This window comes from Lysinibacillus sp. G1-3 (assembly GCF_056322905.1).
Genome location: NZ_JBWHYQ010000019.1, coordinates 1 through 57671 on the forward strand (window position 1 = coordinate 1; position 57671 = coordinate 57671).

Consider the following 57671-nt stretch of genomic DNA (forward strand, 5'->3'; position numbering starts at 1 on the left):
CGCCGCCAGCGTTCGTCCTGAGCCAGGATCAAACTCTCCATAAAAAGAAATTTGATTAGCTCAAATTGTTTTGCTGGCATCATGTTTGATGTCCAAAATTTTGTTTCGTTCACCAACTCAAGGTTAGTTACTAAAAACTTTATTGATTACGTTTTGCTTGTTCAGTTTTCAAGGTTCATTTCGTTACTGTTTTTTCAGCAGCAACTCTTATATAATAACACGCTACAAACTCGATGTCAACAACTAATTTTATTTAATTTAATTGTTTTTCAGAAGTTATCTTAGCGACTCGTATAATATTACACTCTTGATTCAAAAAGGTCAACACTTTTTCTAATAAAATTTTATACTTTTTCATTTCATTGAGAAACTTCCTATATATATACTTACAAAAAATTATCACTAGACTCTACATCTCAAGTTGATTTAACTTTTTATTAGTATCTAAAATAGAATTTTATCATAACCATCAATAAAAAATTAATAGATTTCATAAAAAATAAATAAAAAACTCGGTATAGAAACCGAGTTTTTAAAATGGGAAGAAAAATGGAATTGCCAGCATCATAACGATAAACATAATAATCTGTAGTGGTATTCCAATCTTCACAAAGTCCATAAACTTATAACCGCCAGCTGTCATAACTAGCGCATTAGTTGGGGAAGCAATCGGAGTAACAAACGCCATACTTGCTGCTACAGCAACAGCAATCATAAATGTCGTTGGACTTGCTTCCATCGCAATCGCAGCATTCATAGCAATCGGTGCGAACAATACAGCAGTGGCTGTATTACTAATGAACTGACCAAAGACTGCAGTTAAAATGTAAACTCCGATCAGTACTCCGTAAGGTCCATAGTTTCCAAGCGCATTGATAATACCATCAGATAAGATGGCCATACCACCTGTTTTTTCCAAAGCAGTCGCCATCGGAAGCATTGCAGCTACAAGTACAATACTTTCAAAGTTCATATTGCTGTATGCATCTTCCATATTACGCAAACAACCTGTTAATATCATCAATACGGCACCAATCATAACGGAAATAACAGCAGGGAAAATTTCAAAAGCCATTAGCACAATCATTAAAAGCATAATGACACCTGCAATACCGGCTTTCCCCGTCGCTGCAGCTACACTAGCATGCTCCTTTGGCTGACCGACAACAACGACATCCTGTGTTTCCCTTGCAAGTAATAAAATTTCATCCCATGCACCTTGTACTAAAATAGCATCTCCAAATTTTAATTTATGCGTCACCATATCTTGCAGCTTATAGCCACCTCTACGATTTATGCCAATTATATTAAGATTATATTTTTCTCGGAAGCCTAGGGTGCTTACGGTCTTATTAATAAAGCTAGAATTCGGTGTTAATAATACCTCAGCAATACCAAGATGCTTCGATACTAATTCATCAGCCTCTCCTTCAGCCAGTTCCTGCATCTCCAGACTATAATCAGAAGCAAAACGACGAATATTCTCTTCCTCACCTTGGACATACAATTCATCTTTGGCATGGATCACACTTGTCGGACCAGCCATTTCCTGATATGTCACCGGTAAAAAATTAATACCTTCTTGAGATCGTCGGTGAATTTTCATCATACAAAGCGTATATTTGGCCGGAAGCTTTAATTCCGCTAATGTCGCGTCAATAATCGACGAATCCTCTGGCACAAACACTTTAAACAAACGATTGTTTAAATCATATTGCTTAATAATTTTCTTCGGAGATAGTCTATAATCAGCTTTTGTTTCTGTACGACTTTTTTCATTTGGTAAAAGAATGTTGCGCACAAGTATTAAATAAGTAATACCAACAATCATCCCTACAATACCGATGGGTGTTACTTCGAAAAAACCTAGCTTATTGTAATCACGATCGACCAATAACTGACTAACGATAAGATTTGTGGGTGAAGCAATAAGTGTCATAAGCCCAGAAAGACTTGCAACATAAGAAAGTGGTAGTAAAAATTTTGACGGACTTACTTTCATACTAATCGCAATACTAACAACTATCGGCATCATCAAAGCTACAGTACCTGTATTACTCATAAATGCACCGACAGAACCTACAATAATGAGCAATAATACAAATAATTTCAACTCACTATTACCTGACCACTTTAGCAGTAATTGCCCCGCCATCCCTGCAAGCCCTGTTCGTAAAATACCTGCGCCCACGACAAACAGCCCTGCAATCATTAAAACTACAGAGTTTGAAAAACCAGCTAATGCTTCTGCGGGTGTTAAAATATCCGTAATGACAAATGCTAGAAGTGACACAATCGCAACGAGGTCCGCTCGTACTTTATTAGTCACAAATGCAAAAATTGTCGCTCCTAAAATAAGAAATGTTAATGTAAGCTGCACATCTAAGAATTCCTTTCTAACATTAGATCATTGTGTTTTATTGAGGGTAATTACGCAAAGCCCTTTGTAATTCCAGCACTTTGCATGTTTGCTTTATCACTTAAATTTATTATATCTTACCAAGAACTAAATATGAGAAAGTTCACCATCTTTTCGAAATAAAAGTCGCGTCACATAACGCGAGGTTGATTTTCGTTCCAGCTAGGGGCGTCCGATGAGCCGGTTGAGCAGACAGATGTTTTTTGCGTGAAAGCGAGGCCACAGCACCGATGTTGGTCACGAAGGCGTTATCACAGGAGGTAATGGTTTTAGCCTTCACTCCTCTATCGCTAATCTCCAAAGTGTCGCCCAGACAGAACGAAGATCAAACCTATATAAATAGCACACGATTTAACAAAATGCCCTCCACTTTTGATGATAATCCAAAAAAATCAAGTGCGGTGTTATCCCGCACTCCACTATCATATATAAGCCACACCTAAATTTATTTTTGATAAAGATTATGCTCTTTAATATAGTCATAACAAGCGTCAGGGAGTAGGTATCTTGGTTCACCGCCCATTGCAAATTCTTCTCGAATATAGGTAGAGCTAATTTCCATCGCTAACCCTTTATCAATTAAATGGAATCTTCCATCATCATGATTCCTCAAAATAGGAGAACGACTAATTGTTGATAACATATCTATTCCGTGCCTTGCCATTACAATAAATTTATTCTCAGCTACTAATGCATCTCCCCTTTTCCACAACCCAGCACCAATATCGACTAATAAATCAGCCCCCATAATAAAATGAATTTCATCATTCGGGTGTTGTTCTCTAAAATATTTCATCGTATCATACGTGTAAATATTCCAGCCCTCTTGCTCCATTTCATATGAATCTGCAATAAAACGCTTATCCTTAGCAATAGCCAACTGCAGCATATTCCAGCGATGCGTATTCTTTGTTTTTATCTCCTTGTCTTTTCGTTTGTTTGAGCAAGGTAAAAAAATCACTTTATCTAATTTGCAACGATGTGCGACTGTACTTGCAGTCCAAAGGTGAACATTTGTAATTGGATCAAATGATGATCCGTAAATCCCTATTTTCGCCATTTCCTAACCCCCCATTCCACTTCTCTATTAGTTTCTCCCATTCATCATCTTCGTGACTTTTTCTTTAATTTCTTTAATTCTTGTCATTTTATTATCCCAGCACGCTTGACTTAAATCGACCGGATACTCTTCTGGATTCATTGTTCGTTTGTACTCACTCCATAGTAGATGTAAATTCTCCTCTACATATACTTGAATTTCTTGAAGTGTTGGTTCTTTGTAAAGAATAGATCCATTTACTACAATGTCTTGATGTAATTCTTTCGCTGTAAAATTCGTTACAAATTTACTGATATAAGTATGAACAGGGTGAAACATTTTCAAGCGTTTTTCCTCTTGCGGGTTTTCGTAGTCCAATGCAATATAATCTCCTTCAGCATGACCATTGTCTGTATTAATAATTCGATAAATACGTTTGCGGCCTGGAGTCGTTACTTTTTCAGGATTTCCGGAAATTTTGATGGTATCGACCATTTCCCCGTTTTCATCTTCAATAGATACTAATTTGTATACGCCCCCAAGAGCTGCTTGATCGTACGCTGTAATGAGCTTAGTTCCGATTCCCCATGTATCAATTTTAGCCCCTTGAGACTTCAAATTGATAATCGTGTATTCGTCCAGATCATTAGATGCTATAATTTTCGCTTCAGTGAAGCCAGCTTCATCTAGCATTTCCCTTGCTTTTTTTGACAGATACGCTAAATCACCACTGTCCAGCCTTATTCCTATAAAATTGATTTTATCTCCAAACTCCATTGCGACCCGAATTGCATTAGGGACACCCGAACGTAACGTATCATACGTATCTACTAAGAAAACGCAATCTCTATGCGTATTTGCATACTTTGTAAATGCAGTGTATTCATCACGATATGCCTGTATCATGGCATGTGCATGAGTACCTGAGACAGGGATGCCAAATAATTTTCCAGCTCTGACATTGCTAGTTGCAGAAAATCCACCAATATAAGCTGCACGAGTTCCCCAAATCGCTGCATCAAATTCATGCGCTCGACGAGTACCAAATTCCATCGCGATATCCTTTCCAATCACTTGTTTAATGCGCGAAGCCTTCGTTGCAATAAGAGTTTGGAAATTAACGATGTTCAATAAAGGGGTCTCCATTAACTGAGCTTCTGCCAAAGGGGCTTCAATTCGTAAAATAGGTTCATTTGCAAATACTAATTCACCTTCCCTCATTGCAGAAATAGTACCTGTAAATTTTAAATTTTGAAGGTATTTAAGAAATTCCTCTGAGTATTTTCCTTCCTCGCGTAAATATTGAATATCACTATTAGAAAAACCAAAGTTTTTGATAAACTCCATTATCTTTTTTAAGCCTGCAAATATCGCATAGCCATTCCCGAACGGAAGTTGTCGAAAGTATAGTTCAAAAACCGCTGTTCGATTTTGTGTACCATCATTCCAGTACGTTTCCACCATATTTATTTGGTATAAGTCCGTGTGCAACATGTAGCTATCGTCCGCATATTTCATACCCTGTTCCTCCGTTTACATAATAGTAGCCCCGAGAGAATGCTCGAAATGTCCTAACGCCCACTCATGCCCTGCTTGATTAAAAGACGCTACTGCATCTTTATGAATAACAATGTTAAATCCTTTATTATAGGCATCTACCGCTGTATGAAGAACGCAAATATCCGTACATACACCGATTAAATGCAGTTCGGTAATGCCTCGTTCACGCAATTTAATCTCTAAATTCGTACCTGCAAAAGCAGAATATCTGGTTTTATCCAAATAGTAGACATGATCTAATTCTTTATTTTCTTCATATAGTTCTTTTAAAGAGCCATATAGTTCTCTACCCCTCGTACCTCGAATATTGTGAGGAGGGAAAAGCTTTGTTTCTGGGTGATAGCTATCTTCTTTTTCATGAACATCAACAGCGAAAACTATAAAATCACCATTTGACATAAATTCCTTTGTTAATTTTGTATTTACCACTTCCAATAGTTGCCCCGGTTTTCCGCAAGTTAGGGCTCCATCTCGAGCTACAAAATCCACTGTATAATCAATATTAATCAATGCACGCTTTAACATATTTCCATCACTCCAATTTCTCATTTAATTAGTAATTAATAAATTACAAATTAGTATATTGAAAATTAATTAGGAAAGACTGATGCTTTCCTAATGATAAATTGACTCTACGATTTCGAAGTCATTAAAAGAATATAATTGCGATGGTCTAAATGAATTTCTTTTCGTTTTCTTCGGTTTCCCATCTTCATCTAAAACTTTTTCAATAAAAGGTAGCTTGGGCGCTTTTGTAAAGAACACCGAATCATTTGCAATACGCGGATCATCTCCCACTGTCAATAAAACTCTTTGTAGTTCAGATAATGTAAATTCTCCCGGTAAAAAATTTTTAGCAACTGTTGTTTGTATCATATCTTTCTTAATAAATTCTAAAGCGTCTGAAATAATTTTCCGATGATCAAAGGCTAAATCGAGTTTGAACACTTCATTTATATCGAAAAGTTCTACTTCTGCCGCATCGTCATTCGCTTGACGCTGGTCAATGTATACTTCCGGAACGATTGCATAAAAGGCATTTGAAATCATCCAACCTCGAGGATCACGATCTATATCATCATAGACACCAAAGTGCTTAATGTGTAAACTATCTACATTCGTTTCCTCCTTCAATTCTCTTTTAGCAGCCATATAGGCAGTTTCCCTTTTTGTCGCATCTACAAATCCACCTGGAAGCGCCCATTTTCCACCTTCGATATTCGGGTTTCCTTCATGATCTTTTTCGACCCGTTTAATCAACATGATTTTAAGCGTCATCATCGGAGGTGCTTTTTCCTCTACTTTTTCGGATGTTATTGTAAAAATTGCAATATCTGATGTATATCCATCAGGTGTTATATAGTTAGAAGAATCATAATTCGCAAGAACTTCTTCTTGTGAACGATATTTTGTCATTTTAAGATAACTCCTTTGATTCAATGTTTTACAGGAACAGTAATTTGCAATTCAAGAATTACTACTTAATAACATGATAACTTTTCCAGTTAACAATTTCAACTCTTTTTATAAAAAGAATAAGTAGAACAACTTTCCATAAAAAAAACATAAACAAAGCATTCCTGCCTTATTTATGTCTTTTTTATTATTTAATTTACTAATTGATTTTTCAAAAGAATTCCACCCTGTACGACAACTCGCCCATTTTTAATGACAGTATTCGTATGATTCATGCCATAGAAATATTGCAATTGCTTGTAATTTGCAACATCCAATATGATGACGTCAGCTTGTTTGCCCGCTTCAAGGGAGCCAATTTGATGTCCACGATTAATTGCGTATGCTGCATTAACGGTTGTCGCCGTTAACACTTCCTCCAGTGTCATCCCCATATGCATACAAGCTAAATTCATAATAAATGGCAGACTCAACGTTGGAGATGAGCCAGGGTTAAAGTCAGTTGAAATAGCTACAGGTACCCCTTCATCAATCATTAGGCGTCCTCTCGCGAATGGTGCACGTAAGAAGAATGCTGTTCCAGGTAGCAACACAGCAATCGTTCCAGCTTCAGCCATTTTTTGTATACCTTCATCAGAAGCAACTAATAAGTGCTCCGCAGAAATGGCTCCTACTTCTGCAGCAAGCTCCGCTCCCTCATAAGGCTCAATTTCATCTGCATGAATTTTCGGTGTTAACCCCAACGCTTTCCCTGCCTCTAAAATGCGTCGTGATTGCTCTGGCGTAAATACACCTTTTTCACAAAATACATCATTGAATTCTGCAAGGTTTAGCTCAGCTACTTTCGGTAGCATATCATGAATGACTAGATCTACAAATTCATCCTCACGTCCTTTATAGTCACGCGGCACCGCATGCGCCCCCATAAAGGTACTAACGACATCAATGTCATGTGTAGCTTGCAATTCCTTTGTTACTTCTAGCTGCTTCTTTTCAGTTTCCCAATCCAAGCCATAGCCTGATTTTGCCTCAACCGTTGTGACACCATGCTTCAAAAACACATCTAAATGATTCATCGTTTTTACATATAAATCACCAAAGCTAGTTTCTCGTGTCCGCTTTGTTGTAGCATGAATCCCGCCACCCGCATTCATAATTTCCATGTATGTGGCACCATTGAGTCGCATATTAAATTCCTGCTCACGTGTACCTCCATGAACTAAATGCGTATGACAATCGACAAGACCCGGCATTACAATCTTACCTGAGGCTTCAATAACTTCAGCAACCTTTACAAGATCAGGGAAATCCGCTTTTAGCTGTGTAAGTGAACCTACCGCTATAATGCTATTTCCCTCCATTAAAACACTACCATTTTCCACTATTGCAATGTCACGCATTTGTTCCTTTGTACGCGGACCTTGTACGGCACTTTTTAACGTGATCACTTCGTTGGCATTCTTGATTAAAATAGTCACTTAGCATCATCCTTTAACATTGGTATATGCACACCTTTGTTTTTCGCTGTATTAATAGCAATTTCATAGCCCGCATCCGCGTGACGCACAACTCCCATTCCCGGATCCGAAATTAACACTCGTGCAATCTTCTCAGCAGCTAGCTCAGAACCATCCGCTACTAGCACTTGACCAGCATGTTGCGAATAACCCATTCCTACACCACCACCGTGATGGACACTTACCCAGCTCGCACCACTTGCTGTATTAACAAGTGCATTTAAAATTGGCCAATCTGATACTGCATCAGTACCATCAAGCATGCCCTCTGTTTCACGATTTGGTGATGCAACAGAGCCAGAATCTAGATGATCTCGACCAAAGACAATCGGTGCTGATAACTCTCCATTGGCAACCATTTCATTAACCTTCAGTGCAAAACGGTGACGATCACCATAGCCTAACCAGCATATACGCGCAGGTAACCCTTGCCATTTCACCATCTTTTGCGCCATATCAATCCAATTCACAAGACCTTCATCTTCAGCAAACATTTCTTTTGCTAGTGCATCTGTTTTATAGATGTCCTCTGGATTACCTGAAAGTGCAGCCCAACGGAATGGTCCTTTCCCCTCACAGAATAAAGGACGAATATACGCTGGAACAAAACCAGGGAAATCAAAGGCATTTGTTACACCCATCTCTTTGGCATACGCACGAATATTATTACCATAATCGAATACTTCTGCACCTGCTTGTTGGAATTCAAGCATTGTACGAACATGCTCAGCCATCGTCTCTTTTGCTCTTTGTTCATACGTTTTCACATCACTTTTACGTAGTTCAAGCGCTTCCTCAAACGTCATGCCATTTGGAACATAGCCATTGATCGGATCATGGGCAGATGTTTGGTCTGTGACAAAATCAGGGATAATTCCGCGGTTCAATAGCTCACGATTAACATCTGCACAGTTGCCAACAAGACCAATCGACGCTGGCTCTTTTTTGTCACGTAGTTTATTGACTAATTCAATCGCTTCATCAACTGTCTCTACAAGATAATCACAGTAGCCCTCTTTAATTTTACGTTCAATTCGAGCACGTTCCACTTCGACTACTAAAATAACAGCGCCAGCCATTTTCCCAGCTAAAGGCTGTGCACCACTCATGCCACCCATACCACCCGTAAGGATGAATTTGCCGCGTAAGTCCGCTGTACCAAATACTTTTTTACCTGCCTCTACAAATGATAAATATGTTCCTTGTAAAATGCCTTGTGCACCAATATAAATCCAGCTACCAGCAGTCATTTGACCGTACATCATTAAATCACGGTCCTCTAACTCATAGAAGTGCTCCCAATTTGCCCACGACGGTACTAAATTAGAATTTGCAATTAATACACGCGGCGCATGTTCATGTGTACAGAATACAGCTACCGGCTTTCCTGATTGAATAAGAAGTGTTTCATCATTTTCTAATTCTTTTAATGACGCGATAATTTGCTCATAACTCTCCCAATTACGTGCCGCTTTACCTATTCCACCATAGACGATAAGCTCATCTGGATTTTCTGCTACTTCAGGATCTAGATTGTTCATTAACATACGCATTGCAGCTTCTTGTGTCCAACCTTTACAAGATAATTCATTCCCACGTGGTGCACGAATATTTGTTTTGACTACCATAAAAAACACGCTCCTTTAAAATAGTAAAAATGCTATTGGTGTTACGATGATTAAAGTTAATACGACACGCACAAACCAAATGGTTACAATTTGGCGCAATGTCACCGGAATTTCAGTTGATAAAATAAGTGGTATGACAGCCGAAAAGAACAAAATTGCCGAAATTGATACAACTGCCACAATAAATTTCGTCACAAGCGCTGCCTGTGTGACAACAAGTGCCGGTAAAAATACTTCTGCTAACGATAATGACAGCGCTTTTGCCGCTAAAAATGGTTCTGGAATTTGCAGTACATATGTGAATGGTACAAAAATATACGAAAGCCAATCAAAAATAGGTGTATATGTTGCAAGCACAAGTCCTAAAAGACCAACCGATAAAATCGATGGCATAACCCCCATCGTCATGATGAAGCCATCCTTTAAATTCGCCCATAAAATTTTAGTCATAGGCGGATTTTGATCAACAGCCTCCATCGCTTGACGCCACGCTTCTTTAAAACGCCCCTTTTTAACTATCTTTTCTGGCATCGGCGTCGCGCCCTCGTAGTATTCGTCCTTCATGGAACGAATCGGATAAAGGCGTACCGTTAACGCAGTGACCAAGAATGTTACAACGAGTGACACCCAGAAAAACGCATTCCAATGCTGCATCATATCCAACGTACTCGCAATGACAACCATAAACGTGACAGATACAGTCGAGAAGCCTGTTCCAATAATCACGGCCTCCTTCGCTGTGTAGCGACCTTCCATATAAAGACGGTTTGTTAACAGCAATCCAACCGAATAACTGCCGACAAATGAGGCTACTGCATCCACCGCTGAACGTCCTGATGTTTTAAAAACAGGTTTCATAAACGGCTGTGCTAAAACACCGATGTATTCAAGCAATCCGTAGCTAACTAGAAGCGCTAAAAACAAAGACCCGATCGGAATTAATATGCCTACCGGCTTAACAAGCTTCTCCAGTAAATACGGTCCAATACTTTCATCCGCTAGCCACGCTGGTGCTATATTGAAAATTAACAAAATCCCTGCAATCATACCGCCCACTTTAAGGATTGACATCACAATATTGACGGTCGACTTATTCCATTTCTTTGTTAGGAATGGATGAATCGCTCCACCTACAAGCATTATGAGCACATATGCAGTTACAAGCAGTGGCGCTTCGGTGCGAATAAAACTTACGATGTGATCAATTAAAATGGAATCCTTACCTCGCCATTCAAACGATACAAAAAAGCTGAATATTCCGACTATACTACAGATAAACATCTTAATAGCGGAGGAGATTCGAAATTGCGAATCTCGCTCCAGCTCTCGTTGATGAAATTCCATACTACTCCCTCCGATGTAAGTGCTTTTTCTGAAAGAAATCTCTAAGTCGTCAAAACTAGTTAAAGGATTTTTTGGATTTTCTCTAGGAAGTTATTGCTTTAAAATTTACTTATACTCATTTAATAGAACATCACTCGTTAATAAATACTCTGAAAGCGCTTCAATTTCATCGCCGATAGGTTGATCTGCTAACAGTGGCGGGCAAAACTCACGCACTTTTTCTAAAAACTTTCGCGTTGTGGGAGATAACTGCTCTTCCGCTTTATCTAAATGGATCGCCTGAGATGCACAAATCATTTCTATTGCAATGACACGAGCGGCATTGTGTACGATTTGACGTACTTGGCGAGCTGATGTTGTCCCCATGCTCACATGATCCTCTTGGTTACCTGACGTCGGTATAGAATCCACGCTTGAAGGATGTGCCAATACTTTGTTTTCAGATACGATAGAGGCTGCTGTATATTGAGCAATCATTAGTCCACATTCAATACCTGGATTTGTCGCTAAAAATGGCGGCAAACCTTCATTAAGCTGAGGATTAACCATTCGTTCTGTACGTCTCTCCGAAATATTCGCCCACTCACATACACCGACTTTTAAAAAGTCCATCGCCAATGCAATTGGTTGACCGTGGAAATGTCCCCCAGACAATACTTCTCCATTTTCTAAAACAATCGGATTATCTGTCGTTGCATTCATTTCAATTTGCACGCGGTCCTCCGCATAGAAAAATGATTGCCATGAAGCACCATGTACTTGCGGAATACAACGTAGTGAATAGGCATCTTGCATACGGATTTCACCTTGCTTTGTCACACGTTTACTTCCTTCAAGCCACTTGCGGATTCGTCCACCAACAAGCTCTAATTCTGGGTGTGGTCTTACCGCCAAAAGCGCTGGATCAAATGCGGAAGTAATCCCTTTCAGTGCCTCAAGCGTTAAACTCGCTGCCATATCTGCCGCTAGCCCCATACGCTCTGCCTCGTTCACGGTTAAAACACCGATTCCTGTCATTGCTTGTGTACCATTTACAAGCGCTAACCCTTCCTTAGCTTGTAGTCGCACCGGCGTTAGTCCAGCTTGCCGTAACGCCTCACTACCGCCCATAACCTCTCCATTAAACTCCGCCTTCCCTTCACCTACTAGCACTAAAGCCAAATGTGATAACGGCGCTAAATCCCCACTTGCACCAACTGAACCTTGAGACGGTACAATCGGATGTACTCCCTTGTTAATAAAATCCAATAACAACTGCACTGTTTCTAGACGAATTCCTGAAAAACCTCGAGCTAAAGCATTAGCACGTAAAACCATCATGGCGCGTACAACATCTGTTGGAAACGGTACACCAACACCTGTCGCATCTGAGCGTAATAAATTCAACTGTAAAAGCTCAATGTCTTCCTCTTCAATCTTTATATTACTTAGCTTTCCAAAACCTGTATTCACACCATAAATGGTTTGCCCCTCAGCTAAACGTTTTTCAATTCGTTCCCTACTTAAACGGATACGTTCCATACTGTCTGCAGATAGCGTAACCGTTGCATGACCGTTTACAATTTCCTTTATTAGCTGTCTTGTTAATGTCTTGCCATCTAGTTCGATGTTAGACTTCATACACATCCCCCGTTCCCATTGTAGCTATGTAAAAATGCTTTAAATCCAATTTTCCTTAGTATAACGAGGCTGACACTTCGCTTTCGTCGAAAAAAGAAAGCTAGCAATCACTCTAATCACATTGTACTAACTACTTTTTTCAGAAAATAGGGAATTTTAAAAGAAAAAACATGAATTATTTCATATTTTTTGTTATTTTAATAATATAATCGTATTTTTTTAAGAAACTAGATAATTTTATGGAAGGTTGGTTGTTATGAGGTTGTTATTAATTGACAGGGACTCCGCTGAACTTTCAGGCATTAGTTGGTTTTTACATACATATTATCCTGGCGATGTAACCATTGAAATAGGTACAACTATTAATGAAGCACTTCAAAGTATCCAGCAATTTGAGCCCGAGGTCATCCTGTTGAATATTGACCTATTCTCGAATAATCGTTTAATTGCCCTCTTTCGTACTCTTCAAAAACATTCAGGGACTATTTTAGCTATGACGACAGAGCCATTATTTAAAAATGCATTGAAGGCAATCGATTTACAGGTCGCACATCTCTTCGTTAAACCAATTGATTTAGAAATATTAAAGCAAAAACTCACTGCTATCTCCCTTCAGACACCAAAAGCAGAGACAGTATATCAAGAAGCTACTGAGGAATCCTTTTACTATCAACTATTTCTAGGTAGTAAAACAAGTTCCTTAGAGACAAATATACATTTTACCATGATCGAGCCAGAGCATTCCGACATGTTAAAAAAACTTTACAACTGGCTTCAGCAAACGCCTATTTATTACCATATAAAGATTTATCCTTTGTCCGATAGAATCGTCTGCTTATTCCAAACAGATGATTTAAAAATTGTGGAGAAAGATGCTCGTACATTAATCAAGGAATGGCGATCAATAAGTAATAGTTCTTTAAATATCGGTATTTACGATGGGGAACCTACAACTATGAAGAATATGTATACATTAACGAAGCGTGCACTTCGTCAAAGTTTTTACGAAGGTTATGGGCATATTTTTTATACGAGTAAGCAGCTGAAGACACAGCCCTTCGATCCTTTACTATCACCCGAAGAGCAACAATTATTAATAAGCAGTTTAGAGGACGGGAATATTGAAGCTGTTAAAGCATTTTTATATCGACTATTTAATGAAGGAATTTATTACGAGCAGGATGATTTACGTATTCATCTAACAAGTGTCTTAGCACAAATTCGACGCTTTATGCTGAAGTATAAATTACATGAGAAAGCTGCAATTGAGCAAAATTATCGTCAGCTTTTTCATTTAATTATTGAGCATCCTATATTTTATACCATTCAAAATGGCATCATATCATTTACACAAAAACTGATTGAATTGGCCCGTGAGGCACGTATGGAGAAACGAGCTGACTATGTAGAACTGGCCATAGAAATTATCGACCAACAATTTCAGGATAGCGGGTTATCTTTACCTTACGTTGCTCATAAATTAGGGATTAGTCCCAATTATTTAAGTACGATCTTTTCAAAGAAGCAAGGCTTGCCACTTAAACGCTACCTGCAACAGGTCCGGATTCATAATGCCACAAAAATGCTAGTAGAAACTGATTTTGCTATTAGTGAAATTGCCTATTTAAATGGTTTCGAAGATTCAAATTATTTCATTAAAATTTTTAAACAGCACATCGGCATTACGCCTAATCGTTATCGTAAAACTTGAAAAGGCATATCAACAGCGTGGAGTTCATTTCCGTTCTAACTGAGAACTTGTGCGAAAGTGTAGAGAGAGAAGGCTTATCTTCACACGCGCGATCTCATTATCTAGTATTATTTTCAATTATCATATTTTCAATAAGAATAAATAAACAAAAGATTTCATTTGAAAGAAGTTAAATAATCCTCAAAAATGTTTAAAAAACTTAATTTGTGGTAAAGGTTAGTCATAACCCCTTTAAATCTAGCATATATTTATAGTTTATATCTTAATATAAATATTCTTTAACAATAATAATTATAATTTACTAGCAATTCTATTTTACATTTGTTATAGTTATTGTTGAAGAGTTTGACTCACAATTTTTCTTTAGGAGGTAAACTAATATGACAAACAAAAATGATCGTAGCCGTCGTTTTACAACAGCAGGTGGCTCTCCAGTAGTAAGCAACCATGATTCAATGTCAGCAGGTCCTCGTGGTCCTCTACTTCTTCAGGATGTATGGTTAGTTGAAAAATTAGCAAACTTCAACCGTGAAGTTATTCCTGAACGTCGTATGCACGCTAAAGGTTCAGGTGCATTCGGTACTTTCACTGTAACGCATGATATTACTAAATATACTAAAGCAAAAATTTTCTCAGAGGTTGGGAAAAAGACTGAAATGTTCGCACGCTTCTCTACAGTTGCAGGTGAGCGTGGTGCAGCAGATGCTGAGCGCGATATTCGTGGCTTTGCACTTAAGTTCTATACTGAAGAAGGTAACTGGGATTTAGTTGGTAACAACACACCTGTATTCTTCTTCCGTGATCCTTTACACTTTACAGATTTAAACCACGTGGTAAAACGTGACCCACGTACAAATATGAAAAACGCTAATTCAAACTGGGATTTCTGGACTTCATTACCTGAGGCGCTTCACCAAGTAACAATCGTAATGTCTGACCGTGGTATTCCAGCTGGTTACCGTAATATGCATGGTTTCGGTTCTCACACATATAGCTTTATTAATGAAGAAAATGAGCGCGTATGGGTTAAATTCCACTTTAGTACAGAGCAAGGGATTAAAAACTTAACTGGTGCTGAGGCTGCTGAAGTAATCAGTAATGACCGCGAATCTTCACAACGCGATTTATATGAAGCAATTGAAAATGGCGATTTCCCTAAATGGAAAATGTCCATCCAAGTTATGACAGAGGAACAAGCTCGTGAATTACCATATAACCCGTTTGACTTAACAAAGGTATGGTATAAAAAAGACTTCCCATTAATTCCTGTAGGTGAATTCGAGTTAAACAAAAACGCGGACAACTACTTTGCAGAAGTTGAACAAGCTGCCTTTGCACCATCTAACATTATCCCTGGTATTAGCTTCTCTCCAGACAAAATGTTACAGGCTCGTATTTTTGCATATGGAGATGCACAACGCTATCGTTTAGGTGTGAACCACTACATGCTTCCTGTGAACGCACCAAAATGCCCATTCCGTACATTCCACCGCGACGGTGCTATGCGTTTCGATGGCAACCTTGGTTCAACTTTAGGCTATGAACCAAATAGCTATGGTGAATGGGAGCATAATTTAGACTATAAAGAGCCTGAATTACGTATCGACGGTAATGCTGGTATCCACGACTTCCGTGAAGATGACAACAACTACTTCGAACAGCCAGGTAAATTATTCCGCCTAATGACTGCCGAAGAGCAACAACGCCTATTCGAAAATACTGCTAATGATATGGCATCAGTTGAAGAGTTCATTAAACGTCGTCATATTCTTCACTGCTATTTAGCTGATCCAGCATATGGTGAAGGTGTAGCAAAAGCTATGGGTCTTTCATTAGAAGGTATGGATCTTTCAAATCCATACGTGAAACAACCAACTAACGTTTAATTCTCCACATATTCCAACTATTATTGATATCCAAATCCAACTTTTTACTCCATGTGAAGGGCGACCTCACATGGAGTTTTTTTATCTTAATGACAAAATGAGAGCGCATCACCGGAAAGGAAATCAACCTATATACATGCACCCCTCTTGATGATGAACCAAAATAAGGCTCGTGCCTATGAAAGACACGAGCCCAGTCTAATAATTATTGATAAATTTGACTGCCCGCCTTTTTAAATTCCTTCGCCTTCTCCTGCATACCTTTATGGATAGCTTCAGTCGTATTTAAGTCTTTTTCTTTTGCATAAGTACGAATATCCTGTGAGATTTTCATACTACAAAACTTAGGTCCGCACATTGAACAGAAGTGCGCAGTTTTTGCTCCTTCTGCTGGCAATGTTTCATCATGATATTCGACTGCACGCTCTGGATCTAACGAAAGGTTGAATTGATCGCGCCAGCGGAATTCAAAGCGTGCCTTAGATAGTGCATCATCACGTTGCTGTGCCCCCGGATGCCCTTTCGCTAAATCAGCAGCGTGTGCAGCAATTTTGTACGTAATAACCCCTACACGAACATCATCACGATTTGGTAAGCCAAGATGCTCTTTAGGCGTTACATAACATAGCATTGCCGTACCATACCAACCAATCATTGCAGCTCCAATGGCTGATGTAATATGGTCATAGCCCGGAGCAATATCTGTCGTTAGTGGTCCTAACGTATAGAAAGGAGCTTCCTTACATACCTCTAACTGCTTGTCCATATTTTCTTTAATAAGATGCATCGGCACATGCCCTGGTCCTTCTACCATCACCTGTACATCATGCTCCCAGGCAATTTGCGTTAATTCCCCTAGCGTTTCCAGCTCCGCAAACTGAGCCTCATCATTTGCATCTGCAATAGAACCAGGACGTAAACCATCACCTAAAGAGAAGGCAACATCATAGGTTTTCATAATTTCGCAGATTTCTTCAAAATGAGTATATAAGAAGCTCTCTTGATGGTGATATAAACACCATTGCGCCATAATCGAGCCTCCTCGAGACACTATGCCAGTTACACGATTAGCCGTTAATGGCACATAGCGTAGCAATACCCCTGCATGAATCGTGAAGTAATCTACACCTTGCTCTGCTTGTTCGATTAACGTATCACGATACACCTCCCACGTTAAATCCTCTGCCACACCATTTACTTTTTCTAGCGCTTGATAAATCGGCACCGTTCCTACTGGCACCGCAGCATTACGGATAATCCATTCACGCGTCGTATGAATATGCTTACCCGTCGATAAATCCATAATGTTATCAGCACCCCAGCGTGTAGCCCACGTCATTTTTTCTACCTCTTCTGCAATAGAGGATGACACCGCTGAATTTCCAATATTGGCGTTAATTTTCACGTGGAAGTTGCGTCCAATAATCATTGGCTCTGCCTCAGGGTGATTAATATTAGATGGCAAAATTGCACGCCCCGCCGCTATCTCTGAGCGCACGAACTCGGGATCCATATTTTCACGAATCGCTACAAACTCCATTTCTGGAGTAATAATTCCCTTTCGTGCATAGTGAAGCTGCGTTACATTTTTGCCTTTTTTCGCACGTAAAGGCCTTCTAGATAAATCCGGAAACACATTTTCATTCATTCGTGGATCATTAGCTTTGCGGAATCCGTTATCTTCTGGCTTGATCGTACGACCTTCGTATTCCTCAACGTCACCTCGTTCTTTGATCCATGCACTACGTAAAGCTGGCAATCCTTTCGTAATATCCACCTTATGTGCAGGTTCAGTGTACGGGCCACTCGTATCATAAACACGCACTGGTGCATTTTCCTCTTCACCAAAGCTTCCTGTCGTCGGACTCAAAGCAATCTCACGCATTGGCACTAAAATATCTGGTCGAGAACCTTCTACGTAAACTTTTTTACTTCCTTCAAAACTTGACATAATCGTAATATTCTTTTCGCTAATTGTTGTCATAAACTACTTCGCTCCCTTTTATATTAATATAAGGACCGAATCTAGCTCACCCAACAAAAATCAATTTCGCCTTGGCGTAATTGCGTCCGGATTTTGAATTGTGCCCGCACAATTCATTCCTTTTAAAATCCGTGACATCCGCCGGAGGCTTGTCTTCATTCAGCAGGCGTTTGGGCACCTACTAGTTAGGAAGCTTCACCGCATACATTTCATCACCTGGAAAGATAGGAGTCTTCTGCTGAATGAAGACAAAAAGCCGAATCCAAAAAAATTTTGGATCCGGCTAAGAATGTAAAGGTATAGTTATTGCAAATAACGTAGTGTGCAATAATGGTTAACTTTCCCACGCTGGTATGAGCCAGATCAGGTCCAAAGGGTCAAGAAACCTCTATGCGTTTCCCTCTCAGCCTGACTCATCAGACTCCCCTAGTTAATACTATTAAGTTTGATGCTAGTGTAGCAGATATTGCTAATAGATGGAAGCTTCATTTGATTATTTTTGGCACATTCATCAAGAATCAACGTCAGATTAGACTTTGGCGCACAACTTCACGTTATCTGATGAGTTCATATACTTTGAAGATTTATCGGAACAAAATCTCATTTTATCGGAACAATTTTAGTTTTTATCAACAATGGACAATCAAATGAGCACCTAGCCATTAGGTAAACAACAACTCCGCTACATAAATCACAATTGTCACTGTAATACAGCTCACAATCGTTGAAAATAAAACTGTTTGTGCAGCAGTTGCCGATTCTACGTCATATTCTAATGCCAGACTGGAACTATTTCGCGATGTCGGGAACGAACTAGCTATAAAAAGTGATTGTGCCACGACACCGTCAAGATCAAGAGCAAAAATGATAAGCAATGCTACGGCAGGCCCTATGATTAATCGTGTAAAACAACTAATGTATACCATCTTATTAAACATAGATTTTATTTCAAGTTGGGATAGCTGTGCCCCTAAAGTTATTAATGCTACAGCGATAAAGCCATCTGCCACATGGTCTATCGGAATTTTTACGAACTGCGGTATAGGGATATTAAAATAGTTCATAGTAACGCCAATAATAAGTGCATGAATAATAGGCATTTTGAGGAAATCCTTCAAAATTGACATACCTGATTTTGTTGAAGAAATTAAATTGTACAAGCCGTAAGTATACGTCGTCATATTTTGAAATATAACGAGAATAACTTGAATCGCTACCCCAATCGGCTGAGTCACGAAAATCATTTGGGCAACTGGAATACCATAGTTGCCTGAATTAATGAGGACAACGCTATTTTTAAACACCGCAGCCTCTGTTTTTACTAAACCGAGCCCCTTTGCTAGAAAGTGACTAAGGACCATTTGGCTTCCGATAAAGAGTAGAATAAAAAACGCAACTTCCCCAAGTACAGACAATTCTATACTCGTTTCATATAAATTCACAAAAACAGCTGCTGGCATAAAGCAGTATGTAATAAGTTGAGATAGCGCCTTTAAATTAAAACGAAATTTCCTTTGTAAAACTGCGCCAAGTACTAGAAGCACTAAAATCGGAGCTACAATTTGAAAGAAAATCATACCGAGATACACCATAGTGTTGTCCCCCTTTCCTCTCCTATAGTAGTGCTGTTTGTAAACTCGGTCAATGTACTTCAGCGTTCACTCATCCTGTCTTTTTCATCATGTTCAAACAATAGAAAAGGCTCTTGGAAGGATGATTTACCCTCTCAAACTACGAGTTATTAAAATAATTGAAGGAAAAAGGCCTATTGTTTCATTAAATTAATATAGTAAAATACCCCATTTGCGCACTAAACCGAAGAAATATATGATATATTATCCATTAAATACAATGATTGGAGCGACAAGAAATGAAGAATAAAGTATTTTCTACTTTTATGGCTACCGCTATTACAGCAACCTTAATTGTGCCTGTATCAACTGCGAATGCCACTTCTAATGATGTATCTTTAAACAACTCAGTTCAAATCGACGGACAAGTAGCTGCAGCCAAAACAAAGGGACAAAATGTTACTATTACCAGCATCGCTAATGATAAAGTACGCACATCCAATGGCCAATTTAAAATTAGTAAGTCATTGAAGCCCCTCTTAAACACATCCAATAATGCTGCATTGGCGAATGCTGCAGCTACTATTGTCGTAAAGAACGGTGAAATTACAAGTATTACATCACTAACACTAACTAAAGGTGGAACAAAAAATAAAGCGTTAAATTTTGATGGTGGCGATGCGCAAATTGATGGAAGCCTAACTGTAAATGCGGATTATGTAAAAGTTCAAAATGTCACTATTGAAGAGGAGCTTATCGTAACTAATCGTGTGAAGAAGGCCATTACAATTGATGACGTTGCTATTGGGGATACAATTACTTTTAGACCTTTATTGATTAAAAATAGTAATTGGTTAAATGTTTCTCTAAAAGATATTAAATCTCCAAACATTAACTTAAAACGTACTAAAGTGAGTGTGACTTCTGACAAATCTATTTCGAAAGTCGACGTAGTTGGTAAAGTTACTGCATTTGAAGTAACGGCCAATGTTGATAAACTAACTATCGATGTTGAGAAAGATTTCACCCTTTACGGAAAAGGCACAATTGAGCAAGTGGTTGTCAAACATGGGGCAAAGGTGGCATTAAATTCGGGGCATCTAATTAACAAAGTGCAGGTGGATGATAAAAAAGCCTCTGTGACATTACCTGTTTTAAATAAAACGGAGCTTAGTAATTTAGTAGCTTCACCTCCATACGTTGCAGTATCTGTTAATGGATATGACATTTCAGTAACTGAGAAATGGACAACACAGGCTGAACGTACAACATTCGAATCAGCCGTAAGCAGCGCAAGAACAGTAGTTAATAATTCTTACGCTTCTCAGGAACAAGTAAACAATGCGATTACACAGTACAAAAATGCATTAAACGTTTATCGTGCTGTGCAAAAAAGCGGAACAAAATATGTTTATGGTGATAAGTCTTCACTACAATCGATGATCAATTCTGTTCAGTATGTAAAGGTTTCTTGGAACAATGGTAATGATGTAGCTTCTTATGAACCTTGGACAACTCAAAGTGAGAAGGATGCTCTAACCTCTGCCGTTTCATCTGCTCAATATGTTGTAAATAATTACTATGCAACACAGTCTGATATTACAAATGCAATTAGCAATTTGAACTACGCCATCACAATTTATAAGAATGCACAAAAATATGGCACTTATCAATATAATGCCGATCGATCTTCCCTTTTTTCACTTATTAACTCTGTTCAGTATGTAACCGTTTCTGTAAATGGATCTGAATTATCCTACAATGTAGTTTGGACGACGCAAAGTGAAAAAGACGCTCTAGTTTCTGCTGTTTCATACGCACAAGGTATTGCAAACAATAGCTCATCGTCTCAGTCGGATATTTCGTATGCCTATCAATATTTATATAATGCCATTTCAACTTATAGGAGTAATTATAAATCTGGTGTGAATCATTGGCATTACGTTGATAAATCTTGGTTAACATCACTCATTAATTCTGTTCAGTATGTAAAAGTTTCTGCGAATGGCGATGGCTCTGATATCCCTTATTATGAACTATGGACAACAGAAAGAGAAAAACGCAGTCTAGAAAAAGCAGTTCAACACGCTCAATCCGTTGCCAGTAACGTCTATGCCTCTTCGTACGAAGTGACAGAGGCTATTAACAAATTAAACAAGGCGATCGACATCTATAAAGATGCTCAAAGTTCAGGTAAACAATAAAAAAATTGAAAGGACTTGGCACTAAGCCAAGTCCTTTTCAAACTCAAAAAATCAATTATGCCTCGGGAATCGTGGCGTCGGCTTCGACAGTTCTATCCGTCGCTTTGACGAGTCTTTCCGTCACTTCGAGAGTTCTATCCGTCGCTTTGATGAGTCTATCCGTCGCTTCGGCGGTTCTTTCCGTCGTTTTGATGAGCCTATCCGTCACTTCGGCAATTCTTTCCGTCGCTTTGATTTCTATCCGTCGCTTCGGCAATTCTTTCCGTCGCTTCGATGAGTCTATCCGTCACTTCCACGATTCTATCCGTTTTACACTACATAACAACAGGCTAGGAAGTTTCTATACTATATAGCCTGTTGTTTCTTTTATATAAGCAATACTGCCTCTGTATAGGTTTTAAAATCATTTAAATGATTCTTAATAATTGCTTGAAGTATATCTAAATCGATATCTTGATAATCATGCACAGCAATATTTCGAAACCCAACCATATTCATTAATGTTTTAGCCAATGCATGGTCAATAATTTCATTTTCCTCAAGATACTTAAATGCTTCGGGGCTCGTTTTAGGCAGACCAAGCTTTAATTCACTAACAATATGCATCGCCAAATCAATACTAGCTTCACACGCACGTTGGATATTCAAAATAATACTATCCTGTTTCGTGATGTCTTGCAAATTCTCTGGATTATCACAATACACCTCGTTAACACGGTTCACACAGCGTTCGATTGTTGCAATTTTATTTAAAATAACATCATTATTCGCCATAGACATTACCCCTCTCTTCAATTGCTTTCAGAATTCCTGCACGTTGTTCATTTAATGTCACATACATTGATAGAGTTTTCATCCGTTCCTTCACAAAGGTGCTTTCATCTTGGCACTCAATGATTCTACCACTCGAATAAATTTGTGCCGCAAACACTGTATCAATTGATTTCATATCAATTAAATCGACATCCACATTACAAGACTGCGCAATTTCTCCAGCTAATAGAAAACGTTCATAACTTGAGAGCGGTTTATCTGTAAAATATGCAATATCCAAATCACTATCTTCACGTTCCAAGCCCTTCGCATAAGAACCAAAAACAATAACAAACGCTGGATTAACAGCCAAGGCTAGCTTTTCAACAACTACCTTCTGCCAGTTTTGTTGCAAATAAAACACCCCCGCTCCTTATTAAATTCATTATAACAAACTCTCCCCTTCGTATGAGGTTTCTAACTTTCTGTTCCGGGAGTTTATCCATTAGTTGGTAGGTCCTATCCCTCTCTCTTAAAAAAGGGACTTGCTTTCCATTCATATTTTTCATAAGTACATAAGACACAAAGTATTTAAAAATTACATAATCAATCTACCTATTCACTTAAAATATACATGAAAAAATCCTGAGATATGATAAAATTGGTTTACCAACATATATTAGGAAATCACTGTCTAGACACGACTCTTTTCGGCAGGTAAATAATAAACCATTTCACAAGACAATCAAAGGTTTCACACAGGGTAAAAGACCTACATATTACCCATCACACTTATCCAAAACCAATAGGAGGTTTCCCGTATTATGAAAAACAAAAGAAAATTGGCCTTACTAGCCCTAGTTGCGGTCCCTTCACTAATCTATACTGCACCTACTACGTCAGCATCAGCTGCTACTATTACTGGCCATTCAAAAACTGCTTACATATACGATTATTATTACTACAACGCTAACGTTTCGAATGTTGTTTGGCTTATTTCAAATATTAATGATACAACAGCTTCGTTCCAAACAAATTTAGAAGCAGCCAATAAAGCCTACGATAAGTTAACTGAAACGGAAAAACAATATGTTACAAATTATTCTACGCTGTCAAATCATCGTCAGACAAAAGTTGCGTATCGTAAGCTTGCTGACCAAATTGAAGAGAAATTAGCTTCAGTGGAATCAACTTCCATTAATTACTACCAAAATGTTGTGGAAACGAAAGATTGGTACAATACGTTAAATGCAGCCCAAAAATCCTTTGTGAGCCCGGAATCACAAAAAATACTGACATCCTATATCACGCCCAATACATCTATCGATCAAGTGGTCAATAAAATCCAATTATTAAATTCTTCTCGCATTACCTTCCATCAGGATGTAGCGGATGCTAGAGCTGAGCTTAATGCACTTCGAAGATATTCATACGTCTATTTACCTGCTGGTATCGAAAAGATGTTAGTAGATTCTGAACAGCTTGTTGCGAAGGATAAGGCGGCAGCTAAGGAAGTAGAAAACGCTATTGCAGCTTTATCGCCTAAAACGTCTACTGCTCAAGATGTACAGGCAGCGAAAACAGCCTTCGAGGCTTTAACACCTGTGCAGCAGCAGCTTGTACCAAATGTCTGGACTTTAGTAGACTTTGTGAATGGAAAATATGATTTACCTAAAGGGAACGGGTCGAAAAAGCCAATTTCATCGGATATAGCAGCCGTACCAGGTAAAACTACAGCTATGACGAAAAACAAAAATACCTATACAGCAAAAATCAACGTTGCAGACACGGAAAATAGTGCAGATCGCTTCGTTTTAACGACAAAATCGAACATGACTGTGATTATTCCACCACTAGGAACTCTTCTTAATGAAGATACTGGTGTTATGGAAATTAGCATTACAAAAAAATCGAATCGTATTACATTCCAGGCAACATTAAATGATAAACCAGTTGAATTTGAGGCGAACATGGAAATTATTATTAATAATTTATCACCGAATGCCTCCATCGTTCGTACCAATACTTTTGGCAAACCAGTACCAGCTGATTATACAGTAGAAGGAAATCGTACTTTCATTCAAACAAATTCCTCTGCTTCATTCCTAATCCAAGAGTGATCTCCTAATAAAAAAATCATGACCCTCTGCCGATACTTTTTAGTAGCAGAGGGTTTAATATATTTTTTTGCTCCGCTATTGCCTCTTCAAAGCGGATCCCCTCTTATCTATAGACACTTATAACGAACCCCTCATAAAGAAAAACTTTTCATATCCTTACATCAAAACTTTGCTCGCTTTGTATGCTAAACAACTCCCCATTTTTCAACACTTCTTAGCCCAATATAAATGTGCCATCATTTCCTTCATTAGGACGCTCTTTTATCACGTTCTTTCAAAAAGATTTCAGAAAACTATTGACAATTGTCATAAAACAGGCATAATCATTAATAAAGTTTCCTTAGAGAAACAATATGACGTTCGGGAAATATTATTATAGAAAGGAATAAAAAATTCGTATGGAAAAAACATTGATACCTCTTTCTAAATGCTCGTTTGGAGATTGCTTTTTAATAAAAGAAATTAACATTAAGGGTCCTTTAAGAAGGAGATTATTAGATTTAGGCTTTGTAAAAGGCGCAGAAATCTTCGTTCTACGTAAAAGTCCTTTAGGAGATCCTGTCGCTTATCGTGTAAGCAATACAACGATTGCATTACGCAATGATGAAAGCTCTATGATTTTAGGCGAAATTGTTAGGAGGAATACAAAGTGAGGATAAATCGAATTGCTTTAGCAGGTAACCCAAATACCGGTAAAAGTACATTGTTTAATACATTAACGGGATTGAAGCAGCACACTGGAAACTGGCCCGGGAAAACGGTTATTCATGCAGAAGGTTCTTTTGAACATAACGGAGAGCAATATGTACTCGTGGATTTACCCGGGACCTATTCTTTATTTTCCAATTCAGCAGATGAAGAAGTCGCAAGAGACTATATTATTTTTGACCAGCCGGATGCAACGATTGTTGTGCTCGATGCAACATCATTAGAAAGAAATTTAAATCTTGCACTCCAAGTTTTAGAAATGACGAATAATGTTATCATTTGTATCAATTTAATCGATGAAGCTGAGAAAAAAGGGATCCGAATTGATCACAAGAAATTGGCTCGTGAGCTAGGAGTCCCAGTTGTCAAAATATCGGCAAGAAATAAAAAAGGGATTCATCAATTGCTCGATACGTTAAGTCAACTGGTGAAGGGGCAAATTGTTACAACGCCGTATCGTATGACATATTCGAAAGAAATAGAGGAAGCCATTACAAAGATTGAATCGAAATTAGAAGGTTATTTTGATGAAAAATATCCATCGAGATGGGTTGCCCTTCGCTTACTTGATGGTGATGAGGAATTAATCTTAAAACTGCAACATCATAATAAACAGCACGAGGTGAGAACGAATGGAGTCCCAGTCAGTGTTAAATCATAATTCACTTAAGGCTATTTTAGCTGAAGTGAACGAGGTTTCGAATGAGGATATTCGAGATGAAATCGTTAGTGATATTTATACTAAAAGCAAATCTTTATGTAAAAAAGTAGTATCACAGCAACCTGCAATGTACAGATCTGATAAATTAGATGAAATTTTCACATCCCGTATTTGGGGATTCCCTATTATGCTTATCTTACTAGGGACTGTCTTTTACATTACTATCGCTGGGGCAAACGTACCATCAGATATGTTAGCAAACTTATTTGGCTATCTAGAAGGTAAGCTAACCTTTCTTTTTGAAGCGATGCACGCACCCGAATGGTTACATGGTGTTTTAGTGCTTGGGCTATTTAGAGGTACAGGATGGGTTATTAGTGTTATGCTGCCGCCAATGGCTATATTCTTCCCTATGTTCGCTCTATTAGAAAACTACGGTTATTTACCACGTGTAGCATTTAATATGGACCGTTTATTCAAACGAGCTGGTGGACACGGGAAACAATCATTAACAATGGCAATGGGCTTTGGCTGTAATGCCGCTGCTATCATGTCAACGAGAATAATAGAATCTCCTCGGGAACGAATGTTAGCCATTTTAACGAACAATTTTGTTCCTTGCAATGGAAGATGGCCAACACTTATTTTATTAGCATCATTATTTATGGTAACTGGTTTTTCAGGTGCAGCAGGTACATTTGTAACAGCTGCCATTTTAATAGGATTTGTTATGTTAGGGGTCGTGGTGACATTATCTGTGTCCTGGGTTCTTTCTAAAACCGCATTAAAGGGTGTACCTACCCATTACACTTTGGAACTTCCACCATTTCGAAGACCAAAGTTCTGGAATACAATTTTAAGAGCCAGTCTTGATAAAGCATGGTATGTATTAAAAAGAGCTGTTGTCGTTGCAGCGCCTGCCTCTATTTTGACTTGGGTATTCGCTAATATTTACGTTGGTGATACGAGTATTCTAATGCATTTCATTAACTTTTTAGATCCATTTGGTCAGGCTCTTGGTATGGATGGCTTTATTATGGCTGCATTTATTCTTGGGCTACCAGCCAATGAAATTGTAATCCCTATCTTAATTATGGCGTATTTATCGCAAGGAGCTATGCTAGAAATTGAGGATTTATCGAAGCTAAAACAAGTGTTTATCGACCAAGGCTGGACGTGGCTCACAGCTTTAAACATGATGTTATTCTCACTGCTACACTTCCCTTGCGGAACGACTTTAGTCAATATTTATAAAGAAACAAAAAGTCCAAAGTGGACATTTATGTCATTTTTAATTCCAACGGTTATTGCTATTGGCGCGACTTGGCTAACGGCGACAGTTGCTCGAGCGTTTGGTTGGGTGTGATGATGGGAGGGGCTGTTTAAAAGCCCCTCTTTTTTATTTATTGAATACACTAATGTTTTCAATATATTAGCTGGACATCATTTGCTTTCAGTTTCTCTATCCATTCTGTGGATGGTTTTTTGTCTGTTACAAGAACATCGATATCACTAAGATCAAAAAGCTTTAAAAATGCTGATTTATCAAATTTGGTCTGATCTATTAGCAAGAGATTGATTTTAGAATTTTTAAGCATTATTTTTTTCAATTCCGCTTCCGGCTCATTAGATTCTGTAATACCATGTTCCAGCGATATCCCCTTGCAGCTAAATACATGAATATCTGCAAAATATCTATTAACGGTAGCTTCTGCAGCAGGACCAACTAAGGAAAGTGATTTTTTTCGCAACTCTCCCCCTGTTGAAATAATTTGAAAGTGTGAATCACTAAACTCATTTAATATTTTTATGGAATTTGTAATTAACGTTAAATCTTGTTTATCATATAATGCTTTGACTAATTCTAACGCTGTCGAACTCGGGTCAACCATTAATTTATCTCCATCTTTAATCAGATGATGTATTTTCGAAACGATTGATTTTTTTAAATCTATATTAAGAGAAGTCCTTGTATTAAAAGGTAAATCCTCTGAGCCGTTTCGGTTTATTACAGCCCCCCCATAAGTTCTTGATACAATTCCCTTTTTATCTAATTTCTCAAGATCTCTTCGAATGGTTTCCTCTGTGACTGAAAATTTTTGACTTAGTTCAGAAACATAAACTTTCTTTTCTATTTGGATTAAATCTATTATTTTTTGCAATCGTTCTTTTGGTAACATAATAAATCCCCATTTTCCTTTTATTTTCCCCTTTAAAAGTCGAGACGATAATTCCCAAGCAACAGCGGAGGAAATATCTCGTTTTGAATATGATATTACTGCCCGTTAGAAAATCGATAAAATTCGATTAGATCTATCATTGCTATCGCCAATTTTCCACCGAGAAGAAATAAATTATTCCACTAGTACATCTGATGATTTTTCACTTTGTATAACATTGTACTTAGGAAAGAAGATAATTACAAAAATTAGTAACAGTAGTATAGTATCGATTAAAAAAATGAAAAGGTCAAAGCGAAAACTCCTTATCGTGTTATTACTAGATAACAATAACGATACGTGAATTTTCGCTTTTTTCAAAGTGTATTCTCTTTAAACTATTCAATTTTCCGTAGATATTTTTGTTAGAGAAAGTGAATCTCTAAACAAAATAGGCAGGAGGACGTTACTTGATTTTGAAGAACTATGCTAGAACTTACTGACTCTTACTACCTTCAAGTTTGTGGTTCATATACTTTTAAGGAAACAGACTTTTTTATGATCTGTCTTATTTCTGACTGAGTTGAGACCTCTCCTAAAGCATATAGTTGAATCATTATATTTCCTAGAACACTAGATTCAACAGGACCGGCTATTACTTTCTTGTTTGTTACATTAGCAGTCATTTGGCATAATAACTCGTCCTGAATACCGCCTCCAACCATATGAATGTGCTTTATTTTTTTACCAGTAATACTCTCAAGGTTAAGTAATTGATTGTTAAATTCTTGTGTTAATCCGTTATAGATAGCAATTGCCCATTCACCTAGATTATCAGGTTTGCCTTGGTTTGTAGAAATGCAATAGGCATCGACAGCTTCCATGACATTATCCGGTGATAAAAATAAAGCATGATTTGGATTAATAGAAAAGTTTTTATTCGATAACTTCGCAGCATTAATAATATCAGCAAAATCTAATTCTCTTGTAAACATTTCATTATAGTGCTTTTTTAATTGTTGCAATAAAAACATGCCATTAATATTTTTAAGAAATCTAATCGAATTTAGTACCCCGCCCTCATTACTAAAAGACTCTTTCAAAGATTTTTCATTAACTATAGGATTTTGGATCTCAAGTCCTAATAAAGACCAAGACCCACAAATTAAATAGGCACTATCTTCATTTTCTAATGGTATTCCAGCAACAGCACTAGCAGTATCATGACTTCCTACTGAGATCACCGGAACTGAATTACTCATACCGATTTTTCTCATATGTTTTTTATCTAACATTCCGTAAATCTCGCCAGGGAAAATGATTTCCTGAAAAAGGCGTTTAGGAAATCCTAATCTCTTAATAATGTCACAGTCCCATTGCTTGCCCTCTACATTCAGTAGTTGACTAGTGGATGCAATTGTATATTCCGTCTTTTTGTTTCCCGTTAAAAAATAATTAAATAAATCCGGCATAAACAATAAATGTTCAGCCTGTCGATTTAGCTCTGGGCTATTTTTGAATTCCGCATATAATTGATAAACTGTATTGAAGGGTAAAAATTGTATGCCCGTTTTAGAATAGAATTCTTCAAATTGAATTGGCAATTTTGAAGAAATACCTTCTGTCCTAGTATCCCGATAATGGAATGGCCAATGAATAGGTTGTCCTTCTTTATTTAAAAGACAGTAATCAACTCCCCAAGTATCAATTCCGATACTATTAAATTCCACCCTATCCCTTGAAGCCACTTCTAACCCACTTACTATATGTTTATACAAAAGTTCAAGATTCCAATGTAAATGATTATTTATTGTAACTGGTTCATTTTTAAACCGATAAATCTCTTCTAAAATGACCTTTTCTCCATCGTAAACCCCCGCTATTAGTCTTCCACTTGATGCACCAAAATCAAAAGCTAGGCATTTTCTGTATTTAGTCATCATATTCTCACCATCCCTATCTCATTTTACTCCATACCCCACTCTGAAAACAACATAAACAGACATAAATAAAGAAATTTATTTCTGTTTATGTTGACAAGAAAGAATTAAAGACATAGAATCTAGCTAAGATTTAGAAATTAGTAAGGAGAGAACTGTAATGAATAATTCAGAACAATTTTTAAAAGAACAAATATGCGACATAGGAAAAAGAATGTATATGAAAGACATGGGGGCCGCAAATGATGGAAACATTTCTGTTAAAATTTCAGAAAATTCTTTCTTATGTACCCCAACAGGAGTTTCTAAAGGGTTTATGACCCCAGATATGATATGCAAGATTAATAGTAAAGGGGAGTTAATGGAGGAAAATTCATTAAACACAAAGCCATCCTCGGAAATTAAGATGCATTTACGTGTTTATGAGGAACGTCCCGACGTAACAGCAGTTGTACATGCTCATCCCTTATATGCCACTGCCTTCGCAATTTGCGGGATACCGCTTAATAAACAAATAATGCCTGAATCAACTATTTTTTTAGGAGAAGTTCCTATAGCAGAATATGGGACTCCCTCCACAGAAGAATTACCTAATTCAATCGTTCCTTACCTTCAAAATCATGATGCCATTTTATTAGCCAATCATGGTGCACTAACTTGCGGAATCGACTTAATGAGTGCTTATTTCAAAATGGAGTCCATGGAATTTTATGCGAAGCTTCTTTATCTAACTTCATTAATTGGAGAACCAAAGGAGTTAACAAAAGAACAAGTAACAACATTGGTTCAATTACGCGAGGAAAAATTCAAAGTTCCTGGTCGTTTTCCTAATCTCTAGGGATACACAAATAACTAGTTTTTATTTTTGAAAATACATTTTGCAGGGAGATGTAAAGATTATGAGAAAATATCAAATGTACATTAACGGGCGATTTGTTAGTTCTAGCTCAGGTGAGCAAACACAAGTCATTAATCCAGCAACGGAAGAAATTATTTCAGAGGTTCCTAAAGGTACTGTGGAGGATGTACGACTAGCAATTGATTCCGCTGAGAAAGCACAAAAGGATTGGGCAAAACTTCCGTCTATTGAGAGAGGACTGTACTTACAAGCAATTTCTAAAGAAATACGTGAAAATGCTCCAATTTTAGCGCGCACAATATCAGAGGAAATGGGAAAGACTCTTTCCCTTTCTGAAACAGAGGTTAACTTTACTGCAGATTATATAGATTATATGGCAGGCTGGGCAAGACGATATGAAGGAGAAATCGTACAAAGTGATCGACCAAATGAGCAAATTTTTATTCATAAAGAACCGATTGGCGTTATAGCTGGTATTTTACCATGGAATTTCCCATTTTTCTTAATTGCTCGTAAAGCAGCACCTGCTTTAATCACAGGTAATACGATTGTTCTAAAGCCAAGTGATTTATCCCCTAATAATGCGTTAGAGTTTGCAAAGATCATTGATAAAGTAGGCTTGCCTAAAGGAGTTATCAATATAATAACAGGCAGCGGAACGATACTTGGACAAGAGTTGGCTGGCAATTCAAAGGTAGGAATGGTGAGTTTAACAGGAAGCTACAATGCTGGTGCTGCTGTTATGCGGGCAGCGGCAGAAAATATTACAAAAGTATCTTTGGAATTGGGAGGAAAAGCACCTGCTATTGTGATGGATGATGCGGACCTAGATTTAGCAGTACGTTCAATTGTAGCCTCTCGTGTCATTAATACAGGACAAGTATGTAACTGCACAGAACGTGTTTATGTTCATAAAGACATAGCAGATGATTTTATTAAAAAAATAACACAAGCAATGTCCGAGGTAACCTATGGAGACCCATTAATTAATCAAGAGATTGCTATGGGACCTCTTGCTAGTAAAGATGCACTCGAGTCGGTAGAGAAAATGGTACAGGAAGCAGTTGCTAATGGAGCTACGATCTTAACAGGTGGTAAGCGCCCTTCACAAGAAAAGGGTTATTATTATGAACCAACTGTACTTGTAAATGTAAATAATGAAATGGAAATTATGCGTCAGGAAATTTTCGGTCCTGTACTTCCAATTGCTACTTTCAATAACTTAGATGAAGCGCTTAAACTCGCTAATGATTGTGAGTACGGTCTAACATCCTCTATTTTCACACAAAACTTAGATGTAACAATACGTGCAAGCAAGGAATTAGAGTTCGGGGAAACATATGTTAATCGTGAAAACTTTGAAGCTATACAAGGTTTCCATGCTGGATGGAAAAAGTCAGGTATCGGTGGTGCCGATGGAAGACATGGTCTAGAAGAATATTTGCAAACCCATGTTGTCTATCTCCAAAGTAATCTTTAAATATAGTAGTAGATATTACTTTTTCTGAAAATACAGATAACAACAAAGGAGGATAATCATGTCAAATGTAGCTAGTAAAATGAGAGCCGTTGTATGCCATGGTCCCGGCGAATATTTACTTGAATCTGTGGATGTACCTTCTCCAGAAGCAGGTGAAATCCTGATTAAGGTAGAAGCTTGTGGTATTTGTGCAGGTGATGTTAAAGCTTGGGATGGTGCCCCTATGTTCTGGGGCGGAGAGGATGGTCAGCCTAGTTATGTAAAAACTCCAGTCATCCCAGGGCATGAATTTGTAGGAACGGTAGTTAAGGTAGGTAAAGGCGTGACAGAGTTTTCTGTTGGAGACCGCCTTATTTCAGAGCAAATTGTACCTTGTAATACTTGTCGATATTGTAAGCGTGGTCAATACTGGATGTGTGAAAAGCATGATATATACGGGTTTCAGTTCAATGTGAATGGTGGAATGGCGGAATATATGAAGTTCCCAGTGAATGCCATTAACCATAAAGTTCCTCATGATTTACCTATTGAAAAAGCTATTCTAATCGAACCGTATGCGTGTTCAATGCATGCAGTAAATCGAGCTAATATTCAAATAGGTGATTTTGTTGTCATCTCAGGCGCTGGAACGCTTGGACTAGGAATGGTAGCAGCAGCTAAATTGCGAAGTCCTGGTACATTAGTAGTTTTAGATATACGAGACGATCGATTAGAACTTGCTAAACAATTTGGGGCTGATATCATTCTTAACCCTTCAAAGATAGATGTAGTGGAGGAAATTAAAAATATGACAGAGGGTTATGGGTGTGATGTTTATATAGAAGCGACTGGCGCGCCTGCTAGTGTTATTCAGGGCTTACATGCCATCCGAAAGCTTGGGCGCTTTGTAGAATTTAGTGTGTTTTCAAGTCCGGTTACTGTCGATTGGAGTATTATAGGTGATCGTAAAGAGCTTGATATTTTAGGTGCACACTTAGGACCATACTGTTATCCAAATGTTATTAATGGGATTGCATCTGGTGCACTCCCTACTGAGGGCGTAGTTACTCATAAACTTCCTCTAGAAGAGTTTAAGAAAGGCTTTGAAATGGTAAAAAGCGGAGTCGGCTCTTTAAAAGTTATTTTAATACCGTAGATCAAAAATGGGTTCCTAGAAAAAACAATACATTCAAAGGTTAGGAACCCTTGTCATTCTCGTATAGTTTTATAGCGGAGCGACTACCATCGAATACTCCCCCTCCTACAGGTGGCGGGATAAATACGATTGTAGAAGTATTTTTGTAAGCAGACGGTAACTAAATTAAAGGTATTAAACTAAAGCGCCACTTCAAATGGTCACGCGGCAATTAATCTGTCTGAAGTCAAATCGACTTAAAACGATAGCTACTCTGTCCTCTGCAGGTTTTATGGCACAGCTCAAAACCGTGAGACAATAATCAAGGCGTAATGATAAAAAGGATTTAAGGAGGAAACATTATGAATCGTAGCTTAACTGCATCTCCTTCAAAGCAAATCTTTGGTTTACCAATAGCGTTAATTTGGGGATATATAGCCATTGCTTTCTTTATGACTGGAGATGGAATTGAACAAGCATTTTTGTCAAAGTATATAGTTGATTTAGGATTTTCTACTCAACAAGCCTCATTAGTCTTTACTGTGTATGGGCTCACTGTTGCCATAGCTTCGTGGCTTTCAGGAGTATTGGCAGAGATAGTTGGGCCACGTCGTACGATGATCTTAGGTTTTGTACTTTGGATTATTTTCCACATTGGCTTTTTAACATTCGGTCTTGAACAGAAAAACTTTTCTATGATGCTACTCATGTATGGAATACGCGGAATTGCCTATCCGATGTTTATTTACGCTTTTGTAGTTTGGATTGCATACGCTGCTCCAAAACAAAGATTAGCTTCAGCGATGGGTTGGTTTTGGTGTATGTATTCTGTAGGAGTAGGAGTTTTCGGTACATACCTGCCAAGCTTTTCAATTCCTGCAATAGGATTTATGGGTACATTATGGTCGGCAATTCTCTTTATTGCTATCGGTGGCTTGATGGCGATGTTTTTAATAAAAGATGACTTCAATAGTTATAAACAAAATACGACAAATGAAGGACCACTGCGAGAATTACTAAGAGGGATTACAATCGCAAAAAACCCACAAATCGTTATCGCTTCAGCTGTACGTATTATTAATCAAATCTCGCTCTTTGGTTTTGTCGTTATACTACCGATTGTTTTTACAGAACAAATCGGATTTACGATGTCCGAATGGCTACGTATTTGGGGAGCTGTTTATGCAACAACTATTTTCACGAACCTAATGTGGGGTATTCTTGGAGATAAACTTGGATGGGTTAGACAGGTAAGATGGTTTGGTTGTATAGGTATGGCCATTGCTACTTTAATTTTTTACTATTTACCGATATCCTTTGGACCAAATATTTGGGTTGGATTATTTGTAGCTATATTCTTTGGGATTGCCATTGCTGCATTCGTACCAATGTCGGCTATTTTCCCTAGCCTTGAACCGTCTCATAAGGGTGCAGCAGTGTCCATGCATAATTTATCAGCAGGTTTAAGTAACTTTGTTGGCCCAGCAATTGTAACAGCGGTTGTACCAATCGCTGGTGTTGAAGGTGCTATATGGACACTTACTGTATTATATATAGTTGGCTTTATACTGACATTCTTCATGAAAGTCGATCAAAACATCAGCAAATCAGCTACCGATGACAATCAATCAATCGAAATTGCACATTAAATTTAGATGTATCCCTATTAATGAAAGCGATAACATCAAATAAAAGGAAGTGTAATATATGAGTATATTAAATAGATTTAGTCTTAAAGATAAGGTATCGATTGTAACTGGAGGAGCAATGGGATTAGGAAAAGCAATGGCTCTTGCTTTAGCACAAGCTGGTTCTCATATTGTCATAGCCGATTTAAATTTAGAGGAAGCCCAGAAAACAGCGGATCAATTCAAGCATGATGAAGGAATAGACACTCTTGCGATCAAAATGGACGTAACCAATGAAAAGCAAGTCAATGATATGGTAACGAAGGTGTTGAACCATTTCGGTAAAATCGATGTTTTATTCAATAACGCTGGCATTACAATTCATGAAAAAGCCGAAGAGATGTCATTTGAAAATTGGAATAAAGTCATCAATATCAATTTAAATGGAGTTTTTCTAGTATCAAAAGCTGTGGGCAAAGTAATGATCGATCAAAAAAGAGGATCTATCGTAAATATATCCTCTATGTCTGGCATCATTGCTAATACACCGCAATGCCAATCTTCTTATAACGCATCAAAAGCAGGTGTGATTATGCTTACGAAGAGCTTAGCAATGGAATGGGCAAAGCATAATATCAAAGTGAATACAATTGCTCCAGGATACATGAAAACAGAGCTGACAAAGCCTTATTTTGAACAAGGTGGCGACATGATTGATACTTGGATGAACCTTACCCCTATGGGCAGACCTGGAACACCGGATGAACTAGGTGGTATAGCGTTATACCTAGCTTCAGATGCTTCTTCTTTTGTTACAGGAGGCGTGTTTACTGTGGATGGTGGGTATACTGCGTTGTAGTTGTTAATATTTGATGTAAAAAAAGCTAGAGAATTCAACATAAGAATTCTCTAGCTTTGCTTCTTTTTTATGGTTTAGGTGCATATTGAATTTCCACATATTGTTGTGGAGTATGGCCTGTACCATTTGTCTCTTTTTGATAAGCCCAAACAATATTTCCATACTGATCTTTTGTGAATAAGAATACTCTTTGACCTGTTTTAAACACATTCTTAATCCCAGGATCAGTAGATGGATTAGCTACAAGAGGTAAAATTGCACTACCATCTGCTGCCTTTTTAACAGATCCTTTACCAAATGATAATATTCCATTGTCGGCTGGTTTATTATTTTTAACACTATCTAATATTAATTTCGGATCTAATGTTGTTTTATTCGCAGCAGTAACCGCATAGAAGTATTCTTGGTTTAATTCAAGCAGTGTGAGAATATTTACAGAAACATCCATTGTTGTTGAATTATATTCTGCTGGTACGCCATCAACATTTCCTGTTAAGTTAGCATAACTCATTGTGTTATATGCATCTTTGCCTGGGTAAACATACTTACCAAAGTCATTTATATCAAACTTATTACCTTCGAAGTCTGAAATAATATAATCTCGTGCTTCATCTTTCATCTTAACGGTAAATGTTTTATCCGCCGTACCTGAGCCAGTTGGCTTAATAATTAATTGGCTTTCATCAGTTGTTTTTGTACCCTGTGTATACTTAACAACCTCATATTGCGAAGTTATATCTTGATCGTTCTCGTCAGTAATTGTTAAGAAACTTAAATCTTTAATTGGAGACTCGCCTTTTTCATCACGCATGATGGCTTCACTGAATGAAATCGTAAACGTACTATCTAGATTACGATATACAATATTGCGTTTCTTTTCTTTATCAACTGTCATTTCAAAGCGTGGTGGTGTGCCATCAGAATAGAAATCTTGTTTCATCCAACCATCATTTGATTCATCGTGATTTCCATTTGTATTAGCTTTATAAACTGTAAAGTTACCATACGTATCCTGTGCACCTAAATAAACAACATATTCGGTATGTGGTGTTAAAGTAACTCCTGTCATATCTAAAGTTCCAGACGCGCCTTTTCCACTTTTTGTGACTGAAGGGCTTGATTTAAGTTTGTCTTCTAATGATTTTCTTTCTGCTGCCGTGTTAATAGTTAGCTTTGCATCCGGATTATCTGTTCCATCAGCATTTTTCTTTGGTACGAACCAGTAATGAAGCTTTGTTGTCTCATCTGTATTGAAACTTACAGTGGCTTTCGTATCATCATAACCTTTAGTAGTACCAGACTTCACTTCAAATTCGGTAACTAATGGTGCTTTGGAGTCCCCAAATATTTCTTTAGAAGCTATTTTTGAAAGCTCGCCACCACGGTCTTTTAATATCATATGAACCGAATAGCTTATAAATGGATTTAGTTTATCTTTATCCATAACAATCGGGAATTTCTTCGTGTCATCTTCTAAGTCGGCCGGACCAGAGCCAATTTCAATATAAATATCTTTTCCACCTATTTGGAAGTAGCCTGATTTTAATGATGATTCAGTCGCAAATTCATTATAGAAATCTCTCTCCGTAATGCCTTTATCTTTTAAATATTGCTCAAATGTTTTTGTTTCTCCATTGTCTTCGACTGTATCAGGTAAAACCATGTAATAGTATGTTCCTGCTTTATTTGGCTTAAATTCTACCTCAGCTCGTTTATATTTTTCATCCTGATCTGGTTTACCAACAACATTTAATTCTAGAATCTTTGGCGGAACATAGTTTTCGTGCACATATTCTGCAAAGTTTCTAACACTCTTACCAGCTTCAACGGTATTGACATTTTCAAATTCATTGCCTGCTAAATCCTTAACACCCGGTAATACAGTTACACGTAATGTATCTCCATAGACAAAACCAGTTTCTGATGGAATGGTTAATAATACTTTTTTATCACCTTCCTTATACTCAACAGCAGAAGGTTTTATTTTTTTCTGACCTGTCATATTGACGATAACTGTTCCTGATAGATCATAGTTATTTACATTTTGTGCGCTTTTAGGGTCTAAAGCTTCATTTAAATAAATGTAGAATTGATTTTCCTTTCCAGCGGCAGGTTCAAGCTTCTTATTGTCAACGAATGGATTGATATTATCAAGTTCTTTCGTTGTAAATACCTTCACTGCAAGATCTTTATCTGTTGAGTAATTACCTGAAGCATCCTTCATCACTACATAAAGTTGATACTCTGTTTCAGCCTCTAAATTTGTTAGCATATCAGTAATTGCAAGTTTCCCTGCAACTGCCTCACCCTTACCTGTTGGTTTAGCAACAATATCTGCAGTTGTTGGATCAGCTGCTGTCGTCTTTTTACGTACGTAGTAGTAATATTCCCCTGGTTCACTTGCTGTAAATGTAAACTCTGCGCGTTTTCCGCCATGAAGAGGGTTTACTTTTAAGTCTTTAACAACTGGCGGTGATGCATCTTTCATTTGGAATTCTTGTTTATCAATCTCAGAAGCATTTTTCGCTCCATCAACGACCATCACGTAAACAATATATTCTTTTTTCTCACCTAAATTAGTGATTTTAATAGTGTTTTTACCATTCACTGCGGCGCTTGTTCCATGTGCTGCGTTGTCAGTAGAAATGCGATTTACCATTTCTTTTTTCGTTGGTGCATCGGCGCCTTTTTCGCGAACAATATAGTAGTAAGTTCCAACTTCATCTGAATTGAAGTCTACCTCAACATCACTACCATTTAAAACTTTTACATTCGTAATGTCGACTACCGGTTTTGTTTTATCAGCCGGGTCTTGTTTATCAATATCGTCTTTATCGACTGGTTTACCATCTTCATCTACAATATTGCCGATATTATCTTTATCCTCTAAGAAGTCGTCGAAGATATTATTCGGTCCCTCGCCCTTCGGTATAATCACTTTGTCAATATACGTGTAATCTCCAATATCAACCCAACCGTATACATTATCAACATACAGAACACCTACGCGACCATCTAGATATAGCTCTAAATCTGTGTAGCTATTGTAGTTAATCCAGTCGATGTTGCCATCTCCGTAAATTGTCAGCTTCGTTTCTGTATCGAGGTTTAGTGTGCCGATATTTCCTTGAATCTCAAATTCACGAACATTCCCGATAATGTCTACACGTGGTAGCTTCATATTTGTTTCGATTTTTGTACCGCTTTGAGCGACAACTAAGCGTGATACAGTGCTGTTATAAAATTCAATATGTTTTTCAACATTTTTCATCGTCACTTTATCTTTAGACCAGTTCTCAAATGGCTTGTTTTTATCAGGATTTTTGTCGGAATTCTGATCTGCCCAATCTTGAAGATCTGTTGTCGAGCCGTTATTAGATGAGCCTTCATCATTTGGATTATCTGGATTAGTCCAGTTAATAAATGCAGTATTAGTGCTTGCTATACGGCCAAAAGATAATGGCTTATAGTAGGAAAAACCTAATTGTAAAGGTGGACGTACCGTTTCGTTGACATGCATTGTACCAGTCAATGTAATATTTGAGAATTCAATATAGTTTCCATTAACAACGATTGTTCCACCGAAGGACTTACGATCGCCATCGAACACTAGAGACCTTGAGCTTGTCCCACTTGCATTCAATGTAAGCTTTGATACAGAGCGAATAGTTTTGCCTGAAAAGTCCCCTTCAATTAGCGCATCTTTTAATACAGGTGCATTATCTTCGTTAAAAATATGCGAGAGACTTTGTGGTACTGAGTATCGATCACCATTTATGTAGACAGTATCGTCTTCAACATTTGTAATTTTGAAAGATGTGGCATTCCCTTTTTTCTCTTGTGAACGCACAATAAAAGATGCGAATTGTCCACGTGTAACCGCATTATGTGGTGAGAAAGTGACAGGTGTTGTCCCTTCTGTAATCTTCGAATCTACTAAACTTTGGATATAGATAGCGTTGCTTGTTTCGCTAGTTACATCTTTGAAACTATTGTTGTAATTAGAGGCTACCTCTAAATTAAAGCCAAGCACTAAAATTTTCGCTAATTGCCCGCGTGTCATCACTTCATTAGGCATAAATGTTCCATTTGAATAGCCCGACATGATTCCTGCATTTTGTAGAGCAGCTATATACTTGTAATATTCACTACTTTTCGGAACGTCTTTTAAATATGGATCTTGTACATTTCTCAAATCTAATTTTAAAACAGTCGCCAGCATTTTTGCCGCCTGACCACGTGTTACACTTTGATTTGGTCGAAAAGTATTGTCTGCATACCCATTAATTGCACCTTGATTATATAATTTTAAAATGTCGTCATAATGACTTGAATATGGGTCAACATCTGTAAATGGTGAAGAAGCCGCAGCTGCCTTTTGTGGTGGTGGCACTACAACAGCAATCCCACTAGTAGCAAAAACCGTTGCTATAAGTGCTTTGTTCACTTTTTGGATTTTTGTTTTATCCATCCCACTCTTCCTTTCATCTATGTATTTGATACGTTCAAACTAACATTTTCATCATACCCTTTATATCGACAGGTAGATAGTGAACCTTCATAGATAAATCTAAATTTATGGAATAAAATAGTTAATCGGAAATAACAATGTTTATATTGAGCGGAGGCTGAGGCGACTCAGTCGGAACAGAAATCAGCTCCACGTTATTGTGATGAATTCATTTTTATAATGAATTCTTTGAAGCTTTATCGGAACAAAATCTCATTTTATCGGAACAATTTCAATTTTTGATGCCCTTTCACTCAACATAAAAAAGCCAAGGAGCATCGGTGCTCGCTTGGCTTTTAACGATATATAGGCATACATCTAGACGTACTTGCGATGTCATAAGGGAAAGGGGGATAACCTTGCATCTTGTCAAGTCGATCGAGAGATGTGTCCCGAGTTTACGTATCATTTTGAACATGTTTTGATAAGTCATATGGGGAATGACTTAAAAATAGCTTGCCCAAATGATCGTTGCATTAATCATGTACCCTAAAATTAGAAATGTATGCTTATTCCCAAAAAAATTTTTATTTATTTTCCTGCTCTGCTACTATGACTTGATTTCGTCCTGCTTGTTTTGCAAGATATAGCGCACTATCCGCTGCTTCAATTAACTTTTCTGTCGTGTCGGCCATTTGCGGATACACGGCTACACCTGCAGATAATGTAACTGGACGACCACAAGGACTTATAGTATGCGCCAACATATCTCTTAGTTGTTCTGCCACCTGTGCCGCTTCCTCAGCAGTAGTAGTTGGCAATAACATGACAAATTCCTCACCACCGTAGCGACAACAAACATCTCCCTCACGAGCAACAGCTTTCATATTTTGAGCTAAAAATTGTAAAACCTTATCACCTACTGCATGACCATACGTATCATTCACACTTTTAAAATGATCTAAATCAAGTAGAATGAGGGCATGTGGCAACTTGTTGTCAAGCCACTCCGCTAGCATCGCATCCATTGTGCGACGATTGGTTACACCTGTTAGCGGATCTGTCGTAGATTGATCTTTAAAAAACGACACCTGTCCCTGTAAAAATGTTAAACTCCGAATGAGAGCACTTTTAAGATAATGCGCTTCAAAATACCAACTACGTACAGATTTCAAGCCTTCTACATTTTTCGAATCCATGCTCTCCTCTGTTAAAGTAGCTAATTGCTGTAAGGGATTTGCAATACGTGCTGCCGCCCAAAGGACAATTAAAATTGAAAGGAACATAAGCGGAATGGATTTTATAGCAACTTCCTGTACTCTATCAAATGAAGGAGCTAATGCTACATTTAACGGTCGTTGGGCAACTACTCCCCAGTCTGTCAAAGGTACGGTGCTATAACCAGCAAGCATTTCTACTCCTCTAGTATTCAATACTTGCTGAGCCCCATTTTTTCTAGAAATCACTGCTTGGACAACTTTATTATCGATAGCAATATCATTAACGCGGCTTGGGTCCTGATGATAAATAACGCGCCCATCCGAATCAACTACATACACATATGACCCATCATTATAATAATGCTCTCCGAGTAATGCATTAAAAACATTTCGTTCTTTTAAATAAATTGTCCCAGCTACCATTCCTAAATATTCATTGGTCTCTGAAAATATAGGATACGATATAAAAATAAGGAGACGCCCCGTCATTCCCTTATAAGGCTTTGAGACAAGAGGTTCCTTTTTAGATAAAGCATCTTTCGCTCCAACAGATGTTAATACTTCGCCTAGTACCTCTTCAGATGGTGGTGAAATAGATAATACAAGACCTTCTGCATTTGTGATCAGCACCGAGTTAAACATGTCATTTTGCATTTTCAAACGTTCAGTTTCCTGAACCAATGCATTGTTATCATGCATTTTTGTTTTTATCGAACCGGCGCTATATCCTAATATCTGAAAAGATTCTTCAAGATAAGAACTAGCGGTTGTTGCTAATTTTTGTGCATAGACTCGATTCGTTTCAAGCGTATTCTCTTTAATCGAGTCAACGTTCATTCGGTAACCACTCCAAATGCTACCAATACCAGTTAAGATAAAAGCAGCTATCGCAACGCCCATGATTAAATACTTTAGCTTTATCTGTTTTGATTTCATTTTCTATCTTTTACCCCTAATTTATAATTTCTTCTATTATTCTATTAAAACACAAAAAATTTCTTATTAAGAAAATTTCTTACCTCAAAAATAAAATGTTTGTCAAAATAGTCTTTCTCAAGGCCCTCTTATAACGAAAGTAAAATAGTAGGCTACACCCCAAAACTAAAGATGACATTTGTTAAAACTTATACTTCTTCGTTACGACTGGGCGACTCCTTGGAGATTAGCAATAGAGGAACGAAGGCTAAAAGCATCACATCCTGTGATTACGCCTTCGTGACCAACATCGTGCTGTTGCTGTCGCTGCGCTTTCGCACAAACAAAACCAAAACCTGCTGTTGCTGTCGCTGCGCTTTCGCACAAACAAAACCAAAACCTGCTGTTGCACGCTTTCGCGCAAAAGACATCTGTTGGCCCGAGACCCTGCAGCGAAGCGAAGCGGCAGCGGCAAATGTTTTATCTGTACGAAGCGAAGCGACAGTAACAACATATGTTTTCTGTAGCGAAAGCGAAGCGTCAGCTACAAAGCGCCCAGTCGGAACGGAAATCAACCCTACGTTATGGTAGCGAGCCATATAGTAGGGAAAGTTCCATAAATTTAGCATCGTTAACAGAACAAAAATATAGTAATTTATATCTATATAACTTTTAGTAATTCAATAGACTTTTATTATAAATTCACTTTAAGAAGAGGGTTTTAATATGTTGTTTCGTAAAGTAGCTCCAATAATGATTGGTTATAGTATGGCTTTATGGACAAGTACTTCTTTCAATCCAAATAAGTCAGCTCGTCCGAATGTAACAAAGACACAAAAAACTTTGTCACTACCTAGCTTTCAAAGTGACTATAAAATGAAATGGTATCGAGTAGCGACGAACTACGCCCCATTTTCCCTCGTAGGGAAATATAATTCTAATGAGGTTGGAGGATATGAAACACGTATTGGTCATAACGTATTTGGTATTCGTATCGGTGCTAATCGAATAGATGTAAATAGAAAATACGGTCTTCCGCTTAGTGCCATTCACTATGAAAATACAAGCTATTTGCTCAATTACAACGATCATGAAGGTAATACTACACACGGGACCTATTTCATTGATAATCACTACGTTACTTTTTTCTATGATTTACACAAAAACAATATAGTTCGTTCTATTATTTGGATACATGCTAAAACCGAATTAAGTAAACGTGGTTATTATGGTAAGCCATCCAATGAACTACGAACAGGACTTGAAGATTTAATGGTTGATCTTATTAACCATGAGCGAGTTATAGAAGGTTTGCAACCACTCATTTACGACAAAGGGGCTAACCCTATCGCTCGGCACCATAGTAGCAATATGATTACACATCAATTTTTTAGTCATGAAGATCATAAAGGTAATCATTCCAACGACCGCCTCACTGCTGGGGGAGTTAATCACTATTGGTACGGCGAAAATATAGCGCAAGGTCAGCATAATAGTATATTTGCTCATGAAGCACTAATGAATTCAAAAGGACATCGTATAAATATTTTAAGGAAAGAGTTTACACATATTTTTGTTGGTGTTTGCTTTAAAGATAACGGTGCACCCTATTATACGGTTAACTTTTATTCTAAATAGTTGAACGGTTAAAGTTGATCAACGATAAATAAACACAAATCTCTATGCAGAAATCTATTGCATAGAGATTTTTTACACTCTTATAACAACCGTTATCTGGAATATTCAACAAAAATTCTTCTGTAACCACAGAAAACACTTCTGCCCCACGCATCCAACCGGAAACAAGATCATCTCCTCGTTATAGTGACAATTATATTTTCTGATTTTTTTTACTTTTATCGTTATTCTGACATATAATTTTTTGACTAATTATTTTATAATAAAATTTAACATAGTCAAGCCATCAATTCTTCTGTTATAATACTGATAATTTACATTCAAGCTGTATTAATACAACTTGAATAAATGCTTTTCACAAAATGGGGATTATGAGAAAAGCGCTGCAATGCATTCTTGAATAGATGGCAATGTAGCCTACACAAAAAGGGGTTGGGAGATTTGGGTATTTTAAAGGGGTTAAAAATTCTCGATTTTTCTGCATTACTACCGGGGCCAATGGCGACAATGATATTTGCTGATTTAGGCGCAGAGGTTATTCACGTTGAATCCTCAAAACGCGTAGATTTAACGCGTATTATGCCTCCTTACGATGATGATCACGAGGCCTATATTCATCAACATTTAAATCGCTCTAAAAAGTCATTAACATTAAATTTAAAATCACCTGAAGCTATAGAAATTGTGAAGTCACTCGTTAAAGAGTACGACATAATTATCGAAGGATTTCGGCCTGGCGTCATGCAACGACTTGGCATTGGCTACGAAGATCTAAAAGAAGTAAATCCTCAGGTTATTTATTGTGCTATTACAGGCTATGGACAAACTGGACCATTTAGCAATCGGCCAGGACATGATAATAACTATTTATCATTAGCTGGTTTACTCGATTATTCACGCCATAAAGATAAAAAACCTGTCTCCATGGGTGTTCAGCTAGCTGATATTGCTGGGGGCACGATGCATGCGGCAATTGGAGTACTCGCAGCTGCTTTACATCGTGAAAAAACAGGTGAAGGGCAATATATTGATATCAGTATGACCGATGCTGTATTTTCGCTCAATGCTATGTATGGGTCTGCCTATATTGGCGGTGGTCGCGTACCTCAGCCCGAGCAAGAAATTTTAAACGGTGGCAGCTACTATGACTTTTACAAAACAAAGGATGGCCGATTTTTCTCAGTAGGAAGTCTTGAACCTCAATTCCGCAAATTGCTTTGTGAAGCGCTTGATATTCCCGAGCTCATTGATAATACGTTTAATGATTCATACTATACACAAATTCGTTTTAAAGAAGCCGTCCATGATGCATTCTTATCGAAGACTTACGAAGAATTGCTTGAAGTGTTTAACGAGGATTTCGAGGGATGTGTTGAACCAGTATTAACGTTTCCAGAAGCGTGCGAGCATCCTCAGCTCAAAGCTCGTGGCATGATTGTTGATATTCCTAAAAGCGACGGTACTACACAAAAGCAAATTGCATCAGCGTTTAAGTTTGACGGCGTTAAGCCGCAGTACAAGCATGTCGGTGCTAAGCTTGGAGAGAATAATGAGGAAGTGCTATCTTCACTTGGCTATAGCGTCGAGCAAATTGCAGACTTACAGAACAAAGGAGTTTTAGAATAAAAAATAAAAAAAGTGTCTAATGTTGTATTTATAACACATTAGACACTTTTTTTGTATTTCTAATCAACTACGCCTCGGCATAATTGTGCCCTAAATCGGCTGATAAAAGTTAAACATATGCACTTATAAAGACCCGTAACTTTTCGAAATGATCATCTATGAGTAAATATTTTTTATATATTTCCATTAATTTTTCAAAAAGCTCGTACTGCTCCGTAACAAATAACACCTTTAAAATATTGAGCATATGCAAGGATGCGCTCATTGCCACCAAAGAGTAAGGCGTTTCTGGCTGACGATAATGCTGGCGCCACTCTTCAACAGACAAGCCAATATGCTGTAATGAATTATTTACATGGAGAGCGATATCCTGCTGAACTGACGCTTCAATCGCAATAAATTGCTCATTACTATAATTGTTCTGTACTAAAGCGGCATGTATTTTTTTATTAGACGCTAATACATGTTCCTTTAAAAGTTGAAGCCCCTCTTGATAACGCTCCATTTTTACGTAATGATCCAACAATACGGCATACAAGTTCTCTAAAAAGTTTAGTTCATAATTTTTAATAATTGCAGGAGGTGTTGGCTTACGATTCGGCAATAACTCCTTATATTCCAACAAAATCTCTATCGCGTAATTATTAAGTCGTTCATCTTCTAATAAATACTCACCGTAGTGAATAACAGTTTCAGGATTCTTCTCCTGGTGTGCTATATGAAACTGAAGATAGGCAATCAGAGCTTTTTCTTTCTCTGTCAATGCATACATTGAATAACGCCAATCCGCTTCAAAGGAAGTAATTAAAGCTTTAACGCATGAATAATCTCCTTCAGATAGACGATAATGCGTTACAATTTGGTAAAGATGTAACTGCTTTTTTGCTAAACAAGTAGAATTACAGTTATCCACGTAGGTTATACACTTATCCAGAGTTTTTTTATAATTATCAACAAAGTTATTCACATATCCACAGGTTTTTTTTGTAGATTGTTCAACATGACCCATCATTTCATGGATAAATGTGAATTGTTCTAATGGTTTGTGGATAAACAGTGAATAAACTTTTTTCATGAAAAGCCAATGCCAAAATTGAGTATCTTCTTTATAAATCATATGCACTAAATACTCATTTTCAAATTTATATAAAAATATTGTTTGTAGTTCGTTGACTGGCATTGTAATTTGCATTCGCTTTCCGAAAATTAGCCAGATTAATCGCTCTAAGTCCATTGTGTGCTGTGCAAAAAGTTGTTCAAAAAAGGTCTCCTTACCTTTTTGCGTATAAAAAAAAGCATTGAGACGTTCATTCACAAATTTAGTATCCAAGCCATACTTGTTAAAAAAAGTTTGCATATCTATCGTTACACGACCCCAATATTTTCGCGCAGTTGAAAACGCAATATTCATCGCAGTTTCCTCATTCACTAAAAATAAGTTCGGTGAAAGTGCAGTACCTAGAATTTTCGGGTCTGCCGGTGAATCACTCTCTGCCTCTAACCATTTTGACAGTAATTTTTCAGCACCCTTTTCACCATTATGTTTATATGTCATGAATAACTGCTCATCACAATCCAACAGCATGCAATTGGAGCCCCCCATCAAATTCAACCAACAACGATCTTCCCCTATTCTGTAAAATACTTGCCAAACCTTTTAACTCTCTTTCTTCAATATAACAAATCTTATCAATCATATGCTAAAGAAATCGAAATATGCATAAAAGAAGATAACAAAAGTGTTCGTGCAAAATTGACAACTTTGACCACAATCCCTAAAAAATCATCTAAAAGTCAAATATCTCAAAGAGATAGGCCAAGATTAATTTCGCAGTTTAAAAGAAGAGCAGCCAAAATAATTACAAAAAACATCCTTCAAATTATTGAAGGATGTTTTTGCATCGAAAGCGTAGCGACAATGTTTGTATTTGCGAAGCACAACACACATTTTTTCACAATTTGCTAAAATCTATTCCTCACCAAAATAAAGGATACTTCCGTGTTTCACGTAGATTATTTATCATAAGACCAAAAAATACGATAATGAGAGCACCAATAAGAACGGGCGTTACTAGATAGCTCCATCCATAGCCTCCTAAAATAATAATAATTGGATTCGCTCCTGCTGGCGGATGAATAATTCCTAAAAAGGCCATAAAAAAAATGGTTAAACCTACGCCAAGGCTAATTGAAACGATGCCCGTCCCTAATAGCGAATACACGGTTAAGCCGATAAAAGCTGAAATCAAATGACCTCCAATAATATTTCGAGGCTGGGACAACGGCGCATTCCAAACAACAAATACGAGTACACAGCTCCCACCAAGTGAAGCCATTAGCCATGGGGCACCTGTATGGTTCGTCAACCAAAGCAAAACAGAAATACATATTAATCCACCGATTGCACCTGTTATGGCATCAGCAAAATTTGTTCGTGAAGGAGCATGTCCCCCACCTTTCATCTTGAATATGTATGTTTTAATAGGTTTTGATTTCCCTTCGTCGTCCCGCAAGCGCATGAAATCTGCCATGAGTCACCTTCCTTTTACTCAAAATTCTATAGAAACCGTATCGATTTTTGTTTATTCTAAGCTTGTTCTATTATAACAACTACTAAATAGAATTCAATTTCGCAATGTCAAATTTTGAATCTGCCTTCAGCCAAATAAAAGCTCAATAATTTTTGACCTTATAACCAATAAAAAAAGCAAACTATGAAATCCTCTAGTTTGCTTTCTTTTTGGTTTTTTCAGTATTCATTTAATCATATTGTTTTTTGACTGGTTTATAAATTCTTGCTTTTTTCAGGACTGTTTTAGGTACTTGGAAGGTTGCTGTTACGACACCTGGATGACGACCAATTTCAATCGACCCTGTAATCGTCGCTCGATTCATAACTTCTGGCTCGCTCATTTCAAAAAGCCTTGCAGCTCGGCTGATAGCATTAGTTGTTGCTTCATTTAATGATGTTCCTGAGCCAACAATCGATACCGGGAATGCTTCCTCCACTTGCTTAACGCCAAATTCCTCTGCAAGCTCACGTGCGCGACGTTTTTCTTCCTTTGTAAAAGGTTTAGCCGTATAAGGTAAATCCTCTGTATTTGGCAATAAAATAGGGCCATCCAAAGCTACTTTTTTCAACACACTTACCTGAAGCTGAACTATACCAGCAACATCCGTTGTATGTCCTGCAATTTCTCCGTCCCCTTGCATTGCGTGCATATCGCCAATATACACACCACCACCTGGGACTTTTACTGGGCAAATAATGGTTGCCCCCTCACGAACACGACTTATATCCATATGTCCATCTGTACGGTGTGTATCTAATTCCGTCTGCGTAAATGAATATTCATGAGGTGCACCGATTAAAAACGAACCAAAATCACCCGCATTGTGGGAATCTGGCATCGCCTTTGAAGGCGTCGTTCCAAGCTGCCCTAGAAACGGTCGCATTCTTGCCATAACACCTATCAAATCACTTGGCGCTAACGCAACTACAGGATTTTGCACAGAGTTTTCAGGTGTACGCATATAATTTTTCGCATCAAGTGCAATACGGCGAGCCCCTTCTCGCCCAACCGTTACACCAATATTCCCCTTATGATCTAACGCCATCGTATAGCCATTCGTCATGTTAAATGGTGATGTTTCAGTATCACATGTCGAACAGCGAATAGCCTGCCGACCTATCCCTTTGACAACTGTATTCGGATGAAGCTTACCACAGCCTGGGCATTTTACTGATACGAATGGATCACCAATGAAACGATCTATAATTACCTCATCATGCCCAGATGCTGTTGCTACAGATGTTACCTGTAGTGATTTAATCTTGATAACAATGGCGTCTCCTACCTCTGCACCTTCTACAAATACAGGCTTTGTTACTTCATGCCCACCACGAATCGTCGGTGTTAACATCGGGCCCCAACATCCTGGTGTCGTATTAGCAATAATTGTTCCACCATCTTTGATAGGTCCAAGCATTTTCTGTTGTGGATCTAAAATACCATCTATGAACTCATTTACGAATAATGTTTCGACGGCTTGCGGCTGCTGTACAAGATCTTCATTTTGTATTTCTTCTTTTTCTAGCACATGCAATTCATTTATCATTTTTTCGTCACGCCCCTAGTTTTTATTTTATGTATATTGATTTTTGTTCAATTATGATCAGTATAATTCCGTGACACCCGCTAAAAGAAATTAAATTTCATTTCAACACTTTAAATAACTCTTTGTAGTATATTGTCGATTGTAAAACTAAATTCGACATCAAGTTCGATAGTTCCTTCCATTTTGAGGGGAATATCAGGAATCGTATGTATTGAATAATTATAGTAGCGTTGAAATTCATTTTTCTTCGGTCATGATTCCCCCTAATAAAATGGCTATTAGATATATGGAAAATTATGACGTTTATTTTACATATTTTCAACCTTTTATACATAAAAAAGCACAGACTCATACAAATGCATTGTAAAATTCTGTGCTTTTATTGTAATTACCTCGAGCACCTTCATTCCTTTTAGATGTAGGCAGTTTTAGGGCTATAAAAATAAGCTTCGCAGTTAGTAAGAGCGCTAAAACAATATTGAAAGTATTAGGTGGACCAAGAACTCTGTGAAGTAATTTATCAAATGTTGGTATATCCAAGATAAGAACCCTAAAATAAAAGGCTTCTAATACTCCCGTAGCCCTTTATCACTTTAGTTATTAACATATAAATCAAAAACTTGAGAGAAATCTTCTTTTTTGTATTTGTCCTTATGATCGATCATCCAATCATTCGCAAAACGTGTAATCTCCTCGAATGATGCCGATGGTGTAACATTGTCATTACCGATACGACCAATGGATGAAGAAGCAATCGATAAACTTTTTTCTGCTACCTCTAGCTTGTATGCATTTTGCTTTTGCTCATAGCTAATAGCATGCAACGCTTTATACAAATCTTTAATATCATTAATAAAACGTTTATGAATGTCAATTGAAAATGGCGTATTGTCGATTGTAAATTTAATTTCAACATCAAGGTCAATAGTTCCTGCTGTTTCCAGGAACACTTCACTAATATTGTGCATTGAGTAGTCGTAACGACGTAATAATCGCTTCTTACTTATCGCACTTTCACCGTCTACATGAATAATTGCTCGATTTGTAAAGCAATACTCGTCCGCCTTCGTCTTAATTAAGAAATAAATTTTCTCGTCAATTTCATGCAGGATGAAATCATCTGCATCTGCCTTATCATAGTCCTCACGAGCCACAACTACTCCAATATCTGAAAGTCCAAGCGCGTCTGCTGCTATTTTTTTGAACATCTTTTTCCCTCCTAGATGGTTTGATACTCTTATTACGCCTTCTATCTGTAAAAAGTTTCAAAAGAGACTGTTAATCGTGAAAGCTCGAGCGCTCAGTAATGGAACGCTATAGCTGGTTAGTACTCTAATGTAAAAGCTGCTTTGATATAGACTTTTCAAACGAGTATATAAAGTATTATTATGGATCATCACCAAAAGTATCCACAACTTTTGGTTTTAATCCTAACTGATCGATATTTAAGTAATGTCTCAATTCCTTTTTTAAGCAAGTTTCATTTATAATAAGTCACATAAGACACTTCAATCGGTGGGCAAATCCCAAGCTATGCGACCATTATCTTGGCACTTCTGTTATTAACTGAATAAGGAAATGTTTATCGAGCTACTGCTAAACATATAGCCATACGCAAATCTTAAAATAATCAAGAGAAAGGACGAGTGAACCATGCAAGAACCAACTATTCTAGTGGTGGATGATGAGGCTGATTTAGCAAACCTTCTAAAAGTCAGCCTCCAAAAAGAAGGGTATAAACAAATTCATACAGCTGGCTCCATTCAAGAAGCCTGGACGAGCTTTCAACAAACACAACCCGATATTGTACTTCTTGATGTGATGCTTCCCGATGGCGAGGGCTATGATTTATGTCGTCGTATTCGAGAAGTATCGCATGTACCAGTACTTTTCATGTCAGCGAAAAATGATGAAATTGATAAAATTTTAGGACTTGCTATCGGAGGAGACGATTATATTACGAAACCTTTTAGTCCTAAAGAGGTTGCCTATCGCGTGAAGGCACAACTTCGCAGAGCTGGCTATCAAACGCAAGAAGTAGCACCAGTACCTTCCGAGAAGTCAATTCAAGTTGGCCCATTCTTACTTAATGGTGATGAAACGGAGGTACATAAGGACGGCGTTTTATTGGAGCTAACAGCGAAAGAGATCGGCTTGATGGCTTGCTTTATGAATAATCCTAATCGAATTTTAAGTAAAGAAACACTGTTTGAGCGTGTATGGGGAGAGGATTTTTTCGGCTCAGACAATACCGTAATGGTGCATATTCGGCGTCTGCGTGAAAAGGTTGAAAATGATGCATCCAAGCCTGTGTATATTACAACTGTAAAAGGGCTTGGCTATAAATTTGTCGTTCCAAAAGAGGAGCAAGTATGAAATGGAAATTAACAGCTAGATTCCTTTTGTCTGTGCTGTCTATTGTTATTATTGTTATTTTCGTAAATACAGCCATTTTAATTGGGTTTTTCATTTTTCAACAGGGAAATAAATACGATAATACAACTTCGTATTCAGAAGAAAACTTCGTGCGTGAGTTCCAACAATATATTGATATAAGTAATGGAACGCCAACAGTCAGCAATGATGGACTTCAACAATTGCATCAGCGAAATGCTTGGATTCAATTACTTAATAATAATGGACAGGTCGTTGAAGCCCATTTCGCTCCAGAGAAAGCTCCTGCACACTATGCGCCGATTGATTTAATTCAAGTTTATAAATATAAAGAATTCGACGTAGATACAACCGTATATGTGGGAAGTAAAGAAAGCATTAGTTATCTTATCGGCATCGAAGGAAGCGGCGTTACTAGATATGTCACTCATTTTTCTAGTTCTTCCGTATTACAGTTTATTGGCAAGTTTGGTTTGCTCATTGTCATTGCTGATTTATTAGTAGCTACGCTCGTTGGCTGGCTTTTCGGTCGAACATTGACTAAGCCTCTACACGCAATGATTGAACGTATTCGTCATTTAAAAAATCATGAGCATGTGACTAGTAAAATGCCAGGTGGTGTGTACAAACCTGTTTTCGAGAATTTAAATGAAGTATCAAAAGAGCTTGCCGCACACGAGCAGGAACGAAAACGACTTGAGATGATGCGCGAGGAATGGATCAGCAATGTGTCACACGATATGAAAACGCCCCTTGCTTCGATCCGTGGATATGCGGAGCTACTGAATGATGGAAAATTGACTACTGATGAACAAACAGACTACGCTCACATTATCGAAAAACAATCATTGCATATGCAAAATTTACTGGATGATTTAAACTTAACTATGCGATTAAGACATCAGCAGCTTCCGCTCAGCTTAACCGAAGTAAATATGGTGCAATTTATTCGTGAAATCGTTATTGATACACTCAATACCCCTCAATATGAGGAGGCCAATATTGAATTTAATGCAACTAACGATGTTATCAAGCATCACATTGATGAGCACTTTATGCGACGAGCAATAATGAATTTTTTACACAATGCATTGCTTCACAACCCTTCTGATGTATCAGTTACTATTCTTGTTGAAGATTATTCAATTACGATTTCTGACAACGGTAACGGCATTTCTGAAGAAGACCTTGAACATATTTTTGAGCGCTATTATCGAGGTACAAATACTGAGCAAACACACGGTACTGGGTTAGGTACTGCTATCGCTAGAGATATTATTGAAGCACACGGAGGAACTGTAACGATTACCTCCGAAGAACAACAAGGTACAACTGTTAGCATTCAATTACAAGAAGACAAAAAGGAGTAGCCCTATGATCGGGACTACTCCTTCTTCTTATTTCTTCATTAGCTCCTGTACTTTTGCAGGTAGCTCATTGAATTTTACTTCATCATATGATGTAACTTCCGTTTCTTTTTTTACATAAAGCTTCATATATGCATCGCGGCGTAAGTTTTTATGAGCTGAAAACTTTAATGTTTGCTCTTTACCGTTTTCGTCATAAGCAGGTATCTCGTACCAATACATTTTCATAATTTCTCCACTATCTAGCTTATATTCGTCTACATCACCATCAGTAGTAATATGGACATAGTATGCTTCTTTATTTAAACGGTTAAAATCTACAGTCATCAGAACAACAAGACCTGCTACGAACAATAAAAACAATGCTCCTATACCTAAGAAAACTTTTTTCATCTTAATTCCCCTGTCTAACAATTTTATAGAATGAACGAACTGTAAAGATATAATATACGCCGTAAATTGCAGAATAAGCAATCATCCACAGTATTACTGGTTTCGTTATATCCATACCAAATAGTTGTGAAAAGGCTATCAGCGCAAATGCACTATGTGCGATACCAACAATGAGTGGTGCACTAAAGATCACGGCAACCTGCCCTGCAACTGTTTTTAATATCTGCTTTTTATTAACACCGATTTTATTTAAAATTGCATATTTAGACTGATCTTCCTCTGCCTCTGTTAAAATTTTAAAGTAAATAATACTTCCTGTCGCTGCCAAAAATACTAATCCTAAAAAGCTTCCTACAAACAATAGTGACCCTACAGTAGCTAAACTATCCTCATAACTTTGCGGAACACTTGAAAACCCTTCCTGCTGTTCAGTAGCTAGTTGATTGGAAATCTCTTTTGAAATCGCCTGTTGCTTCAAGTCATTATCCATACCAACTACTTGCATTTTAACATTTTCTGCATTTGTTGCAGCGAATACTTTATCATTCACAACGAGTACTGTACCAGCTGGAATAAAGTTTAATACACTCTCTGTATACATTTTATCAACATGGAATGATTCCCCGTTTTCCAATTTAAACTCCTCACCCGTAAAATCATGTGAGAAACGTTCATCAAAAGTTGCATCAAGTAACACTGTTGAACCATCTGCAATGTGCAGTTCTTCATCTTTCCCCTGCAATTTTGCTAAACGATTATAGTCGGATTCCTTTAATAATGTATATTCAAAAAACGAATATTCATTATCGACACGTAAATTTTTTACAGAAAGCTCTTCGTTGTATAAGACGTCTTCTTGTGAAAATTTTACTGTCTCACCCTTCCACATAAATGTGTTAGGTAACATATGACGTACAGTTGCTTCCGCATTGTAATACATACCGAAAACGCCGCCACCTGCTGTGATCGTTGTCGCACTTAAAATAGCGATGATTGAAAGAGATTTAGCATTTGCTCGGATACGGTACAATAATTGTGATACACCGATTAAATTCAAGCCTTTCCATGACCAAGAAGTTGCTTTTTTCAACGCCGTTAATACAAATACGCTAACACTATGGAATAATAAATATGTCCCTGCAATCGTTACACCTATCACCATTAGCGGAGTACCTAGCACTGTGAAAAATCGCCAAATCTTGCTCGTAAACATATCTTGAGACGCTGTGTAATAACCAAATGCAATTAGCGCTGTCCCAAGAATAGCTGCTAATAATGATGCACGTGGTATTTTCTCTCCTTGCTTCTCTGCATGGAACAAGTCAATTAGTTTAAATTGATAAATAACACGGTAGCCCTGTAAAGAAGTGAATAAAAATAGTAGCGCAAAAATGCCTGTTGTATTTACTAGAGCCTCAGAGGAAAAAGTTAAACTTCCTACAACCTCATAGCCCATTAAACGAACTAAAATCATTAATAGCCCTTGTGACATAAAGAATCCAAGAATAATTCCTAGTACTAGTGAAACAAGTCCAATCACTAAATTCTCGAAAAAGAGCATTAAGCCAATTTTCTGCTTACGCACACCTAGTAAAGAGTAAAGTGCTACTTCCTTTTTTCGTCTCTTCATAAAAAACGAATTGGAATACGCCATAAAGATGATGATAAAGAATAATAGCACAACGGATGATGCACTCATCAATCCTTTAATTTGCTGCGATGATTGTTTCAATGCTGAAAGATCATCATTATATTTCAATGTCACAAACGTAAAGTAGATGACGATACTAAAGACCATCGAAGCGATATATAAAAAGTAATTCGACAAATTGCGCTGAATATTTTTACGCGCTAAACTAAATAACGTCATTTACTCCACCTCCGATGCCAGCAAGCACCTGTAAAATCTCTTGGAAGAACTGCTTTCTTGTTTGAGTACCACGATGAATTTCCTTAGAAAGCTGTCCGTCCTGAATGAACAGAATGCGTTGGCAGAAGCTTGCTGCGAATGCATCGTGCGTAACCATCATAATAGTGGACGCTTGTGAATTATTTAAATCACTTAAACTTTCAAGCAAGTCTGTTGCTGATTTTGAATCAAGAGCACCTGTTGGCTCATCCGCAAAGATTAGTTTCGGCTCTGTAACTAACGCACGTGATGATGCTGTACGTTGCTTTTGCCCACCTGAAATTTGATATGGGTATTTATCAAGTAACTCTTTTATCCCAAACAGTGTTGCTATGCGTTCTACCCTTGCGTTAATTGCCTTTGTTGGCACTTTTGCAATCGCAAGAGGCAGTACGATATTTTCACGAACTGTTAAAGAATCAAGTAAGTTATAGTCTTGGAAGATAAAGCCTAGATTGTCGCGACGAAAATCCGCTAACTCCGCATCCTTCATGCGCGCTAAGTTTGTATCACCAATAATAATTTCACCAGTCGTTGGCGTATCAATTGTGGCTAACACATTTAATAGCGTCGATTTCCCAGCCCCTGAAGGCCCCATTACACCAACAAACTCTCCTTTTTCTACTTCAAATGATATATTCGATAGCGCTGTAAATGTATTTGCGCCTTTGCCGTAAGTCTTTTCTACATTTTGTACCTTTAATAATGGCGTCATAAACGCTCACCTCTTCTTTCTGACTTTAGTATACGCCCTCAAACTTACAACAAATTTGTCCCAAGCTTACAACAACCTTAAATCAACCTATCCACATGACATACGTTTTAACAAAGTGTCACCCAACTTTTTAGCTTTATCGATAAACTTTCATGTTTTATCGCCCAACTTTTGAATTTTATCTACTAACTTTTACGTTTTATCACCCAACTTTTAATTTTTATCGGCATCCACCTGCCTAAGAGCAAAAAAGGATTCACACACAAAACTGTGCGTGAATCCTCAACTTTATTATGCTAATGCTTTTTGTATATCGTCTTCAAAGCTACTTGGCTTATCAGCTGATCCATAGCGTCCAACAACATCACCATTACGATTCACAAGAAATTTTGTGAAATTCCACTTTACACTGTTGCCAAGAAAGCCTTTTGAATGCGATGTCAAATGCTCAAAAATAGAGTGTGCATCCTTACCATTGACCTTCACAATTTCATGCATAGGGAACGTCACCCCATATGTTAAACGGCATTGTGACGCCGCTTCCTCAGCAGTCGCTACCTCTTGTTTAAACTGATTGGATGGGAAGCCAAGAACAACAAGACCTTCATCCTGATATTTTTTATACAGACCTTCTAATTCTTCAAACTGCGGTGTAAAACCACATTTGGAAGCCGTATTAACAATTAGCATTGCCTTACCCTTATAACGATCTAAGCTATATTCAGTACCATCTTCTAAAGCAACC

42 protein-coding genes and 1 riboswitch (1 of these 43 running past the window's edge) are annotated in these 57671 nt (G+C 37.7%); of the genes, 16 read left to right on the forward strand and 26 right to left on the reverse strand.

Annotation, left to right across the window (positions count from 1 at the left end; translation table 11 throughout):
• Positions 1-532 precede the first annotated feature (532 nt).
• The 9 genes from ACVYAD_RS19275 to hutH all read right to left on the reverse strand — a co-directional run bounded on the left by ACVYAD_RS19275 (position 533) and on the right by hutH (position 12543).
• Positions 533-2380 carry an SLC13 family permease gene (locus ACVYAD_RS19275; RefSeq protein WP_476427514.1) on the reverse strand — a complete coding sequence of 616 codons (1848 nt, stop codon included), beginning with the start codon at positions 2378-2380 and terminating at the stop codon, positions 533-535.
• A gap of 484 nt (positions 2381-2864) precedes the next feature.
• The gene (gene nadD, locus ACVYAD_RS19280) at positions 2865-3479 is read right to left on the reverse strand and encodes a nicotinate-nucleotide adenylyltransferase (RefSeq protein WP_349661887.1); all 615 of its coding nucleotides are present in this window, start codon (positions 3477-3479) and stop codon (positions 2865-2867) included.
• 27 nt (positions 3480-3506) lie between these two features.
• Positions 3507-4976, reverse strand: coding sequence for a nicotinate phosphoribosyltransferase (locus ACVYAD_RS19285; RefSeq protein WP_476427516.1), 1470 nt, complete (start codon positions 4974-4976; stop codon positions 3507-3509).
• Between the two features lie 15 nt (positions 4977-4991).
• On the reverse strand, positions 4992-5543 hold the full coding sequence (locus tag ACVYAD_RS19290) for a cysteine hydrolase family protein (RefSeq protein WP_476427517.1): 552 nt from the start codon (positions 5541-5543) through the stop codon (positions 4992-4994).
• A 90-nt stretch (positions 5544-5633) separates the two neighbouring features.
• The gene (locus tag ACVYAD_RS19295) at positions 5634-6434 is read right to left on the reverse strand and encodes an NUDIX domain-containing protein (protein ID WP_476427518.1); all 801 of its coding nucleotides are present in this window, start codon (positions 6432-6434) and stop codon (positions 5634-5636) included.
• Positions 6435-6625: 191 nt separating this feature from the next.
• Complete coding sequence (gene hutI / locus ACVYAD_RS19300; RefSeq protein ID WP_476427520.1) at positions 6626-7912, reverse strand: imidazolonepropionase; 1287 nt, start codon at positions 7910-7912, stop codon at positions 6626-6628.
• Entirely contained in the window at positions 7909-9579 is a 1671-nt protein-coding gene (gene hutU, locus ACVYAD_RS19305; RefSeq protein WP_476427521.1) for a urocanate hydratase, read from the reverse strand. Before hutU ends, hutI begins: the two co-directional genes overlap by 4 nt.
• A gap of 15 nt (positions 9580-9594) precedes the next feature.
• The gene (locus tag ACVYAD_RS19310) at positions 9595-10923 is read right to left on the reverse strand and encodes a YjiH family protein (RefSeq protein WP_349661893.1); all 1329 of its coding nucleotides are present in this window, start codon (positions 10921-10923) and stop codon (positions 9595-9597) included.
• A gap of 105 nt (positions 10924-11028) precedes the next feature.
• Positions 11029-12543 (reverse strand): histidine ammonia-lyase, encoded by a 1515-nt coding sequence (gene hutH, locus ACVYAD_RS19315; protein ID WP_476427523.1) that lies wholly within the window; start codon positions 12541-12543, stop codon positions 11029-11031.
• 256 nt (positions 12544-12799) lie between these two features.
• Here hutH and ACVYAD_RS19320 point away from each other — a divergent pair, with 256 nt between their 5' ends.
• Positions 12800-14254, forward strand: coding sequence for a helix-turn-helix domain-containing protein (locus ACVYAD_RS19320; RefSeq protein ID WP_476427524.1), 1455 nt, complete (start codon positions 12800-12802; stop codon positions 14252-14254).
• A gap of 380 nt (positions 14255-14634) precedes the next feature.
• Complete coding sequence (locus ACVYAD_RS19325; protein ID WP_476427526.1) at positions 14635-16140, forward strand: catalase; 1506 nt, start codon at positions 14635-14637, stop codon at positions 16138-16140.
• 205 nt (positions 16141-16345) lie between these two features.
• Here ACVYAD_RS19325 and thiC read toward each other — a convergent pair whose 3' ends face one another.
• Positions 16346-18124 (reverse strand): phosphomethylpyrimidine synthase ThiC, encoded by a 1779-nt coding sequence (gene thiC, locus ACVYAD_RS19330; RefSeq protein WP_476427528.1) that lies wholly within the window; start codon positions 18122-18124, stop codon positions 16346-16348.
• A gap of 323 nt (positions 18125-18447) precedes the next feature.
• Positions 18448-18562, reverse strand: a riboswitch (TPP riboswitch).
• Between the two features lie 224 nt (positions 18563-18786).
• Complete coding sequence (locus tag ACVYAD_RS19335) at positions 18787-19716, reverse strand: AEC family transporter (protein WP_476427530.1); 930 nt, start codon at positions 19714-19716, stop codon at positions 18787-18789.
• Positions 19717-19994: 278 nt separating this feature from the next.
• Here ACVYAD_RS19335 and ACVYAD_RS19340 point away from each other — a divergent pair, with 278 nt between their 5' ends.
• Complete coding sequence (locus tag ACVYAD_RS19340) at positions 19995-21899, forward strand: S-layer protein (protein ID WP_476427531.1); 1905 nt, start codon at positions 19995-19997, stop codon at positions 21897-21899.
• A gap of 366 nt (positions 21900-22265) precedes the next feature.
• Here ACVYAD_RS19340 and hepT read toward each other — a convergent pair whose 3' ends face one another.
• Positions 22266-22673 carry a type VII toxin-antitoxin system HepT family RNase toxin gene (gene hepT, locus ACVYAD_RS19345; RefSeq protein ID WP_476427532.1) on the reverse strand — a complete coding sequence of 136 codons (408 nt, stop codon included), beginning with the start codon at positions 22671-22673 and terminating at the stop codon, positions 22266-22268.
• Positions 22663-23067, reverse strand: a complete 405-nt coding sequence (mntA, locus tag ACVYAD_RS19350; protein WP_476427533.1) for a type VII toxin-antitoxin system MntA family adenylyltransferase antitoxin — start codon at positions 23065-23067, stop codon at positions 22663-22665. The genes hepT and mntA overlap by 11 nt, the downstream gene beginning before the upstream one ends.
• A gap of 409 nt (positions 23068-23476) precedes the next feature.
• On the opposite strand from mntA, the gene ACVYAD_RS19355 reads away from it, so the two are divergent.
• The 4 genes from ACVYAD_RS19355 (at position 23477) to ACVYAD_RS19370 (ending at position 27507) form a co-directional block, all read left to right on the forward strand.
• On the forward strand, positions 23477-24772 hold the full coding sequence (locus ACVYAD_RS19355) for a hypothetical protein (RefSeq protein WP_476427534.1): 1296 nt from the start codon (positions 23477-23479) through the stop codon (positions 24770-24772).
• 398 nt (positions 24773-25170) lie between these two features.
• A complete protein-coding gene (locus tag ACVYAD_RS19360; protein WP_349661904.1) occupies positions 25171-25425 on the forward strand; it encodes a FeoA family protein in 255 nt (84 codons plus the stop codon).
• Complete coding sequence (locus tag ACVYAD_RS19365; protein WP_476427535.1) at positions 25422-26141, forward strand: FeoB small GTPase domain-containing protein; 720 nt, start codon at positions 25422-25424, stop codon at positions 26139-26141. Before ACVYAD_RS19360 ends, ACVYAD_RS19365 begins: the two co-directional genes overlap by 4 nt.
• On the forward strand, positions 26113-27507 hold the full coding sequence (locus ACVYAD_RS19370; RefSeq protein ID WP_476427536.1) for a nucleoside recognition domain-containing protein: 1395 nt from the start codon (positions 26113-26115) through the stop codon (positions 27505-27507). The genes ACVYAD_RS19365 and ACVYAD_RS19370 overlap by 29 nt, the downstream gene beginning before the upstream one ends.
• Before the next feature lie 58 nt (positions 27508-27565).
• On the opposite strand, the gene ACVYAD_RS19375 is transcribed toward ACVYAD_RS19370, so the two are convergent.
• On the reverse strand, positions 27566-28321 hold the full coding sequence (locus ACVYAD_RS19375; protein WP_476427537.1) for a DeoR/GlpR family DNA-binding transcription regulator: 756 nt from the start codon (positions 28319-28321) through the stop codon (positions 27566-27568).
• A gap of 494 nt (positions 28322-28815) precedes the next feature.
• The gene (locus ACVYAD_RS19380) at positions 28816-30243 is read right to left on the reverse strand and encodes a rhamnulokinase (RefSeq protein ID WP_476427538.1); all 1428 of its coding nucleotides are present in this window, start codon (positions 30241-30243) and stop codon (positions 28816-28818) included.
• 157 nt (positions 30244-30400) lie between these two features.
• Between ACVYAD_RS19380 and ACVYAD_RS19385 the strand changes: the two genes are divergently transcribed.
• The 5 genes from ACVYAD_RS19385 (at position 30401) to ACVYAD_RS19405 (ending at position 36180) form a co-directional block, all read left to right on the forward strand.
• Positions 30401-31078: a class II aldolase/adducin family protein gene (locus tag ACVYAD_RS19385; RefSeq protein ID WP_476427540.1), complete on the forward strand. Its 678-nt coding sequence runs from the start codon at positions 30401-30403 to the stop codon at positions 31076-31078.
• 61 nt (positions 31079-31139) lie between these two features.
• Positions 31140-32579, forward strand: a complete 1440-nt coding sequence (gene aldA, locus ACVYAD_RS19390; RefSeq protein ID WP_476427542.1) for an aldehyde dehydrogenase — start codon at positions 31140-31142, stop codon at positions 32577-32579.
• Between the two features lie 58 nt (positions 32580-32637).
• Entirely contained in the window at positions 32638-33714 is a 1077-nt protein-coding gene (locus tag ACVYAD_RS19395) for an alcohol dehydrogenase catalytic domain-containing protein (RefSeq protein WP_476427544.1), read from the forward strand.
• 341 nt (positions 33715-34055) lie between these two features.
• Positions 34056-35342 (forward strand): MFS transporter, encoded by a 1287-nt coding sequence (locus ACVYAD_RS19400; RefSeq protein ID WP_476427545.1) that lies wholly within the window; start codon positions 34056-34058, stop codon positions 35340-35342.
• 58 nt (positions 35343-35400) lie between these two features.
• Positions 35401-36180 carry an SDR family NAD(P)-dependent oxidoreductase gene (locus ACVYAD_RS19405; RefSeq protein ID WP_476427546.1) on the forward strand — a complete coding sequence of 260 codons (780 nt, stop codon included), beginning with the start codon at positions 35401-35403 and terminating at the stop codon, positions 36178-36180.
• 67 nt (positions 36181-36247) lie between these two features.
• Here ACVYAD_RS19405 and ACVYAD_RS19410 read toward each other — a convergent pair whose 3' ends face one another.
• The 3 genes from ACVYAD_RS19410 to ACVYAD_RS19420 form a co-directional block, all read right to left on the reverse strand.
• On the reverse strand, positions 36248-40651 hold the full coding sequence (locus ACVYAD_RS19410) for an S-layer homology domain-containing protein (RefSeq protein WP_476427547.1): 4404 nt from the start codon (positions 40649-40651) through the stop codon (positions 36248-36250).
• A gap of 566 nt (positions 40652-41217) precedes the next feature.
• Positions 41218-42786: a sensor domain-containing diguanylate cyclase gene (locus tag ACVYAD_RS19415; RefSeq protein WP_476427548.1), complete on the reverse strand. Its 1569-nt coding sequence runs from the start codon at positions 42784-42786 to the stop codon at positions 41218-41220.
• Between the two features lie 201 nt (positions 42787-42987).
• Positions 42988-43152: a hypothetical protein gene (locus tag ACVYAD_RS19420; RefSeq protein WP_476427550.1), complete on the reverse strand. Its 165-nt coding sequence runs from the start codon at positions 43150-43152 to the stop codon at positions 42988-42990.
• A 339-nt stretch (positions 43153-43491) separates the two neighbouring features.
• Here ACVYAD_RS19420 and ACVYAD_RS19425 point away from each other — a divergent pair, with 339 nt between their 5' ends.
• A complete protein-coding gene (locus ACVYAD_RS19425) occupies positions 43492-44403 on the forward strand; it encodes a CAP domain-containing protein (protein WP_476427552.1) in 912 nt (303 codons plus the stop codon).
• Between the two features lie 441 nt (positions 44404-44844).
• On the forward strand, positions 44845-46029 hold the full coding sequence (locus tag ACVYAD_RS19430; protein WP_476427553.1) for a CaiB/BaiF CoA transferase family protein: 1185 nt from the start codon (positions 44845-44847) through the stop codon (positions 46027-46029).
• 109 nt (positions 46030-46138) lie between these two features.
• Here ACVYAD_RS19430 and ACVYAD_RS19435 read toward each other — a convergent pair whose 3' ends face one another.
• The 4 genes from ACVYAD_RS19435 to ACVYAD_RS19450 form a co-directional block, all read right to left on the reverse strand.
• Positions 46139-47614: a hypothetical protein gene (locus ACVYAD_RS19435; protein WP_476427554.1), complete on the reverse strand. Its 1476-nt coding sequence runs from the start codon at positions 47612-47614 to the stop codon at positions 46139-46141.
• A gap of 391 nt (positions 47615-48005) precedes the next feature.
• Positions 48006-48560 (reverse strand): HPP family protein, encoded by a 555-nt coding sequence (locus tag ACVYAD_RS19440; RefSeq protein ID WP_476427555.1) that lies wholly within the window; start codon positions 48558-48560, stop codon positions 48006-48008.
• Positions 48561-48789: 229 nt separating this feature from the next.
• Positions 48790-50148 carry an acetamidase/formamidase family protein gene (locus ACVYAD_RS19445; RefSeq protein WP_476427556.1) on the reverse strand — a complete coding sequence of 453 codons (1359 nt, stop codon included), beginning with the start codon at positions 50146-50148 and terminating at the stop codon, positions 48790-48792.
• A gap of 593 nt (positions 50149-50741) precedes the next feature.
• Entirely contained in the window at positions 50742-51356 is a 615-nt protein-coding gene (locus tag ACVYAD_RS19450) for a PH domain-containing protein (RefSeq protein ID WP_349661470.1), read from the reverse strand.
• A gap of 445 nt (positions 51357-51801) precedes the next feature.
• On the opposite strand from ACVYAD_RS19450, the gene ACVYAD_RS19455 reads away from it, so the two are divergent.
• On the forward strand, positions 51802-52524 hold the full coding sequence (locus ACVYAD_RS19455; RefSeq protein WP_386831270.1) for a response regulator transcription factor: 723 nt from the start codon (positions 51802-51804) through the stop codon (positions 52522-52524).
• The gene (locus tag ACVYAD_RS19460; RefSeq protein ID WP_476427557.1) at positions 52521-53912 is read left to right on the forward strand and encodes a sensor histidine kinase; all 1392 of its coding nucleotides are present in this window, start codon (positions 52521-52523) and stop codon (positions 53910-53912) included. Before ACVYAD_RS19455 ends, ACVYAD_RS19460 begins: the two co-directional genes overlap by 4 nt.
• A 27-nt stretch (positions 53913-53939) precedes the next feature.
• On the opposite strand, the gene ACVYAD_RS19465 is transcribed toward ACVYAD_RS19460, so the two are convergent.
• The 4 genes from ACVYAD_RS19465 to ACVYAD_RS19480 form a co-directional block, all read right to left on the reverse strand.
• A complete protein-coding gene (locus tag ACVYAD_RS19465; protein ID WP_476427559.1) occupies positions 53940-54302 on the reverse strand; it encodes a YxeA family protein in 363 nt (120 codons plus the stop codon).
• Between the two features lies 1 nt (position 54303).
• Complete coding sequence (locus tag ACVYAD_RS19470; protein ID WP_476427560.1) at positions 54304-56172, reverse strand: FtsX-like permease family protein; 1869 nt, start codon at positions 56170-56172, stop codon at positions 54304-54306.
• Positions 56159-56926: an ABC transporter ATP-binding protein gene (locus tag ACVYAD_RS19475; protein ID WP_323650654.1), complete on the reverse strand. Its 768-nt coding sequence runs from the start codon at positions 56924-56926 to the stop codon at positions 56159-56161. Before ACVYAD_RS19475 ends, ACVYAD_RS19470 begins: the two co-directional genes overlap by 14 nt.
• A 291-nt stretch (positions 56927-57217) precedes the next feature.
• Positions 57218-57671 carry the 3' portion of a glutathione peroxidase gene (locus ACVYAD_RS19480; protein ID WP_349661475.1) on the reverse strand. The gene runs 20 nt beyond the window's last position, so the window shows 454 of its 474 coding nt (coding positions 21-474); its start codon lies beyond the right edge, outside the window; it ends in the stop codon at positions 57218-57220.

Excerpts from the sequence above, each read along its gene's own strand:
- hutH (WP_476427523.1), bottom strand. The coding sequence starts at position 12,543 with ATGAAGTCTAACATCGAACTAGATGGCAAGACATTAACAAGACAGCTA.
- thiC (WP_476427528.1), bottom strand. The coding sequence starts at position 18,124 with ATGACAACAATTAGCGAAAAGAATATTACGATTATGTCAAGTTTTGAA.
- ACVYAD_RS19435 (WP_476427554.1), bottom strand. The coding sequence starts at position 47,614 with ATGCTGTTGGATTGTGATGAGCAGTTATTCATGACATATAAACATAAT.
- ACVYAD_RS19460 (WP_476427557.1), top strand. The coding sequence starts at position 52,521 with ATGAAATGGAAATTAACAGCTAGATTCCTTTTGTCTGTGCTGTCTATT.
- ACVYAD_RS19465 (WP_476427559.1), bottom strand. The coding sequence starts at position 54,302 with ATGAAAAAAGTTTTCTTAGGTATAGGAGCATTGTTTTTATTGTTCGTA.
- ACVYAD_RS19425 (WP_476427552.1), top strand. The coding sequence starts at position 43,492 with ATGTTGTTTCGTAAAGTAGCTCCAATAATGATTGGTTATAGTATGGCT.
- ACVYAD_RS19380 (WP_476427538.1), bottom strand. The coding sequence starts at position 30,243 with ATGATGACTAAATACAGAAAATGCCTAGCTTTTGATTTTGGTGCATCA.
- ACVYAD_RS19340 (WP_476427531.1), top strand. The coding sequence starts at position 19,995 with ATGAAGAATAAAGTATTTTCTACTTTTATGGCTACCGCTATTACAGCA.
- ACVYAD_RS19410 (WP_476427547.1), bottom strand. The coding sequence starts at position 40,651 with ATGGATAAAACAAAAATCCAAAAAGTGAACAAAGCACTTATAGCAACG.
- ACVYAD_RS19375 (WP_476427537.1), bottom strand. The coding sequence starts at position 28,321 with ATGTTACCAAAAGAACGATTGCAAAAAATAATAGATTTAATCCAAATA.
- ACVYAD_RS19370 (WP_476427536.1), top strand. The coding sequence starts at position 26,113 with ATGGAGTCCCAGTCAGTGTTAAATCATAATTCACTTAAGGCTATTTTA.
- ACVYAD_RS19455 (WP_386831270.1), top strand. The coding sequence starts at position 51,802 with ATGCAAGAACCAACTATTCTAGTGGTGGATGATGAGGCTGATTTAGCA.
- ACVYAD_RS19295 (WP_476427518.1), bottom strand. The coding sequence starts at position 6,434 with ATGACAAAATATCGTTCACAAGAAGAAGTTCTTGCGAATTATGATTCT.
- ACVYAD_RS19450 (WP_349661470.1), bottom strand. The coding sequence starts at position 51,356 with ATGTTCAAAAAAATAGCAGCAGACGCGCTTGGACTTTCAGATATTGGA.
- ACVYAD_RS19385 (WP_476427540.1), top strand. The coding sequence starts at position 30,401 with ATGAATAATTCAGAACAATTTTTAAAAGAACAAATATGCGACATAGGA.
- ACVYAD_RS19285 (WP_476427516.1), bottom strand. The coding sequence starts at position 4,976 with ATGAAATATGCGGACGATAGCTACATGTTGCACACGGACTTATACCAA.
- ACVYAD_RS19325 (WP_476427526.1), top strand. The coding sequence starts at position 14,635 with ATGACAAACAAAAATGATCGTAGCCGTCGTTTTACAACAGCAGGTGGC.
- hepT (WP_476427532.1), bottom strand. The coding sequence starts at position 22,673 with ATGGCGAATAATGATGTTATTTTAAATAAAATTGCAACAATCGAACGC.
- ACVYAD_RS19475 (WP_323650654.1), bottom strand. The coding sequence starts at position 56,926 with ATGACGCCATTATTAAAGGTACAAAATGTAGAAAAGACTTACGGCAAA.
- aldA (WP_476427542.1), top strand. The coding sequence starts at position 31,140 with ATGAGAAAATATCAAATGTACATTAACGGGCGATTTGTTAGTTCTAGC.
- hutU (WP_476427521.1), bottom strand. The coding sequence starts at position 9,579 with ATGGTAGTCAAAACAAATATTCGTGCACCACGTGGGAATGAATTATCT.
- ACVYAD_RS19415 (WP_476427548.1), bottom strand. The coding sequence starts at position 42,786 with ATGAAATCAAAACAGATAAAGCTAAAGTATTTAATCATGGGCGTTGCG.
- nadD (WP_349661887.1), bottom strand. The coding sequence starts at position 3,479 with ATGGCGAAAATAGGGATTTACGGATCATCATTTGATCCAATTACAAAT.
- ACVYAD_RS19445 (WP_476427556.1), bottom strand. The coding sequence starts at position 50,148 with ATGATAAATGAATTGCATGTGCTAGAAAAAGAAGAAATACAAAATGAA.
- ACVYAD_RS19355 (WP_476427534.1), top strand. The coding sequence starts at position 23,477 with ATGAAAAACAAAAGAAAATTGGCCTTACTAGCCCTAGTTGCGGTCCCT.
- ACVYAD_RS19360 (WP_349661904.1), top strand. The coding sequence starts at position 25,171 with ATGGAAAAAACATTGATACCTCTTTCTAAATGCTCGTTTGGAGATTGC.
- ACVYAD_RS19320 (WP_476427524.1), top strand. The coding sequence starts at position 12,800 with ATGAGGTTGTTATTAATTGACAGGGACTCCGCTGAACTTTCAGGCATT.
- ACVYAD_RS19405 (WP_476427546.1), top strand. The coding sequence starts at position 35,401 with ATGAGTATATTAAATAGATTTAGTCTTAAAGATAAGGTATCGATTGTA.
- ACVYAD_RS19470 (WP_476427560.1), bottom strand. The coding sequence starts at position 56,172 with ATGACGTTATTTAGTTTAGCGCGTAAAAATATTCAGCGCAATTTGTCG.
- ACVYAD_RS19310 (WP_349661893.1), bottom strand. The coding sequence starts at position 10,923 with ATGGAATTTCATCAACGAGAGCTGGAGCGAGATTCGCAATTTCGAATC.
- ACVYAD_RS19395 (WP_476427544.1), top strand. The coding sequence starts at position 32,638 with ATGTCAAATGTAGCTAGTAAAATGAGAGCCGTTGTATGCCATGGTCCC.
- ACVYAD_RS19400 (WP_476427545.1), top strand. The coding sequence starts at position 34,056 with ATGAATCGTAGCTTAACTGCATCTCCTTCAAAGCAAATCTTTGGTTTA.
- ACVYAD_RS19290 (WP_476427517.1), bottom strand. The coding sequence starts at position 5,543 with ATGTTAAAGCGTGCATTGATTAATATTGATTATACAGTGGATTTTGTA.
- ACVYAD_RS19440 (WP_476427555.1), bottom strand. The coding sequence starts at position 48,560 with ATGGCAGATTTCATGCGCTTGCGGGACGACGAAGGGAAATCAAAACCT.
- ACVYAD_RS19335 (WP_476427530.1), bottom strand. The coding sequence starts at position 19,716 with ATGGTGTATCTCGGTATGATTTTCTTTCAAATTGTAGCTCCGATTTTA.